The sequence below is a fragment of the Mongoliimonas terrestris genome, from assembly GCF_001927285.1.
Taxonomy (GTDB): Bacteria; Pseudomonadota; Alphaproteobacteria; order Rhizobiales; family Pleomorphomonadaceae; genus Chthonobacter; species Chthonobacter terrestris.
The window spans coordinates 54,470-110,449 of the sequence record NZ_MSIG01000004.1 but is presented as its reverse complement, the minus strand read 5'-3'; the positions used below and the strand labels follow the sequence as shown (position 1 = coordinate 110,449).

The following is a 55,980-nucleotide window of genomic DNA, read 5'->3' as shown; positions in this document are numbered from 1 at the left end:
CGGCCGGCCGAAGCGGCTGCCGCCCGATCTCAGGGCCCGTTTCGTGGCGCTGCAATAACCCTTCCTTAACCTTGACGAACCATGACTGGGGCGACTGCTGAGGGTCGCCAGTCCATGTTTCGACAAAATTCACGGGCATCTCCGTCGGACGCCGCGATCGCGTCCCGATCGAGGGACACGTCGGCGACGTCGTGGACGTGGCGTTCCGAAGTGCATTGCAACATGCCGATGCCGGGCCTCACCGAGCCTGTCTGCGAGCGTGCGGCGCGGAGCCGGCGGCCGATGCCGAAGGCGCCCGGCGGCGCGGCGGCGGATGGCGGGCGGCGAAAGCCCGGCGGCCCCGGACGATTTTTTCAACAAGGTTGTGCAGAGACGCCATGAACCCGGCCGAACTCACCCAGACGGCGCTTGCCGCCCCCGTGGCCGACATGACCCTGATCGGCCTCTTCATGCAGGCCCACATCGTCGTCAAGCTCGTGATGCTGGGCCTCCTTGCCTCCTCGATCTGGTGCTGGGCCATCATCGTCGACAAGGTCATCCTGTTCTCCCGGATGGCCAAGTCCATGGACCGGTTCGAGAAGATCTTCTGGTCCGGACAGTCGCTGGAGGACCTCTACCGGTCGCTCTCGGCGCGCCAGAACCAGGGCCTCTCGGCGGTCTTCGTCGCCGCCATGCGCGAGTGGAAGCGCAGCCACGAGGCGGGGCGTACCTCCTTCCTCGGCCTTACCGACCGTATCGAGAAGGTGATCGACGTGACGATCGCCCGCGAGATGGAGCGCTTCGAGGGGCGGCTCCTGGTGCTGGCGACGGTCGGCTCGGCCGGGCCCTTCATCGGCCTCTTCGGCACCGTTTGGGGCATCATGACCTCCTTCCAGGCTATCGCCACCAGCAAGAACACCAACCTCGCCGTGGTGGCGCCGGGCATCGCCGAAGCGCTGTTCGCCACGGCGATCGGCCTTGCTGCCGCCATACCGGCGGTGCTCGCCTACAACAAGTTCGCCGCCGACGCCGCCAAGCTCGGCGCGCGGATGGAGGGCTTCGCGGACGAGTTCTCGGCGATCCTCTCCCGCCAGATCGACGATCGGAGCTGACCGATGGGCATGGGCGGCGTGGGACACGGCAGCGGCGGTGGTCGGCGGCGCGGCCGGCGGCGCCGGAGCGCGGCGGTGATGAGCGAGATCAACGTGACGCCGCTCGTCGACGTGATGCTGGTGCTCCTCATCATCTTCATGGTGGCGGCGCCGCTGCTGACGGTCGGCGTTCCGATCGACCTGCCCGAGACGGCCGCCAAGCCGATGGAGGGCCAGACCGATCCGATCAACATCTCGGTCGACGCGGAAGGCCGCGTATTCCTCCAGGACAGCGAGATTCCCGCCGACGAGGTGGTGGCCAAGCTCCAGGCCATCGCCAAGAACGGCGTCGAGGACCGCATCTACGTGCGCGGCGATCGGGCCGCCGACTACGGCACGGTGATGCGCGTGATGGCCCGCATCTCCGCGGCCGGCTTCAAGAAGATCGGCCTCATCACCACGGAAGAGTCGGGCGCCCCGGTGCCCGCCAGTTGAGTTCCAGTATCGGTTCGCCCATGCGCGTCGGCCTCACCACGTCCGTCATCGGACATACGCTTCTTCTCGCCTGGGGGCTCGTGTCGCTTCCGGGGGCGGAACCGTTCGAGGTGCAGCAGCAGGTGGACGCGCTGCCCGTGGACCTGATCCCCCTGTCGGACGTCACGGAGATCGCCGAGGGCAAGAAGACCGCGCCCGCCAAGGAGACGGCCTCCACCGGCGTCGCCAAGCCGCCGGTGCCGCGGCCGGACAGCCAGAAGATCGGCAACGCGTCCTCCGACCAGGACGCGCCCATGACGGAGAAGACGACCGACACCGCAGCCGCGCCGACCAAGCAGGCGGCCGCGCCGACGCCCCCTCCCCCGCCGCCCGCGCCGGAGCGCCCGCCGGAGCCCGTCAAGGCGCCCGCGCCGCCGACCCCGCCCGAGCCGGCGCCCGCGCCCGAGCCGGAACCGGTGACGACACCGCCGGCCGAGGCCGCGCCGGCACCGACCGCCGAGGTGGCCGAGCTGCCTGCCGAGCCGGAGAAGGTGGCGGAGACGCCGCCGGCGCCGACGCCCGCCGTCGCGCCCCGCTCCAAACCGAAGCCGCCCGCCCCGGTGCAGACCGCCGCGCTCGACCCGAAGCCGGCGCCGCCGTCGAAGGAAACCAGGAAGTCTGAGGAGACCAAGCCCGTGGAGGCCAAGGCACCCCCGAAGGAGGAGCCGACGGAGACCTTCAATCCGGACGACATCGACGCCCTCCTGAACAAGGTCGACCCGTCGGGCGGCGGCGGCCGGGCCTCCACCGAGGAGGCCTCGCTCGGCTCGGAAAAGGCGACCGGCCCGGTCGCCAACATGAGCCAGAGCGAGATCGACGCGCTCCGCGCCGCCGTCGCGGCCTGCTGGAACTATCCGGCGGGCGCGGACGGGGCGGAGAGCCTGATCGTGCGCCTCAGGATCGAGTTCACGCCGACGGGCGACGTCGCCGGCACGCCGACCATCACCGAGCAGCCCCCTGGGCCGCTCGGCACCATCGCGGCGGAGGGCGCCGTCCGGGCGGTGCTGCGCTGCGCGCCCTACACCTTCCTGCCGCCCGAGAAGTACGAGGTGTGGCAGGTGGTGAACTTCCGCTTCAACCCGGCCGAGATGTTCTAACGCCGCGTCCGAGAGCGCCGCGGCCGGCCGGATCCACGCATCCGGCCCGGCTGGCGATCCGGACAACCGGCCCCGATCGGCCCGACGCCACAGAAAAGCGCGGTTCGAGTGTCTTTGGAAGCGCCATGATCACTGGAGATTTGGAACACATGACGGGAGCTCTTCCCCTCGGTCGCGGCCTCGTCGAGCGACTGTTCGCACGCCTCATGACCCACCTCCGGGTCGGAGCCGTCGCCATGGCGGGGCTCGCCGCGGTGGTGACGCCCGCTTCGGCGGAACTCAATATCGACATCTCGCAGGGAACGGTCCAACCGCTGCCGATCGCCATCCCGGACTTCGTCGGCGGCGGCGACACGGCGCAACTCGGCCGCGATATCGCCGGCGTGGTGTCGGCCGACCTGAAGCGCTCGGGCCTCTTCGCCACCCTCGATCCGGCATCCTTCATCGACAGGGCGATCAACCCGAACGCCCTGCCGAACTTCCAGAACTGGCGCGTGATCAACGCCCAGGCGCTGGTCACCGGCGCCATCACCCGCGCGCCGGACGGGCGCCTGCAGGCCGACTTCCGGCTCTGGGACGTGTTCGCCGGCCAGCAGCTGACCGGCCAGCAGTTCTTCACCACGCCGGAGAACTGGCGCCGGGTCGCCCACATCATCGCCGACGCCATCTACGAGCGACTGACCGGCGAGAAGGGCTATTTCGACACCCGCATCGTCTTCGTGGACGAGAGCGGCCCGAAGTCGGCGCGCGTCAAGCGGCTCGCCATCATGGACCAGGACGGCGCCAATGTGCGCTACCTGACCAAGGGCCAGGACCTGGTGCTCACGCCGCGCTTCTCGCCGACGACCCAGGAGATCACCTACATGTCGTTCGGCAACAGCGACCCGCGGGTCTATCTCCTCAACATCGAGACCGGCCAGCGCGAGGTGGTGGGCAACTTCCCCAACATGACCTTCTCGCCGCGCTTCTCGCCGGATGGCCAGCGGGTGGTGATGAGCCTGGAGCAGGGCGGCAACGCCAACATCTATGCCATGGACCTCCGATCGCGGGCGACCACGCGCCTCACCGACGCGGCGGCGATCGACACCTCCCCGTCCTACTCGCCGGACGGCGCGCGGATCGTGTTCGAATCGGACCGGGGCGGCAACCAGCAGCTCTACGTGATGAGCGCCGGCGGCGGACCGGCCCAGCGCATCTCCTTCGGCCAGGGCCGTTATTCGACCCCGGTGTGGAGCCCGCGCGGCGACCTCATCGCCTTCACCAAGCAGATGGGCGGCCGCTTCGCCATCGGCGTCATGCGCCCGGACGGCTCCGGCGAGCGCATCCTCACCGAGGGCTACCACAATGAAGGGCCGACCTGGGCGCCGAACGGGCGGGTGATCATGTTCTTCCGCGAGACCGGCGGACAGACCGGCGGACCGCAGCTCTGGTCGGTGGACCTCACCGGCCGCAACGAGCTCCGGATCCCGACTCCGTCGTTCGGATCGGACCCGGCGTGGTCGCCGCTTCTCAACTGACAAGGTAAACGCCACGTCCGGCGGATCCGAGGGGATCCGGCCGCCGGACGTCTCCAACACGGGCAGGATCCGACGAAGCTCCCGACCGACGCCTTCGAATGAGCCGCCGGATCAACGGCTGGTTAACCAAAGGCGTTTACCAAGACGGTCAGAGCATCCGGTCGGATGTACAGAGGGTTACCGGGATGACCAGCATCGCATCGAAATCCAGCCTCAGCCGCGCGGCCATCGCCTTCGGTCTCGCGCTCCTCGCCGCCGCCTGCGCCAAGAGCCCGAGCGAACTCGACTCCTCGCTCGCCGGCAGCGCCAACGCCGGGATCGGCGCGGCGAGCCCCGGAAGTGCCCAGGACTTCGTCGTCAACGTGGGCGACCGTGTCTTCTACGAGACCGACTCCTCGTCGCTGACCGCCGACGGCCGCTCCACCCTGGACCGGCAGGCCCAGTGGCTGAGCCTCTATCCGCGCTACACGGTGACCCTGGAAGGCCACGCCGACGAGCGCGGCACCCGCGAGTACAACCTCGCGCTCGGTGCCCGCCGCGCCAAGGCCGCCTACGACTATCTGGTCTCGCGCGGCGTCTCCCCGCAGCGGGTGAAGACCATCTCGTTCGGCAAGGAGCGCCCGGTGGCGCTCTGCAACGAAGACAGCTGCTGGGCCCAGAACCGGCGCGCCGTCACCGTGCTGAACAACGCCGGCAGCTGACCGCCGGTCGAACGGATCCGATCAAGAGCCCCGCCGGAGCGATCCGGCGGGGCTTTTTGCGTTTCGGGCGCGGCGATTTCATTGGCCGACAGCCTGGCTGAACCTTGCGAAGGCCAAAATTCAGCCGATATGCCGGAGCGTTATGCTAGGTGTGACGCGGTCCCGCATGCCCTTGCCGGGACGCGCAGCCCTCGGCAACGGGACCGTTCCGGCCGGCTCTCCACCCGTCGCGCCGAGCATCGCCGCATGGGTCGCCCTCGGTCGCGGACGTCCGGATCGTCGGGGATTTCGAGGACACCACGGACCAGAGGACACGGGCCAAACTGATGATCATGACCGTCACACGCGCGAGAGCACGCGGCGGCCTTGCCGCGCTCCTCGCGCTCATCCTGCTGACGACCGGCGGCATCGACGCCTCTGCGCAGATGTTCGGGCGAAGCGCCCCGGTGCCGCCCGGCTCGGTCGGCGCGCCGGTGACCGACGCCCAGGCGTCCGCCGTCTACGCCGAGCAGTCGATGCGCATCGACCAGATGCAGGAGCAGATGCGCCAGCTGAACGGGCGCGTGGAGGAGCTGACCTATCTGGTGCAGCAACTCCAGGAGATGCTTCGCCGCCAGCAGGAGGACGCGGAATACCGCTTCCAACAGCTGGAAGGCGGCGCCCGGCCGCAGAAGCGCTCCGACTCGTCGCCCGCGACGGGCGGCGCGCCCGCCGCCGCTGGTACCGCCCAGCTGGCGGGCCCGCCACAGGGCGGCCTTGCGACGGCGCCGGACATCGGCACGCCGCCGACCGTGCTCGGCACCATCCCGGGCGACGGCACCATGACCGGTCCGCCGTCGTCGAGCGCGCTCGGCGGTCCCCTCGACCTGTCGGCGATCGCCCGCGGTGTGGAACCGGCGGCGGGCTTCGGCAGCCCCGCCATCGGCACCGGCAACCCGGCGCTCGGTGGCACGCCGTCGGCGGGGTTGCCCGGCGTCGCCGGCGGCCTCGGCAGCCCGCCGCCTCTGAGCGGCCAGCCACAAGGGGCCCCGGGTGCCGGGTCGTTCGGCGGCGGCACCGAAACCGCCGTCCTGCAGCCGAGCGATCCGCAGAGCGCCTACGACCAGGCCTACGGCTACATCCTCTCCGGCGACTACCGGACCGCCGAGATGAGCCTGAAGCAGTTCCTCGCCGACCATCCGCGTTCGACGCTTGCCGGCAACGCGCAGTTCTGGCTCGGCGAGAGCTATTTCGCCCGCGACCAGTTCCGCGAAGCCGCAGACGCCTTCCTCTCCACCTATCGCGATTACCCGAAGGCCCCGAAGGCGGCCGAGAGCCTTCTGAAGCTCGGCCTCTCCCTGGAAGGCCTCGGCGAGCGCGACGCCGCCTGCGCCACGTATGGCGAACTGTCCAAGAAGTATCCGTCCGCCCCCGCGGCCCTCATCGAGCGCGCCCGCGCGCAGCGCTCCAAGGCCGGCTGCTGACGTGACCGCCGCCGTCGACGATCCGATCGCCGATGCGGACCTCGACGGCCTGTTCGGCGATCTGGGCTCCATCCGGGCCCTCGGCGTCGCTGTCTCCGGTGGACCGGATTCCACCGCGCTTCTTCATCTGCTTCATCGCCACGCGGCCCGCAGCGAACCCTCGCGCCGCCTCGTGGTGTTTACGGTCGACCATCGCCTTCGGCCGGAGGCCGCCCGCGAGGCTGCGGCCGTGATGGCCATGGCCGCCGGCCTCGGCCTTTCCGGCGAGATCCTCGCCTGGGAGCACGACGCCGCGCCGCCGGTCGCCGACCTCCAGGCCGCCGCGCGGGCGGCACGCTACCGGCTGATCGCGGAGGCCGCGCACCGGCACGGGGTCGAGGCCGTCGCCCTCGGTCATACCCTCGACGACCAAGCCGAGACCTTTCTGATGCGGCTGATCCGGGGGTCCGGCGTGTACGGGCTCGCCGGCATGCCGCGCGAACGGTGCGTGCACGGCATGCGCTTCGTCCGGCCGCTGCTCGGCGTGCCGAAGGCGCGACTTGTTGCCGCGTGCCGGGCGGCGGGCCTCACCTTCGCGGTCGACCCCTCCAACACCGCCGACCGGTTTCTCCGCGCGCGGGTTCGCCGGCTCGCCCCCGCGCTCGCCGAGGTGGGGCTGACGGCGTCCGTGCTGGCCGAGACCGCGCACCGGCTCGCCCGGGCCGCAGCCGTCATCGACGGCGTGGTGGCCGACCTCCGCCGCGCCGCGGTGACCGACCACGGCGGCGTGGTGTCGATCGCGGCGGATCCCTTCCGGGCGGCGCCCGACGAGGTGGCGCTCAGGCTCCTCTCCGGCGAGATCCGGCGGGTCCGGCCGACCGACTACCCACCCCGGATCGCCGCGCTGGAGGCCTTTCTCGACGCCGTCCGCGCCGCCCCCGGTCCGATCGCCCGACGGACCGTGGCGGGCGTTGTGATCGAGCCGAAGCCGGACCGCCTGTGGCTCTACGCGGAGGCGGGGCGGCGCGGCTTTCCGGAGGTCATGGTCTCCGAGCCGTGCACGCTCGTCTGGGACGGGCGGATCCCCGTGCCGATTGCCGCGCCCGTGTCGCCGGGAACGGTCGTCCGGGCGGCCCGCAAGGACGAGAGGCGCAAGGATCTGCCGGCCCGCGCCGCCAGCTCCTTGCCGGTGGTCGTCACAGCCGCCGGTGTCCTGGCCGGAGCGGGTAGAGGAGCGGCGGAACCCGCGCCCGGAAATCACGATTGTGGGAAGGACGAGGCGTTTCGTTAAACTACGAAGCAAAACAGCACCGCCTGCGACGGGTGTCGGGTTGGCAAGTCTGGTTGCGCCCCCTATCTTCAGCCTGGGACAGGTATGATGGTTCTGGTTTGCCGTCCCGAACGTGTCTTTTTCCGCGTCGCGCCCCGCGGCGCCAAAGGTCGACGATGAACGCCAATTTCCGCAATTTCGCCCTGTGGGTCATCATCGGGCTTCTGCTCATCGCCCTGTTCCAGCTCTTCCAGAGCCCCGGGCAACGGCCGACCTCCAACGAGATCACCTTCTCGAAATTCCTCCAGGAGGTCGAGCAGGACAACGTCCGCGACGTGACCATCATGGATCAGGCGATCAGCGGTCGCTACGCGAACGGACAGACCTTCCAGACCTACGCGCCGCAGGGGACCGACTACATCTCGGCGCTGCGCGACAAGAGCGTCCAGATCGCCGCCAAGCCGCAGACCGAGGGCTTCTCGCTCATCGGCACGCTGATCTCTTGGCTGCCGATGATCGTGATCTTCGCGCTCTGGATCTTCTTCATGCGCCAGATGCAGGGCGGCGCCGGCGGCAAGGCCATGGGCTTCGGCAAGTCCAAGGCGAAGCTGCTGACCGAGGCGCACGGCCGCGTGACCTTCGACGACGTGGCGGGCGTGGACGAGGCCAAGGAAGACCTGCAGGAGATCGTGGAATTCCTCCGCGACCCGCAGAAGTTCCAGCGCCTCGGCGGCCGCATCCCGCGCGGCGTTCTGCTTGTCGGCCCTCCGGGCACCGGTAAGACCCTGATCGCCCGCGCCGTCGCCGGCGAGGCGAATGTGCCCTTCTTCACCATCTCGGGCTCGGACTTCGTGGAGATGTTCGTCGGCGTCGGCGCCAGCCGCGTCCGCGACATGTTCGAACAGGCCAAGAAGAATGCACCCTGCATCATCTTCATCGACGAGATCGACGCCGTCGGCCGCCATCGCGGCGCCGGCCTCGGCGGTGGCAACGACGAGCGCGAGCAGACCCTGAACCAGTTGCTCGTGGAGATGGACGGCTTCGAGGCGAACGAAGGCATTATCATCATCGCCGCCACCAACCGCCCGGACGTGCTGGACCCGGCGCTGCTGCGCCCGGGCCGCTTCGACCGCCAGATCGTGGTGCCGAACCCGGACGTCGCCGGCCGCGAGAAGATCTTCAAGGTGCACGTGCGCAAGGTGCCGCTGGCGCCGGACGTGGATCTGAAGATTCTTGCCCGCGGCACTCCCGGCTTCTCGGGTGCCGATCTGATGAACCTCGTCAACGAGGCGGCGCTTCTTGCCGCCCGCCGGTCCAAGCGCCTCGTCACCATGGCGGAGTTCGAGGACGCCAAGGACAAGGTGATGATGGGCGCGGAACGCCGCACCCTCGTCATGTCGGAGGAGGAAAAGAAGCTGACCGCCTATCACGAGGCCGGTCACGCGCTCGTCGCCCTCCACATGCCCGCGTCGGACCCGATCCACAAGGCGACCATCATCCCGCGTGGTCGTGCCCTCGGCATGGTGATGCGCCTGCCCGAGCGCGATCAGGTCTCGCTGACCCGTGCCAAGTGCAAGGCGGACCTTGCGGTCGCCATGGGGGGCCGCGTCGCCGAAGAGCTGATCTTCGGCTACGAGAAGGTCACCTCGGGCGCTTCGGCGGACATCAAGATGGCGACGAGCCTTGCCCGCGCCATGGCGACCCAGTTCGGCATGTCGGACCGGCTCGGCCCGCTGCTCTACGGCGACAATCAGGACGAGGTTTTCCTCGGACACACGGTGGCGCGCCACCAGTCGGTGTCGGACGAGACGCAGTCGATCGTCGACGAGGAGATCAAGGGCTTTGTCAACCAGGGCTACGAGACCGCCAAGCGGGTGCTGACCGACAACATCGACCAGCTCCACGCCATCGCCCAGGGCCTCCTGGAGTATGAGACGCTGAACGGCGAAGAGATCCGTGGCCTGATCACCGGCAAGGCGCCCATGCGCGACACCTTCGACGATGCGCCCACCTCGCGCACGTCGGCCGTGCCGACCACGCGCACCAAGCCGAAGGGCGGCGAAGAGCCCGACGGCCCCGGCCTGGAGCCCCAGCCGACCGCTTGATGGTGGGCTGACGAGAGGCAATCGAAGCGCCGGATCCGAAAGGGTCCGGCGCTTTTCGTTGTGGAGATGCGGTCGGCCAGCAGAAGTGGATTTCGCGGGTTGTCACCTATGTGTCCACAATCAACCAACGCCGTCATCCCGGCGAATGCCGGGATCCAACCGACGTCGGCACCATCCACCTCGCGGCCGAATGGGCGGGCTTCAGTTGAATAGGCACAACTGAAGCATGGATGGGTATGGGAAAGTGACAGCCGGCGGTGCCGGCCACCGACGTCGGCTGGATCCCGGCGTTCGCCGGGATGACGTTGAGGGTGATCGCCACACCTTGCCGAGGAAATCCGCGGATGACGGTTCGCCGGGAGGCGACGGCCCCATACGGCGACTTCACCTCCGCCGCCCCTAAGCCTCGGTGAACTGCAGCCGCGCGAGGCGGGAGTAGAGGCCACCCTTGGCGACGAGGGCCTCGTGGGTGCCCTCCTCCACGATGCGCCCTTCGTCCAGCACCAGGATGCGGTCGGCGCCGACCACGGTCGCCAGCCGGTGCGCGATGACGAGCGTCGTCCGGCCCTTGGCCATGCGGTCGAGGGCGTCCTGGACAAGGCGCTCGCTTTCCGCGTCGAGCGCCGAGGTGGCCTCGTCGAGAAGCAGGATGGCGGCATCGCGCAGGACGGCCCGGGCAATGGCAATGCGCTGACGCTGGCCGCCCGAGATGGTCACGCCGCGCTCGCCGAGGAGGGTGTCGTAACCTTCCGGCAAGGTGCGGATGAAGCCGTCCGCGTTGGCCGCGAGCGCCGCCTCCTCCACGGCGGCGCGCGGGGCGTGCGGCCGGCCGAAGGCGATGTTGTCGAAGGCGGAAACCGCGAAGATCACCGGGTCCTGGGCCACCAGCGCCATGCGGTCGCGGACCTCCACCGGGTCGGCGTCGCGGATGTCGATGCCGTCGAGGAGGATGGCACCGTCCGTCGGGTCGTAGAAGCGCAGGAGGAGCTGCAGCACCGTGCTCTTTCCTGCCCCCGACGGGCCGACGATCGCAACCGTCTCCCCCGGCCGCACGGTGAAGCTGAGGCCGCGGAGCGAGGCGATGTCCGGCCGGGTCGGGTAGGAAAAGGAGACCGCCTCGAAGCGGATCTCGCCGCGCGGCGGCGTCGGCAACCGGGTGGGTCGCGGCGGCGGGGCGATCGCCTGCGGCACGGCGAGGAGTTCCATCAGCCGCTCCGTCGCGCCGGCCGCCTGGGAGATCTCGCCCCAGACCTGGCTGAGTTCGCCGAGCGCGCCAGCGGCGAACACCGCATAGAGCACGAACTGGCCGAGGGTGCCGGGCGTCATGGCGCCTGAGAGCACGTCCTGCGCGCCGACCCAGAGCACCGTGACAACGCTGGCGAAGATCAGGAACATGGCCACGAAGGTGAGAATGCCGCGCGAGCGCATCTGGCCGCGGGCGGCGTCGAACGAGCGCTCCACGAAGAGCGCGTAGCGGTCGGCGGCGGCCGTCTCGTAGGTGTAGGCCTGCACCGTGCGCGGCGCCGAGACCATCTCCTGCGCGTAGGCGCTCGCCTCCGCGAGCGTGTCCTGCGCCGAGCGGGACCGGCGCCGGACCGATCGGCCAAAGGCGACCAGGGGCAGGACGATCAGCGGAATGGCGGCGAGGACGAAGAGCGACAGGCGTGGGCTCGTCACCACCATCATCACGGCGGCACCCACGAAGAGCAGGAGATTGCGGAGCGCCACCGAGGCGCTGGAGCCGACCGCCGCCCGGATCTGGGTGGTGTCGGCGGTGAGGCGCGACACCACCTCGCCGGACTGGGCGGTGTCGAAGAAGGCCGGCGACAGGCCGATCACGTGCCGGAAGACCGCCGCGCGGATGTCGGTGATCACCCGCTCGCCGAGCGTCATCACCAGATAGTAGCGCAGCGCCGAGGCCGCCGCGAGCCAGAGCACCACGGCCCCGATGCCGAGGAAGGTCTGGTTGATCTGGTCGCTCGCCTCGGCCGAGAAGCCGTGATCGATCACGCCCTTGACGGCGATCGGCACCATCAGCGTCGCGGCGGATGCGGCAAGGAGCGCCAGCAGGGCGGCGAAGAGGCGCCCCCGGTAGGGCAGAGCGAAGGGAAGAAGCGCCCGGAGCGGCCGGATGGTGGTCCGACGGTCCGCGACCCCTCCCGAACCGTCGTCCTTCATGTCGCGCCTCGCCACGTCGCCTCGCCTCCCGTTCGACCGTCCTGTCCGTGGGGCGAAGATTGACCATGCGGCCGGTGCGGGCGCAAGTCCGCCCGAGTTGGCGTACGGTTGACACCGCGACGGCTTGTCTGCCCGCCGGGCTTCCTGTATAGAGGCCGCCGAACGCGAGCAGTCCGAAGGTCGCCACGTGGTCGTGGGCGGCCTGCCGCCGTGTCGGGCGCTTTTCGTGCCAGCAGGCGTTCGGACCACCTCGTCAGCCATTCGGCCCGCCCCGGCGACGGGTGCGCAGCAGATCGATGAAGGACATCAAGAGATGAAGCAGGGCATTCATCCGGACTATCACACCATCAAGGTCGTGATGACGGACGGCACCGAGTTCGTGACCCGCTCGTGCTACGGCGCGGAAGGCGAGACGCTGAACCTCGACATCGACCCGAAGTCGCACCCGGCGTGGACCGGCGGCAACCAGCAGATGCTGGATCGCGCCGGCCGCGTGTCGCGCTTCAACTCCAGGTTTGGCGGTCTGTTCGGCAAATAAGCGGCCGGGCGGCGAGCCGGCGCCTCAAAGAGGCGACGGGCGTCGGCCAGCGCCATGTGCCGCAGGGTCGAGCCCTTACAGAAAAGCCCCGGGAAACCGGGGCTTTTTGTCGTGCGCTTAGCGCGTCTGGACCCAGGAGCCGGGTATGAGACGCCCTGACCCGGAGCGCCCTTGCCGTCAATCCCGCCGCGCGCCGAAGGCATCCGCGAGCCGGCCGAGGTCCCGCGCGACCGGGTTCGCGCCCGCCTCGCCCACCAGCTTCGGACCATACATCGCCTGATCCAGATGGCGGATGCGGTCCTGCAGGCGGACGGAACGCTCGATCAACGCCCGCAACGCGTCTGGCAGCTCGTCGAAACCCGCCACGCGTTGGGCGTTCGGGACGCTGTCGAGGCGCACCTTGCGCTTCTCCGAGTTCGCCTGCTCGGAGGAGATTTCACCCTCGTTGACGGCACGCTGCAGGAGAAGCCACGACGCCAGCTGCATCAGGCGGGTCGTCAGGCGCATGGATTCGGTGGTGTAGAGGAGCGAACCCGCCCGCGGCAGGGTGCGGCTGTCCTTGCGCCCGTCCCCGTCCAGATAGGCGGCGGTCTCCTCCACCAGGGTCATCCCCTCGCGGAAGAGGTCGCGGAACGTCTCGGAGCTGGCGAACCGCTCGGCGAACGCGATGGGATGCGGGTCCATGGCATCGGTGACGACGAACTCACTCATACGCTTAAGCCTCACGTCCTGGAGACGCGCCCACGCATGATCCGCGAGCGCCGCAATCTCCCCGGTCTACCGTTGGAAGGCCGAACGCGGATCATAGCGCGTTTCGTGCCGTTCCGGGACTCACGGGTCCGAGATCGATCCGAACAGGCAACGCGTATGCCATATGGCCTATTCCTTGGCCGACACAAAGAAAAAAGAGCCGTGACGGGCACGGCTCTTGGAAAGTTGAACAGGGAGGCTCAAACAGAGTGACATCCGCCACTCGCCGTCCAGAAGACCGGACCCCCACAGAATGCAGACATCTGGTTAATTTACAGTTAATGAGATCTGCTTGTTTGGGATGCATGCCGTATCGATACAGATGACGCCAAGCTGACCGCAAGCGTCTGCTGAACCGCAACATGCAGTTGGCGCGACGGGACCTGGAAACGATTTGGAATCCGCGCCTTAACGTCTGAAAAGCGCGTCGGCGGCAGACCGCACGTCGGTCTTTGCCGCAAGCGCGTCCCGCAAGCGGACGATCTCGCCTTCCAGAAGAGCGATCCGCTCCGTCAACTCCGCCACGGACAGCGACGACAGGTCCTGGCCGATCTGGTGTACCGGTGGCTTCACAGCGCGCTCGTCGTCCCACACCATGGCGATCGTCTCCTCTGATGCTCGCACCCGGAAGATTAGGGTAGCGCAAGCGCGAAGAGAACGATCGCTTGCGGGCGGCGTTCGCCCGGTGTCGAAGAAAGCCCAGCCTAGAAGCCCCGCCTATGAGCCAAGGAACGGATCCGTGCCAGATTTCCCCGCGACCATGACCGCCATCGAGATCACCCGTCCGGGCGGACCGGAGGTGCTGGCGCCGACCACGCGGCCGGTGCCGGTGCCGAAGGACCGGGAGATCCTGGTGAAGGTGAGGGCAGCCGGCGTCAACCGGCCGGACAGCCTGCAGCGGGAAGGCGGCTATCCGCCGCCGCCGGGCGCATCCGACATTCCTGGCCTGGAGATCGCCGGGACCGTGGTGGCCCGCGGCGATCTCGCAGGCCCCTGGCAGGTGGGCGACGCTGTCACGGCGCTCGTGGCCGGCGGCGGCTATGCGGAATACGCGGTCGTCGACGGCTCGAACGCCCTGCCGTTGCCGGACGGCTACGACTTCATCAAGGCTGCCGCCCTGCCGGAGACCTTCTTCACCGTCTGGTCTAACGTGTTCGACCGGGCGGGCTTGCAGCCGGGCGAGAGCTTCCTCGTCCATGGCGGGACGAGCGGCATCGGCACCACGGCGATCCAGCTTGCCAAGGCTTTCGGCGCCACCGTGTTCGCCACGGCGGGTAGCGCCGACAAGTGCCGCGTCTGCCGTGATCTCGGCGCCGACCTCGCCGTCAACTATCGGGACGAGGACTTCGTGGCCGCCGTCAAGCAGGCGACCGGCGGCAAGGGCGTGGACGTGATTCTCGACATGGTGGGCGGGGACTACATCGACCGCAACTACGAGGCCGCGGCCGTGGAAGGGCGCATCGTCCAGATCGCCTTCCTGCGCGGGCCGAAGCAGACGGTGAACTTCACCCGCCTGATGCTGAAGCGCCTGACCCACACGGGTTCCACCTTGCGGGCGCGTGACCCCGCCTTCAAGGCGCGCATCGCCGCCAGCCTTGAGGAGAAGGTCTGGCCGCTTCTCGCCGCCGGCACCGTCGCGCCGGTGATCGACGCCGTGCTGCCACTGGCCCAGGCCGCCGAGGCGCACCGCCTGCTGGAAGCGGACCACGTGGGCAAGATCATGCTGACGACCTGAGGCAAGGGAGGGACCGGAGAGGGCAAAGGGGTACAAGGTCGCGAAAAGCGCGATTTCCGTTCGTCGTCGACCGAAGCCGCTCAATTCACACCGCCATCGTCATGGTCCGCTTCAGGCGGTCCACCCACGCTTTCTCCCCAGAAACCAACGTCCGGCCCAAATGCGTGGCTGGTCCGCCTGCGCGGACCGTGACGGCGGAGGGTGATGCGTCGGCTCGGCACTTCCGGCCCCGGCCACGCCCTGACGCCCCGGCGATGCCCTGGTGCCCCGGCCGATCCGCCCCCTTCGACGTCGTCCCACGCGTGCTTCCGAAGAATTGCGCGGATCTTCTCAACTGGCTATAAGAGCCCACATTCCCCGTCATCGCGAAGCGACTTCGGGCCACCGGCGAGAGCCGGGGGACCATACGAGAAGGATTTGACTTGATGTCGAACGCGCCCCTCATGCCGAAGGCAACGGCCGTGTGGCTGGTCGAGAACACGGCCCTGTCGTTCGATCAGATCGCCGCATTCTGCAAGCTGCATCCCCTTGAAGTGAAGGCCGTGGCCGACGGTGAGGCGGCTCAGGGCATCAAGGGCCTCGACCCGGTGCTCACCGGCCAGCTCACCCGCGAGGAAATCCAGCGCGCCGAGAAGAACCCGGAGCACCGCCTGAAGCTCGCCGATCCGAAGGTGCGGGTGCCGGAAGCCAAGCGCCGGGGCCCGCGCTACACGCCGGTGTCGCGCCGTCAGGACCGGCCGAACGCCATTCTGTGGCTAGTGCGCAACCATCCGGAGCTGAAGGACGCGCAGATCATGCGCCTCGTCGGCACCACCAAGTCCACGATCGCTCAGATCCGCGACCGGACCCACTGGAACTCCGCCAGCCTGACGCCGCTCGACCCGGTGACGCTCGGCCTCTGCTCCCAGCTAGAGCTCGACATGGAAGTAGAGAAGGCCGGCAAGATCTCGCCCGAGAAGGTGCTGGAGCCGGCCCCGAGCCTGTTGCCGGTGGACGAGACCACGTCCGAGGACGCGCTCGCCGGCTTCCGCAGCGGCAAGCCGCAGCCGGACGAGGACGAGTTGGACGCCGACGCGGTGTTCGCCAAACTGAAGTCCATGACGCGCAAGCCGGACGAGGACGACGACGATCTCTGATCCTCGGACACGGCTCGAGCGCATTCGGACGGCCGGGGCGACCCGGCCGTTTTCCGTTGGCGGTCGGGATCAGGCCTCCGCCCGGCAGTAGGCCCGGCAGAAGGCAACCACCGCCCGCTCCGCGACCCTGCGGTTGTCATCGGTGGACGGGCTCGGCATGGCGCCGAACAGGAGGCGCTGCCGGGTGGTCCCAAGGAGGAGGCCGAAGAAGTGGTCCGCCGCCAGTTCGGCGTCCTCCACGTCGAGCCGGCCGGCCGCCACCAGGGGACGCAAGTAGTCGGCGAGGCCCTCCAGGCTACGCTGCGGGCCGATCTCATGATGGATCCGGGCCAGATCGGGAAACTGCGACACCTGCCCGACCAGCAGCCGGTGCAGCCGAACGGTCTCCGGCGCGGTCACCTTTTCCAGAAGAGCCAGTCCGAAGCGGAACAGCGCCTCGCGCACCGGAATGTCCGCTCGCAGCGCTTCGTGCACCGGCCACTTCCGGCGCAGCGCCACCGCCCGGTAGAGCCCCTCCTTGTTCCCGAAATGGCTGTAGATGGTCTGCTTGGAAACGTCCGCCTCGGCGGCGATCCGATCGAGACTGACCGCGAAGCCGTCGGTGAGGAAGCAGCGCTCGGCCGCATCCAGAATCACCTCCCGCTTGGCCTCGCCGCGGCGACCCGTTCTGGGTTCGTCGTCTTGCATAATCATACTGGACCGTCTAGTTTGATTGCAGCATCGTCTCGAACGGGAACTGATAGCATGACCGCAGACACTTTTCGCGCGACCGCGGTCCCGATCGCCGCCGCCACCTTCGCCACCATGCTGGGCTTCGGCATGATGGTGCCCGCCCTGCCGCTGCTGACCGCCGAGAACGGCCGGAGCGCGGTGGCAAGCGGCCTCCTGATGGGCGCGTTCGGCTTCGCCCGGCTCCTCTCCAACCTGCCCGCCGGCGTGCTGGTGGACCGGGTCGGCCTGCGCACCGCCGCCCTCGTCGGGCTCGGGGTGCTGTTCGCCGGGTCGCTTCTGGCCATCGCGCCGCTCGGCTTCGAAGTGCTGATGGTCGCCATCGCCATCCAGGGTGCCGGATCCGCCCTCTTCTCCACCGCCGCCATGACGGCGCTGATCCTGAAGGCCGGGCCGGAGCGGCGCGGGGCGGCCATGTCATGGTTCCAGAGCTCGCTGCTGCTCGCCTTCGCCGTCGGCCCGCTGGTCGGCGGCCTGTTGGTCGGGCCGCTCGGCGCCCACGTGCCCTTCATGGCCCAGGCGGTGCTCGCCGTGGCGGCCGTCACCGCCGTGCGCCTGCTGCCTGCGGCGCCGCCGTCGACCGTCGGCACCGGTGCCCCCCGGCCGGCCGATGCGCCGAGCGCCAGCCTGATCGGGCCGGCGCTGGTGGCGGGCGCGCTCATGGGGTTCGCGGCCTTCTTCGCCCGGATCGGCGCCGGCTGGACGGTGATCCCGGACGTGGGCCTCAACAGCCTCGACCTGACCCCTGGCATGATCGGCGCCATCGTCGGCGTCGGCACGGCGGCCAATCTGGCGGTGATGCCGCTCTCCGCCGCCGGCATCGACCGCTGGGGCGCCGGCCGCACGCTGGCGGCCGCGACCCTGGCGACGCTCGTGTCCCTCGCCGCCATGGCGCTCGCCCCGACGGTTGCGATGCTCTGGATCGGCGCGGCCCTCCTGATGGCCGCGACGGGCACAATGATCCCGGCGGCCGGGGCCGTCGCGCTCCGCGGCGTCGATCGCCGTCACACCGGGCGCGCCATGGGCCTCTTCCGCACCGGCAACGATGTGGGCATGTCGCTGGGTCCGGTGGCGGTGCCCGGCATCGCGGCGGCGCTGGCGCTCGACCCGCCGTCCGGCTTCACGGTCGCGGCAGCGGCGGTGATCGTCGCCGGTGCGATCGCTCTGGCGGTGGGTTCCACTGCCCGGACCACGCTGGCGGAGAACCGGGCCGCCTGAAGCCCGGTTCGTCCCTCCACGGCGCGATAGGTCAGGCCTTGCCGGCCTTGGCGCCGATCGCGGCCCGGATCTCGTCCAGGATGGCCGGGTCGTCGATGGTGGCGGGCATGCGGAAGTCCTCGCCGTCGGCGATCTGCCGCATGGTGCCACGCAGGATCTTGCCCGAGCGCGTCTTCGGCAGCCGGTCCACCGTGATGGCGAGCTTGAAGGCTGCCACGGGGCCGATCTTGTCGCGGACGAGCCCGACCAGTTCCTTCTCGATCTCCACGTGCGGCTTCGTCACCCCGGCCTTCAGCACCACGAAGCCGCAGGGCGCCTGGCCCTTCAGCGCGTCCGCGATGCCGATGACGGCGCATTCGGCCACGTCCGGATGGCTTGCCAACACCTCCTCCATCCCGCCCGTGGAGAGGCGGTGGCCGGCGACATTGATGATGTCGTCGGTGCGGCTCATGATGAAGAGATAGCCGTCCGCGTCCATGATGCCGGCGTCGGCGGTCTTGTAGTAGCCGGGGAACTCGGCGAGGTAGCTGGAACGGAACCGCTCGTCGGCGTTCCAGAGCGTCGGCAGGCAGCCCGGGGGCAGCGGCAGCTTGACCACGATGTTGCCGAGCTTGCCGGCCTCCACCGGATGGCCGGCGTCGTCCAGCACCTCCACCGCATAGCCCGGCATCGGCACCGTCGGGGAGCCGTGCTTGACCGGCAGCAGGCCGAGGCCGACCGGGTTGGCGGCGATCGCCCAACCGGTCTCCGTCTGCCACCAGTGGTCGACCACCGGCACGTTCAGCTTCTCCTCGGCCCACTTTACCGTGTCCGGATCCGCCCGCTCGCCCGCAAGGAAGAGGGTGCGCAGGGACGAGAGGTCGTACTTGCCGATGAACGTGCCGTTCGGATCCTCCTTCTTGATCGCCCGGAAGGCCGTCGGCGCGGTGAAGAGCGCCGCGATCTTGTAGTCCGCTACCATGCGCCAGAAGGCGCCCGGGTCGGGCGTGCCGACCGGCTTGCCCTCGTAAACGACCGTGGTCGCGCCGATGAGGAGCGGCGCGTAGACGATGTAGCTGTGGCCGACGACCCAGCCGACGTCCGAGGCGGCCCAGAACACCTCCCCCGGCTTGATGTCGTAGACGGCGCCCATGGACCAGGCGAGCGCCACCATATGGCCGCCGGTGTCGCGGACCACGCCCTTCGGCTGGCCGGTGGTGCCGGAGGTGTAGAGGATGTAGGCCGGATCCGTCGCCGCAACCGGCGCGCACGGCACCGGCCGGCCCGCGACCGCCGCCATGGCGGCCGCCAGATCAAGGTCCCGTCCCTCGATCAGGCTGGCGGTCACCTGCTCGCGCTGGTGAACGAGCACGGTCTCGGGCTTGTGAGCGGAGAAGCCGATCGCCTCGTCGAGGAGCGGCTTGTAGGCGATGATGCGGTTCGGCTCGATACCGCAGGAGGCGGAGATGATCGCCTTCGGCTTGGCGTCGTCGATGCGGGTGGCGAGTTCGCGCGACGCGAAGCCGCCGAACACCACCGAGTGGATCGCCCCGATGCGGGCGCAGGCGAGCATGGCGACGACCGCTTCCGGGATCATCGGCATGTAGACGATCACCCGGTCACCGGCGACGATGCCCCGGTCGAGGAGCACGGCGGCCATCGCGGACACCGCGTCTGTCATCTCCCGGTAGGTGAGGATGCGCTTGGACCCGGTGATCGGGCTGTCGTAGATCACCGCCGGCTGGTCGCCGCGTCCGGCCGCCACGTGCCGGTCCAGGCAATTCCAGGCGGTGTTGCAGACGCCGCCCGGGAACCAGCGGCCGTAGACGCCTGCGTCCGCGTCGAAGGCCGCGCGCGGCTGTTCGATCCAGTCGATCGCCGCAGCGGCCTCCGACCAGAAGCCATGAGGATCCTGCTTCCAGGCCGCGTAGACCTCGCCATATCGGCTCATCGCCCATCCTCCCGGTCGGCTGATTTTGGCGGCAGTTTTCCGCTCCCTTCAGGGCTTTGGCAAGCGAAACGCCCTGCCACTTTCGGCTTCAGACTTTCGGTCATGCGCGTTTTGTCGTACGCGAAGGACCCCTTGCGACCGGATCGCCCGCGCCCGATGCTGACAGACCCCTGGTTCTACGCCGCCGCCATTCCGGCGGTGATCCTCACCGGCTTGTCCAAGGGGGGGTTCGGCGGCGCGTTCGGCTTCGCGGCGGTGCCGGTTCTGGCGCTCGTCATCTCGCCGGTGCAGGCGGCCGGGCTGATGCTGCCCATCCTGCTCATCATGGATGCGGTCTCGGTCTGGGCCTACCGCAAGACGTTCGACCGCCGCGTGGTGCTCTCGCTCCTGCCCGGCGGCATGGCCGGCACGCTGGTCGGCTGGGCCACCGCCTCCCTCGTCTCCGACGACGCGGTGCGTCTCATCGTCGGGGTGATCGCTCTTGCCTTCCTGGTGCGCTACGGCCTCCACGAGCGTCGGCGCGTGCGGGCCGCCCGCCATCCGGAGGGCGGACCGCCGCCGCCGCCCGCCAACCCCAGCGCCGCGGGGGCGGGCTTCTGGGGGCTTCTCGCCGGCTACACCAGCTTCGTCGCCCATGCCGGCGGACCGCCGTTCCAGACCTACGTGGTGCCCTTGCGCCTGTCGCCGGTGCTCTATGCCGGCACGTCGGCGATCTATTTCGCCATCCTGAACTCCGTGAAGGTGGTGCCCTATGCGGCCCTCGGCCAGTTCACCGCCGAGACCATGACGGCCGTGGCGATCCTCGCGCCCCTCGCGATCCTCGCCACCCTGGTGGGCGTTCGGATCGTCCGCCGTCTCAACGAGCTCGTCTTCTACAGGGTGCTTGCCGTCTCGATCTTCCTGATCGCGACCAAACTGATCATGGACGGACTTGCCGGTTCGACGGCAAACTGAGTCCCGAGCGCAGCCGCGGCCTGTCTGCTCATCCGCCGTTCATGTGGCGGCGCCTAAAGGTGTCGCGACTATCCCGCATCGAAGCAGTGCCGCCATGACCGTCAATGCCCCCGCCGCCCGCGACCACCGGATCGACTTCATCCGTGGGCTGGCGCTCATCTCCATCTTCATCAACCACGTGCCCGGCAACATACTGGAGAGCCTGACCCACAAGAACTTCGGCCTGACGGATTCGGCGGAGCTCTTCGTGGTGCTGGCCGGCATCGCGGCGGCTTTCGCCTATTTCCCGCGCTACGCGGCCGGCCATCGCCTGCTGGCGAGCCTGAAGGCGGTGAAGCGCGCCGGCACGCTCTACGTGGCGCACCTCGCGTCCATCGTCGCCGGCATCGGCGTGTTCGCGGTCGCGGCCGTGGTGTACGGCAAGACCGGGCTGATGGGCGAAATCAACATCGCCCCGCTCATGGAGGATCCCGTCCGCGGCTTCATCGGCCTTGCGACCATGAGCCACCAGATCGGCTACCACAACATCCTGCCCATGTACGTGGTGCTGCTCCTCGGCCTGCCGCTGATGATGGCGCTGGCCGTGCACGGGCTCGCCCCGCTTCTAGGCGTTTCCGCCATCCTGTACACGCTCACCCAGATCTACGGCTGGTCGCCGCCGAGCTATCCGGCGGAGGGGCACTGGTTCTTCAATCCCTTCGCTTGGCAATTGCTGTTCGTAGGCGGCTTCTTCGCCGGCGTGCGGCTGATGCGCCGGCAGACGCCCGTCCCCTACAGCCGTCTCGCCTGGTGGTGCGCCCTCGCCTATCTGGTGGTCGCGGCCCTCTTCCACCGGCTCAACTGGTACGGTTCGCTGCCGCCCCTTCCGCTTCCGGACCGCTTCTACGCCAACGAGAAGCCGTTCGTCGCCATCGGCCGTCTGCTGCACATCGCCAGCCTCTGCTACGTGGTCGGCCACAGCGGCCTTCTTGCCTGGGTGAAGGGCTTCAGCCCCTCCAACCCCTTCACCGTCGCCGGCCGGCACGCGCTGCCGGTGTTCTGGTTCGGCACCGTGTTCGCCATGGTGGGTCAGGTCGTCATGCAGGTCGCAAGCCCCGGCATGGTGGGACAACTCCTCCTGATGGCGACCGGCAGCGGCCTCCTGTTCGCCCTCGCCTATGGGCTCGACTGGATGGCCAGGGCGGAGAAGTCGGTGCGCGCGGGCGCCCCTGTGGCCCGTCCGGCTCTGGTCGGCGCCGCGACCGCCCGGATCTGAGCATCGAAGGCTGCCAAACGAAAGGGGCGCCGCGGAAACCGCGACGCCCCATTCGGACGCAATCTGTCATTCAACCAGACGGTCAGTGCAGTGAAGGTTTGGAGGTGGCCAATCTCGTGATCTCGTCCTTGAGATGAAGCTTCCGTCGCTTGAGCTCTTTCAGTTGGATGGCATCGACACTGGGATGCTGCGCCGCCTCTTCGATCTGCCGTTCCAGGGCAGCATGACGACGCTCGAGCTCTGCAATATGCGACTGAATCGACATGTGGGCCTCCTTCCGTTGATCCCATGCCAGCGTGACCAGTGTGTCACGGAATCTACATGATGTCGACGCCGGCGCGTTGCAAGCGGCAACAATGAATAATTTGGGGCTCGAAACGAGCAACATTGTTGCTTCAAATTGTCAAAGCTCCCTCTGATCCGCACGACGCGCTGCGGCGCCGCGCGATCCGCTGCGCGCGTGGCCAAGACGACCCGAGCGTTTCCCGATGCTTCGCCATGCTCATAAGGACGCATGAAGGCGTGCCCATCTTCTGGTATAGAAAGAGCGACGGAAGCCCGTCGACCCGAGAGGCCGGGCCGGCGGCGGAACAGCCGTGTTCGCGAGGGTAGAGCGGCGTATGACCGAGCACGATGAGCAGGAAGTTCGAATCGAACTGGCCCGTCTGCGCCAGGAGCATCGGGACCTGGACGCGGCGATTTCGGCCATGGTCGCCCTCGGCACCGGCGACACGATCCAGATCCAGCGCCTGAAGAAGCGAAAGCTGGTGTTGAAGGATCGGATCCAGCACCTGGAAGACCAGATCGTGCCCGACATCATCGCCTGACAGGTTCGCCGGCGACCGCGTCGGCGGCCGCGTCGACGGTCGCGGGCCTCAAGTCCCCTCCCCTTGCCTCTCCGGCATGTTCCGGCTACCTCCGACGAAAGAGGGCCGCGACGTCGCCGCGCGGCAGGTCGCCTCACGCCGAAGGATCGCCACCGCGATGTTCCTATCCCCGCCCGTCGCCATCATCATGGGCAGCCAGTCCGACTGGGCGACCATGAAGCACGCGGCCGTCACCCTTGACGATCTCAAGATCGCCTACGACGCCCGCATCGTCTCGGCCCACCGCACGCCGGACAGGTTGGTGGCCTTCGCCAAGGCCGCTCGGGACGAGGGGTTCAAGGTGGTGATCGCCGGGGCCGGCGGTGCCGCGCACCTGCCCGGGATGGCGGCCGCCATGACGCCGTTGCCCGTGTTCGGTGTGCCGGTGGAAAGCAAAGCCCTCTCCGGCCAGGACAGTCTCCTCTCCATCGTGCAGATGCCGGGTGGCATTCCGGTCGGAACCCTGGCGATCGGCAAGCCCGGCGCCATCAACGCGGCCCTCCTCGCCGCCGCCGTGCTGGCGCTGAGCGACCCGGACCTCGCTGTCCGGCTCGACGCCTTCCGCGCCGCCCAGACCGCCGCCGTCGCCGAAAGGCCCCATGATGAAGCGTGACCCGCTGCCGCCCGGCTCCACCATCGGCATCCTCGGCGGCGGGCAGCTCGGCCGCATGGTGGCGCTTGCCGCCGCGCGGCTGGGCTTCCACTGCCATGTGCTCTGCCCCGATCCGGCGAGCCCGGCCTTCGAGGTGGCGGCGGCCCACACGGTCGCGGCCTACGAGGACGCGGACGCGCTCGCGGCCCTCGCCGCCGCCGTGGACGTGGTGACCTACGAGTTCGAGAATGTGCCGGCGGAGACCGCCCACCTTCTTTCGGCCGCCCGGCCGCTCTTTCCCGACGCCAGGGCGCTCGCCATCACCCAGGATCGGGTGGCGGAGAAGGCCTTCCTGGTCGAGGCCGGGGTCGCGGTCGCGCCCTTCGCAGCCGTCGACACCGCCGCGGACCTGGGCGCCGCGATCGCCGTCACGGGCCTGCCGGCCATCCTGAAGACCCGCCGCTTCGGCTATGACGGCAAGGGCCAAGCCAAGGTCGCGACCCGGGACGCCGCCGTCGCGGCCCTCGATCGTCTTGCCGCCCCGTGCATCCTGGAAGGACTGGTGCCCTTCGCCCTGGAGGTCTCCGCCATCGTGGTGCGCGGGCAGGACGGGGGGACGGCGGTCTACGAGATCGGCGAGAACCGGCACGAGAACCACATCCTCGCCACCACCACCATTCCGGCCGCCGTCGATCCGGCGACCCTTGCGGCGGCGCGCGCCCTCGGCTGCCGGATTGCCCATGCCCTCGGCTATGTGGGCGTGCTCGGCGTGGAGATGTTCGTCGTGCGCGGCCCTGACGGCGCGGAGAGCCTCCTCGTCAACGAACTCGCCCCGCGCGTGCACAACTCCGGCCACTGGACCGAGGACGGCGCGATCACGTCCCAGTTCGAGAACCACGTGCGCGCCATCGCGGGCTGGCCGCTTGGAAGTGTGGAGAGCCTCGGCCGCGCCGAGATGCGCAACCTGATCGGCGACGAGGCCGCGGACTGGCATGCGATCGTGTCCGACCCGGCCGCTCGCCTCCATCTCTACGGCAAGGCCGAAGCCCGGCCGGGCCGGAAGATGGGGCATGTGAACCGGGTGTGGCCGCGGCCCTGAGCGGCGGCCGCGGACGGCGCAAACGCGGGCTTTATTTTGCCTTTCGAGCCTGTGGACAGGCGTTTCGTCTTTTGCTAAAGCACCGTCCAATCGTGCGGTGGTGCCACCGCGGCGGAAGGCGGCCCCTTCCCCTTCTCTTGAGTTTCTATTGTCGCGTTTTCGGCGGGGTCTCGTCGGCAGCGGGCGCTGCCGAAGGCGAAGTCTTCGTTCGGCGACCGACGGACAACAGGAAGATCACGCGTGCAGGTACTCGTTCGCGACAACAACGTCGACCAGGCTCTCAAGGCGCTCAAGAAGAAGATGCAGCGCGAGGGCATTTTCCGCGAGATGAAGCTTCGCGGTCACTACGAGAAGCCGTCGGAAAAGAAGGCGCGCGAGAAGGCCGAGGCCGTCCGGCGCGCCCGCAAGCTGGCGCGCAAGCGCGCGCAGCGCGAGGGTCTCGTGCAGGGCAAGCCCGCCCGCCGCTGACGGTGCCCTGTCGGCCGTTTTTCCGCAGGTTTTGCGCGGATCGCGCCTGAAGAGACGACCGTCCGGTCGTCTCTTTTTCCATGTGCCGATTGCCCCCCTTCCCTGCCCGTCCGTCCTCGCCGGAGTGCCTGCGCGGGCGGCCGGGATGGCGGATCGAGCCGGCTGCCGGGACCGGCGTCGCGATCCGCCTGTCACCGTGCCAACACATGCGGCGGCGCACGCGCATCGTTTGCGCCGGCCCGGTGGCATCCGCCGCGCTGGCGCACTATGGTGCCGGCACGCTGGCGCCCGGGAGGCCGACATGGGCAGGCCGGTCAAGGCTGAGGCTTACGCCCCGGACAGGGCGTGGAGGAGATGCAGGCAATGATGTCCACCGTTCGTCGCACGCCCCCGCGCCTCGCGCTCGGAAGCGCTCTCCTGGTGGCGCTGCTGGTCGCGGGATGCCAATCGGGCGAGCGGCCCCCGGTCGACACGACGCCGATCGACCCGAGCGCCGGATCGGAAGCCAACCTCTCGTCGCTCACGGCCGTCATCGCGCGCAACCCCAGCGACGCCACCGCCTACAACATCCGCGGCACCGCCCTTGGCCAGGCCGGGCGCCTGGAGGAGGCGATCGCGGACTTCAACGCCGCCATCCAGCTGAACCCGACCTTCCATCAGGCCTATGCGAACAGGGCCCTGGTGTTCCGCCGCCTTCAGCGCAACCAGCAAGCGCTGAACGACTACAACCAGGCGATCAGCATCAACCCGAACTATGCGGTCGCCTATCTGGGTCGCGGCACGCTCTACCGGCAAGCGGGGCAACTCGACGCGGCGCTTGCCGACTTCAACACCGCCATCACGCTCAACACCTCGGATGCGCGTGCCTACTACAACCGCGGCCTCATCTATCAGGCAGGCGCCGACCACACGCGCGCCATCGCGGATTTCGATGTGGCGATCGCCCTCGATCCGAATGCCGCCGAGCCCTACAACGCGCGTGGCCAGAGCCACCTCGCCCGCGGCGAGGACAAGGACGCACTGACGGATTTCGCCGCCGCGGTGAACCGCAACAAGGAATCCGCCGCCTTCTGGACCAATCTCGGTGTCGCCCAGATCCGCACCGGCGACGTCTCCAACGGCCGCAACTCGATCACCCGCGCCACCGTGCTCGACCCGAGCTACAGCCCCGCCCGCGAAGCACTGCGCTCCAGCGGCACGGCCTGAGCGCCTTCGTTAGCCATTCGCACACTTGAACATAGTAGAACATGCATTCGTAGAACGCGCGGATGCATGCCATGATCGAGGTGATCTTCCTCTGGATCGCCGTGTTGACGGCCGGCATCATCGCCGGCTATCGCCGCGATCCCTACCGTCTCAACGGCTTCCTCTCGAACTGCGGCTGGGTGCTCGTCCGGGGCTGCGCCGGTGCTCTCGCCGTGACGCTGTTGCTCTTCGCCGTCCATCAGCTGATCCCGCGTTGGGAGGGCCTTGCCGGCTTCGCCTTCCTCCTGCTCGCGGGCGCGCTCTACGTTCTGCTGGCAACCGTCTGCATCGGCATGATCCTCGGCCTCGCCCTCCGCATCGCCTTCCACTCGCCACCGCTCGATCCCGCCACGCTGTCCCGCCGGACCGATGCGATCCGCCCCTGGCGGTCCTGATCGGGCCGGTCACGACCCCGCGGCGGACAGGACCTCGGCGAGTTCGCGATACTCCTCGCACGTGGTGCCGCAGATGCGTTCCAGCTCGGCGAGCTCCGCACGCGCCGCCGTAAGGTCGCCGGTCTCTACGAACAGTTCGCCCCGGTACTCTCGGGCACCGCGATGGTCGGGATTCTTGGCGAGCGCCCGGTCGTAGTAGCCGCGCGCCTCGGCGAGCCGACCCTGCTTGCGCGTGACGAAGCCGAGGAGGTTCAGGATGTCGGCATTGTTGGGCTCGGCCGCGTCGGCGGTCCGAAGCAGCGCCTCGGCCTCCCCGTAGCGGCCGGCGTCCGAATGGACCTTGGCGGCGAGGAAATCCTTGCGCGCTGCAAACTCGGCGGCGGCGGCGAGATCGTCGTCGGTCACCGCAAGCGCCGGTACCGGAAGAACAAGCATCAAGGCGAGCAGCGAGGCGGCGGTCGTCGAGCGGATCATGGCGAGCCCTCCCGGGAAGAGGCGCGCATGGTGGCACGCTCTCATGTCGCCCGCGCGAAGGGGTGTGCCCGAACGACGAACGGCCGGCCTCCCGAGGGAGACCGGCCGCTCCTTGTCGTCTCAAGCGAGCCGTAGGGCGCTCACTCCAGGTTCTTAACGATCGTCTCCACCATCTTCTTGGCGTCGGCGAACAGCATCATGGTGTTGTCGCGGAAGAAGAGCTCGTTCTCCACGCCGGCGTAGCCGGATCCCATGCCGCGCTTGATGAAGAGCACGGTGCCGGCCTTCTCCACGTCCAGGATGGGCATGCCGTAGATGGGCGACGACTTGTCGGTCTTCGCCGCCGGGTTCGTCACGTCGTTGGCGCCGATGACGAAGGCGACGTCCGCCTGGGCGAACTCGGAGTTGATGTCCTCCAGTTCGAACACCTCGTCATAGGGCACGTTGGCCTCGGCGAGGAGCACGTTCATATGGCCGGGCATACGGCCCGCCACCGGGTGGATGGCGTACTTCACCTCCACGCCCTCGTGCTTCAGCTTGTCGGCCATCTCGCGGAGCGCGTGCTGGGCCTGGGCCACCGCCATGCCGTAGCCCGGCACGATGATGACCTTGGAGGCGTTCTTCATGATGAAGGCCGCGTCCTCGGCCGAGCCCTGCTTCACCGGCCGCTGCTCCACCGCCCCGCCCGCAGGGCCGGCGGTCTCGCCGCCGAAGCCGCCGAGGATGACGGAGATGAAGCTCCGGTTCATGCCCTTGCACATGATGTAGCTGAGGATCGCGCCCGACGAGCCGACCAGAGCGCCGGTGATGATCAGCGCCGTGTTGCCGAGGGTGAAGCCGATGCCCGCCGCCGCCCAGCCGGAATAGCTGTTCAGCATGGACACCACCACCGGCATGTCGGCGCCGCCGATCGGGATGATGATCAGGCCGCCAAGCACCAGCGAGACGATGACGATCAGCCAGAAGACGCCGTGGCTTTCGGTCTGTACCAGCACGACGATCAGGAGCAGCAGGATGATGGCGAGGCCGCCGTTGATCATGTGCCGGCCCGGCAACAGGATCGGCCGGCCGCTCATGCGGCCGTCGAGCTTGGCGAAGGCGATCACCGAGCCGGTGAAGGTGATGGCGCCGATGGCGACGCCGAGGCTCATCTCCACCAGCGCCTGGGCGTGGATCTCCCCCGGCAGGCCGATGCCGAACGCCGCCGGCGCGTAGAGCGCCGCCGCCGCCACCAGCACCGCGGCGAGGCCGACGAGCGAGTGGAAGGCCGCCACCAGCTGCGGCATTGCCGTCATGGCGATCTTGCGGGCGATGTAGGCGCCCGCGCCGCCGCCGATGGCGAGCGCCACGATGATCAGCGCGTAGGCGCCGAACGACGGCGGGATCAGGAAGAGCGTGGTGAGGACGGCGATGGCCATGCCGGCCATGCCCATCAGGTTGCCCCGGCGCGACGTGACCGGGCTGGAAAGGCCCCTGAGGGCCAGGATGAAGAGCACACCCGAGACGAGGTAAAGGGTGGCGGCAATGTTCGCGGACATGTCGGCGCCCCCCTCAGCTCTTCTTCTTGTACATGGCGAGCATGCGGCTCGTGACGAGGAAGCCGCCAAAGATGTTGACGGCGGCCAACACCACGGCGACGAAGCCGAAGCCGCGCGCGACTCCGGTGCCGGGTTCCATCAGCTGCACGCCGACGGCCAGGAGCGCGCCGACGATGATCACCGACGAGATGGCGTTGGTGACGGCCATCAGCGGCGTGTGGAGGGCCGGTGTCACCGACCAGACCACGTAGTAGCCGACGAAGATCGCCAAGACGAAGATGGAGAGGCGAAAGACGAACGGGTCGATCACCCCGCCCGTGGCGGCGCTCGCCGCGTGGGCGAGCCCGTCGGCGGCGGTGTCGAAGCCGCCGGTGGAGTGGATGGCGGCGCTTGCCGCGTTGGCGGCCTCGCGGGCCTCGTTGGCGGCGCGGAGCGCGGCGTCGGCGGCCTGGCGCGCCTGCTCGATGGCCTGCTCGGCGGAAATGGTGTCAGCCATGGAAGAGCCTCCCCGTCAGCTCTGGAACTGCGGATGGACGATCGCGCCGTCGCGGGTGAGAACCGTCGCCTTGACGAGCTCGTCGTCCCAATTGACGGCGAGCCGCTTTTCCTTCTTGTCGACCAGGGTCTCCACGAAGGCGAAGAGGTTCTTGGCGTAGAGCTGCGAGGCGGTGGCGGCGATGCGCCCGGCGGCGTTGGCAAGGCCGAGGATGGTCACGCCGCCCTCGGTCTCCACCGTATGGCCGGACTTGGCGCCGTCCACGTTGCCGCCGCGTTCCACCGCAAGGTCCACCAGCACCGAGCCCGGCTTCATGGAGGCGACCATGTCGGCGGACACGAGCTTCGGCGCGGGCCGGCCCGGGATCAGCGCCGTGGTGATGACGATGTCCTGCTTCTTGATGTGCTCGGCGACGAGAGCCGCCTGCTTGGCCTGGTATTCCGCCGACATGGGCTTGGCGTAGCCGGCTGCCGTTTCCGCCTGGCGGAACTCCTCGTCCTCGACCGCCACGAACTTGGCGCCGAGGCTCTCCACCTGCTCCTTGGCGGCGGGGCGGACGTCGGTGGCGGTGACCACCGCGCCCATGCGCCGGGCGGTGGCGATCGCCTGCAGGCCGGCGACGCCGGCGCCCATGACGAAGACGCGGGCGGCCGGAACGGTGCCGGCCGCGGTCATCATCATCGGCATCGCGCGGCCGTACGTGCCGGCGGCGTCGACCACCGCCTGGTAGCCGGCCAGATTGGCCTGGCTGGAGAGCACGTCCATCACCTGCGCGCGGGTGATGCGCGGCATCAGCTCCATGGCCGCGGCGGTCAGGCCCGCGTCGGCGAAGGCCTTGAGCGCTTCCGCCTGGCCGTAGGGATCCATGATGGCGATGACGAGGGCACCACGCCGGTAGGCGCCGATCTCGGACGCGTCCGGGCGGCGCACCTTCAGCACGACGTCGGCGTCGGCGACCGCCTCGGCGGCGGACGGCGCGATGGTCGCGCCAGCGGCGGCGTACTCGGCGTCGGGGATCCGGGATTTCAGCCCCGCCCCGGTCTCGACGGCGACGGTGGCACCGAGCCCGATGTAACGTTTCACGGTGTCCGGGGTCGCCGCGACACGGCTTTCCTCCGGATCCACCTCGCGCGGAACGGCGATCTTCATGGTCTCTCCTCGATGACGGCGGCATCTCCGCACCGGCGGCGCCGATGCGGGGAAGCGATGCGGGCCGGCGGGGAGCCGGCTTGTCCGTCGCGCGGCAGGCCCGTCCCTCCCTCGGGAGGGCGGGCGCGCCAGCGTCAGACGAGGAAGAGCGCCATGAGGATCAGGATGATGGCAACGATAGCCGTGCCGTACTTGGTGAGCGTGATGAAGAGCGCGTAGGTCTTCTCATGCTCGTTGTAGTCCATCATCGAACCATCATTGTCGGCCACGGTCGTTCCTCCCGATCGGATTGGACGTTCAATGCGCGCTTTAGCGCAAACGCCCCGCCACGGCAATGCGGCCGGTTGCCCGGCCACGTCCGCGATCTGATCCGACCCCCCACACGGGATATGCTCAGACTGAGCACGATGAACTGGAATAAACAGATAGGCAGGGGATATCAAGAACCGCGTCGATCCGATGGTCGACTTGCATTCTGGACAGCCTCCAAGGCCCCTGCCATCTTGGCACCGCGCCGCCGGCCGGGGCAGCCGCGCCGCCAGTCGGCGTTAACCGAGGGCTGGATACGGTGGGAAAACCGGGCGCCCGATTCGAGGGGCCGACGCGCCCGGCGACGACCGCCGTTGGCGCGCCGTCGATCCGGCCCGGGCCGCCTTGGGGCGCCCATGGAGGAATGCATGTCCGAGTTCGATCCTGAAGCCGAAATCGAAACCCTGATCGACTCCTACGCGGCCGGGATCAACGACCACGACATCGACGCGGTGCTGGACTGCTTCGCCTATCCGGCCGTCATCTGGCAGTTCGGCAAGGGCCACGTGTTCACCGACGCCGAGGAGATGGCCGAGAACGTGCGCGCGGTGCTGAAGCTCTACGACCAGGCCGGCGCGGTGCTGTCGACGCCCACCATCACGGACGTGTCGGTGCACGGGGAAACCGCCATCGTCACCGTGGAATGGGACCAGGAGGACACCGACGGCGAGGCGGTGTTCGACTTCGCCTGCCACTATCACCTGGTGCTGGACGGTCCGGAGTGGCGCATCGCCATGCTGACCAACATCGTGCCGGCGGACGACGACGACGACGGCGAGGAGGAAGAGGGCGACTTCGCCGAGGACATCGAGGACGAGGCCGACGAGGCGCGCGCCGCCTGATCCGACCGGCCGACCCGGCGGCGTGCCGCCGGGTCCTCGGTCAGGCACACCGGTTCCGGCTCAGTGCCCGGTCAGGCCGGCGGTCGCCAGCGCGGCCTGCTGCTTTTCCGCCAGTGTCGGCAGAGAAAACCCTTCGATCTGCGCCTCGAACAACCGGTGGAAGTTCAGTTCCGCGTCGAGGTGCAGGAAGACGCCGCCAAGGCCGATGGCGGCGCGGTCCATGAAGACGAACTCCCGCGGGATCGTCACCGGCCCCTTCTCCTTCAGCGCCTGATGCACCCGGAACGCCTGCTCCCGCCCATACTGGCCGGGGCTGATGCCGTCCGCCACCGTGCGCACCCGGTCATCGAGGAGGGGCCCGTAGATGAAGCGGGCCCAGATGTTCAAGACCTCGATCAGGTCCTTCTTCAGGCCGCGGAAGCCCCAGGTCTCATAGGCGTGGACGATACGCTCCTGGTCGTCGGACTCAAGGCCCCGGTAGAGGTCCACCACACCGCCGACGAAGGCGGGCGGGAAGATGCGGATGCAGCCGTAGTCGAGCAGATTGATGCCGGCCCCGACCACCGTCTCGCCGCCTTCGGTGCGATCGAAGGCGGTGTAGTTGCCGAGATGCGGATCGCCGTGGATGATGCCCACGTGGGCGAAGGGATACCACCAGGCCTGGAAAAGCGCCGTGGCGAGCCGGTTGCGCACCGTCTGGTCGGCGTCCTTGTGGTCGAGCAGGCGCCGCCCCTCCAGCCAGCCGAGCGTGATCAGACGGCGCGTGGAGAGATCGGCGTGGACCTCCGGCACCCGCACCAGGTCGTCGCCGCCGAGCACGGCGCGGTAGAGACGGGCGTGCTTGGCCTCGCGGGTGTAGTCCAGCTCCTCGCGGATCCGGTCGGCAATCTCGGTGAAGATCTCCCGCGTGTCCACCGCCGGGCGGAACCGCCGGTGCAGGGAGAAGGCAAGGTCGAGCTGCTTCAGGTCCGCCTCGACCGCCGACTGCATGTCCGGATACTGCAGCTTCACAGCGACCGGGGTGCCGTCCGGCAGCGTCGCCTTGTGCACCTGCCCGAGCGAGGCGGCGGCGGCGGGCGCCCGGTCGAAGCTGGCGAACCGCTTCTCCCAGTCGAGCCCGAGTTCCGCGGCCATGCGGCGCTTCACGAAGGCCGCTCCCATGGGCGGCGCGTTGGACTGAAGCTGGGAGAGCTCCTCGGCATACTCCGGCGGCAGGGCCTCCGGGATGGTGGCGAGCAGCTGCGCCACCTTCATGATCGGCCCTTTCAGGTTGCCGAGCGCAGCCGTGAGCGCCGTCGCGGCGGCCTTGTCGTCCTCCGCCCCGAACAGGCGCTGGCCGGCCATGCGGATCGCCGCGCCCCCGAGATTGGTGCCGACCCTGCCGTAGCGGCTGGCGCGGGCGGAGAAGCGGTTGCGTTCGGTGTCGGGCGGCAGGGGCATGGGTGTCGGATGATCCTTGCGATGGCTTCCTTCATGTAGGTCCGGCGCGCCGAAAGTCACGGCCGATGAGCCGCCGGCGATCCGCCGCGCGGCAGGCCTCTTCTCCGTCGCTCGGCGGGTACGGGCGTCTTCTATCGTCAAAACTGTAAGAAGTAGCATGCTAAGATGGCGCCCGGTGTCAAACGACGGGATGGCGACTGTGACCGAAGCCTCACCCACTTCTGTCAAACCGCGCATGGCGACGGGAACCTCCGGATCCGCGCCCGATACGGCGCTTGGCTGGCTCGAATTGTCGTGGCACTGCGAGGACTTCTGCGACCGGCCCGGCGCTGTTGCGGCGGCGCGGAGCGGACTGGAGTTGGCGCGCCATCAGCGCGACGCCGCGGCGGTTTTGCGCCTGACGAGCCAGCTGGCGCGTCTGCTCGACCGGAACAAGGAGACGATGGAGAGCCTGGAGGTGCTTCGGGTCGGGGAAGCCTGGGCGCGCCGCTGCTCCGACAAGATGGCGGTCGCGGACTTCCTCTCCATCTACAGCGTCCAGATCGCCGTGATGGGCGACTTCGGCCGGTCGGTCCCGCTGGCGAACCAGGCGGTCGCCACGGCCGCGCGCGTCGGCGGCGAGGGCCTCTTCGTGGCCTTGATGCGGCTCGGCGAGTTGCGCCTTTCGATCGGCCGGGTGACCGACGCGATCCAGCCGTTTCGGGACTGCCTTGAGGTGCTGGAGACGGTACCGCCCGGGCCGAACTCCACTTTCCGATCCTGCTACGCGCGGGCCATCCTGGCGGCGGCCCTGACGGAGGACGTGGCGCAGCGTGTGGGCGAGCGGGTCGTCGGCCCGATTCCCGCCCTCCAGGAGGCGGATCGGCTGCTGACGAAGGCCCGCGAACCGGTGGAATCCCTGGTTCCGGTGCATGCGCCCATGGTGTTCGTCAACCTCGGCCGGTGCCGGGCCATGATGGGCATTACCGACGCGGAGTGCCGGGAGAGGCTGTTCGGCCTGACCTCCGAACAACTGCTCAGCTGCCCGGACCGCCTCCTCAACACGGCGATCGCCTGGGCCCGGTTCGAGGCGACGGTGAACGGCGATGTGGCCTTCGCCCGGGGTCTCCTGGAGAAGATCCGAAGCATCATGCCGATGTGGCGGACGCTTCTCTGGGCGGCGAGCTTTCACGAGGCATCCGCCATCGTCCACCGGGTGGACGGCCGGCCGGATGCCGCTTGGGCGGATCTCCTGGAGGCGTTTGCGGCGGAGCGGGCCGACCGGGCCCACCAGATCGACCTGGTGATCGAGATGGCCGAGCGGATGGACGCGGCGGAGGCGGGGCGGCGGCGGGAGAGGCTGGCTTCGCTCCGGGTGGCGCGCCGGGAGGCTAAGCTACGGACACGAAACGAGAAATTGAACGCCGAGCGGCAGCGGCTGACGCAGGACGCGCTCACCGACCCGCTGACCCGGATCGGCAACCGGCGCCTCCTGGAGCAGACGGTGGAGACCCTGGAGCGGCGGCGGCGGCGCGGCATGGTCACGGTGGCGATCGTGGACATCGATCATTTCAAGACGATCAACGACCGCTTCTCGCACCAGATCGGCGACCGGGTGATCGCCGCGGTGGCCCGGCAACTGGTGGCCTCCTCGCGTCCGTCCGATCTTTGCGTGCGCTGGGGCGGAGAAGAATTCCTCATTCTTTTCAAAGGCATCGTGAGCGCGCGGCGGCTCGATTCGCTGCTCGACGACATCCAGGATCACGCCTGGGCCGAGATCGCGGAGGGCCTGTCGGTCACGGCGAGCCTCGGCGCGGCGGCGTGGGCGCAGGGCGATCCGTTCCAGGCCGCGCTGACGCTCGCGGACAAGCGGCTCTATATGGCGAAGTTTCTCGGCCGGAATCGCGTCGTCATGGCGTGACGGTTCAGGGCGTGAATATCACTCCGCTGGCGCGAGGTTCGCCAAAGTCTGCAACCGTGAGGCGAGACTGTCGCGGTGCGATGTAAGGGATTTGTAGCCCAGTTGTAGCGCGTCCAGGCCCATAAGTTGCGCATGTAGCCCCGTTGCGAGCGCTACACCGTCCGGATGCCGCGCGAAGTCGGCAATCGGGTCAACATGGACCTTGATGGTGAAGAGGATATCCCCGCTTACGGGCATGCGGGTGAGGGTCTGGCGCTCCACGCGCACGAAGGCTTCCGCGCCCTCGCCGGCGAACCAGTCGCGCGGCAGCTGCTTGGATTCCGGGTGGTGCAACGCGCGGTCCGGGTAGATGGACCAGTTCACCCGCCAGACCGGGATCTCCACCTTCAGCGTGTCGAAGATGCGGTTCATCCGCGCCGCCATCGACCCGGCGTAATGGGGGACGGGGCCGTGGATCTCGTCGAGGGTGCGGCCGAACTTCTCCTTGAGCGACCAGGAGGAGGGAAAGCACAGCGCCGCCGCCACCAGCCGCCAGCCGCGCTCGTCGCGGCGCATGAGGACGAGGTCCTCCTGGACGAGACGGGAGGCGGCGAGGAGAGGCGGCTCGGCGGGGCTGAGCGGCACCGCGACGTCGGTGCCGGCGACCCGGACACGGTCGGCGTCGCGCTGATAGATGGCCGGGAAGCGATCCGTCAGGTGATCGACGAGGGCGCCGAACACCTCCGCCTGGGCGGCCTCGGTGCCGGCCTCGGCGTCGAAGACCCGCTCGAGCCGGGTGGCGTAGAGGTCCTCCTTCTCGGCCAGATAGGCGCCGAGCTTTTCGTCCGGTTCGATCCAGGTGGCGATGTCGAGCGGCGCGAGGCCGATGGTGAAGGGCTTCTTGGAACCGTCGTAGGGCGTATGGGCGAAGGCGGGCATCGGACACCTGGAGGAAAGACGATCGGGCGGCGGCACCCGGCATGCGAACGGTATGCGAAACCCGTGCCGCCGCGCCCGGACAGGACCGGCCGTCAGCCCTCCATGGCCTCCAGCTCGCCGATCATCCGCTCGATCACCCCGAGGCCGAGGAGCCAGAAGGACGGGTCGGAGGCGTCGAGGCCGAAGGGCTTCAGGAGTTCGGAATGGTGCTTGGTGCCGCCGGCCTCCAGGAGGGCGAAATACTTGTCCTGGAAGCCCGGCTCGGCCCGCTCGAACACGGCATAGAGCGAATTCACCAGGCAATCGCCGAAGGCATAGGCATAGACGTAGAAGGGCGAATGGATGAAGTGGGGGATGTAGGTCCAGAAGGTCTCGTAGCCCGGCCCGAAGGTGATGGCCGGCCCGAGGCTTTCGGCCTGCACGCCCATCCAGATCTCGTTGATCCGCTCGGACGTCAGCTCGCCCTCCCGGCGCGCCGCGTGGATGCGCCGCTCGAAGGTGTAGAAGGCGATCTGGCGCACGACCGTGTTGATCATGTCCTCCACCTTGGAGGCCAGCATGGTGCGCCGCTCGGCCTTGGAGCCGGCCTTCTTCAGGAGCGCCTGGAAGGTCAGCATCTCGCCGAACACGGAGGCGGTCTCGGCGAGCGTCAGCGGCGTCGGCGCCATCAGGGCGCCCTGCCGGCCGGCGAGCACCTGGTGCACCCCGTGGCCGAGTTCGTGGGCGAGCGTCATCACGTCCCGGGTGCGGCCGAGATAGTTGACGAGCACGAAAGGATGGGCGGACGGCACCGTCGGGTGGGCGAAGGCACCCGGCGCCTTGCCGGGGCGGGTCGGCGCGTCGATCCAGTTCTCCGAGAAGAAACGGCCGGCGATCTCGGCCATGCGCGGGGAGAAGCCGCCGTAGGCGTCGAGCACCGTGTCCTTGGCCTCCGACCAGGGGATCAGCCGGTTGACGGCGCCGGGCAGCGGCGCGTTGCGGTCCCAGTAGGCGAGCGCGGACTTGCCCATCCACTTGGCCTTCAGGGCATAATAGCGGTGCGACAAGCGCGGATAGGCGTCCTGGACGGCGGAGACGAGGGCGTCCACCACCTCCCGCTCGACCCGGTTGGAGAGATGGCGGGCGTCGGCGATGTCCTTGAAGCCGCGCCAGCGGTCGGAGATCTCCTTGTCCTTGGCGAGCACGTTGGTGATCAGCGTGAACACCCTAAGGTTCTCGCCGAACGTCTTGCCGAGGGCCTCGGCGGCGGCCTTGCGCTTGGCCTCGTCGGGCTCCTGCATCAGGTGCAGGGTCTGCTCGATGGCAAGATCCTCGCCGTCGACGGTGAAGCGCAGGCTGGCGATGGTCTCGTCGAAGAGCCGGTTCCAGGCGGAGTAGCCCGTGATGGACTTCTCGTGGAAGAGCTCCTCGATCCGGTCCTCCAGCTGGTAGGGCTTCTCCAGGCGGATGTCGGTGAGCCAGGGGCGGTAGTGGGCGAGCGCCGGGTCCTTCAGCGCCTCGGCGATCACCGCGTCGTCCAGCCGGTTCAGCTCCAGCTCGAAGAAGAGGAGGTTGGAGGACGCGGCCGTCACCTTCTCCTGCACGTCGCCGTAGAACTTCGCCCGCGCCGGATCCGTGGTGTTGCCCGAATAGGTGAGCCCGGCGAAGGACATCAGCCGGCCGAGGAGTTCGCTCAAGCCCTCGTAGGCGCGCACCATGGCGGCGAGCGGCGCGCCGCCGTCCGGCCCGGACGCCACGTCCTTCAAGGTGCCCTTGTGGCTCTTGGCGAACGCATCGGTCTCCGTGCGAGCCCGCTCCAGATCGGCCTTCAGGCCAGGGGCGTCCATGGACGGATAGAGGGCGGTGAGGTCCCATTCGGGAAGGGGACCCAGCGTCTCATGGGCGGTCTCGGCGGACATGCGGGCGGTTCTCCGGATCGGGCTCTGGTGCACCATCCATATTGGTTGGACGGGTCCGGGATCAACCGCGAACGGGGTGTGGCCTGACGGGCGATGGAATCCCTCCCCTCAGGGGAGGGTCCGGCCGCAGGCCGGGGTGGGATTGTCTTTGTCCGGGAAGCCGCTGGTTTTCGTGTCCGGTCGAGCTCGGACTGGGTTGGTCATGCTGAAGGAGACAGAAAATACAACCCTTTCCGGCCTTTTGGGCCACCTTCCCCTCAGGGGAAGGATTAGGTCCAATGCATCCGATTGTGCCGGGACAGCGATTGGCACAAAGGACGACAGGGCGCTGCGTCAGACCGGACACCAAACCAGACAATTGATGCGATCGGGCGATCCGCGGCGCGCGGTTAAACAGCCGTTTACCGCGTTGCGGCAGCATGACCCGAATTGGTACAGGGCCGCGCCGCGCGGCCTTTCAGGAAACCCGGTGCTCCGCCTCATGTCCGCTTCAGTCCTCATCGTCGACGACGATCCCGTTCAGCGTCGCCTCCTGGAGGAGTCGGTCCGCCGATTCGGCTACGAGGCCCAAGCGCTGGAGAGCGGCACGGTGGCGGTGGAGAAGCTGACCGCCGGCGCGGATGTGGACCTCCTGATCCTCGACCTCGTCATGCCGGACCTCGACGGCATGGGGGTGATGGAGCGGCTGGCGCGGGCCGGCGTCGACCTGCCGGTCATCGTGCAGACCTCGCGCGGGGGCATCGACACGGTGGTCGGCGCCATGCGGGCGGGCGCGTTCGACTTCATCGTCAAGCCGGTGAGCCAGGAGCGGCTGCAGGTCGCCATCCAGAACGCCCTGAAGGTGCGGGCGCTGGAAGGCGAGGTGCGCCGGTCGCGGCGGGCGCCCGGGGCGATCGGCTTCCGGGACATCGTCACCCGCTCCGGCGAGATGGACCGGGTGATCCGGCTCGGCGAGCGGGCGGCGGCCTCCACCATCCCGGTGCTGATCGAGGGCGAGTCCGGCGTCGGCAAGGAACTGGTGGCGCGGGCGATCCAGAGCGCCTCGGACCGGCGGACCAAGCCGTTCGTGACGGTCAACTGCGGGGCCATTCCGGAAAACCTCGTGGAGAGCACCCTGTTCGGCCACGAGAAGGGCGCCTTCACCGGCGCCGTCGACAAGCACGTGGGCAAGTTCCAGGAGGCGAACGGCGGCACGCTCTTCCTCGACGAGGTGGGCGAACTGCCGCCGGCCATCCAGGTGAAGCTGTTGCGCGCGCTGCAGGAGGGCGAGATCGAGCCGGTCGGCGCCCGCCGCTCGGTGAAAGTGGACTTCCGCCTCGTTTCGGCGACGAACCGGCGCCTGGTGGACATGGTCAAGGAAGGGCGCTTCCGCGAGGATCTCTACTACCGGCTGAACGTCTTCCCCATCTTCGTGCCGCCGCTCCGCGACCGGCGCGAGGACATTCCGGGGCTGGTGGAGCATTTCGTGCGCCGGATCGCCGCCGAGGAGGGCAAGCGGCGGCTCACCGGCGTGACCGAGGACGCGCTCGCCATGCTGCAGGCCTATGCCTGGCCGGGCAACATCCGCCAGTTGGAGAACGCGGTGTTCCGCGCCGTGATCCTCTCGGACGGCAGCCACCTGACCGCCGACGAGTTTCCGCAGATCGCCGCGCAGGTGGGACACGTCTCGGCGGTCCGCCGGGTCGCCGGCGCGGACGAGGCGGAGCGGGCGCCGCCGCCGCCGTCCGTCCGCGAGACCGCGGCTTCGACGGGCGCGCACCCGGCGGCGCCGCTTGCCACCGACGGGATGATCGGCGTGGCAGTCAGCCAGCCGAAGGGCACGGATCCGGCGCCGTTCGGCTTCCTGCGCTCGCTGGCGGACGACGGGCACATCCGCACCCTCGCGCTGATCGAGGAGGAGATGATCCGCCTCGCCATCGACCACTACGGCGGCCGGATGGCGGAGGTGGCGCGGCGGCTCGGCATCGGCCGGTCGACGCTCTACAGGAAGCTCAAGGAGTATGGGCTGGCCGACAACGCGGACGAACCGGGTGTGGCTGCCGAGTGACGCGCCAGCCGGATAACGACCGCGCCGGCGCGACGCCCCCTTGCGCTTTTGAGCACAAAGGCCACAGAAATAAAGGCGTATTTCGGGGATTTAAGATGACGACGGGATTGTTTGGCCGGGTCTTGCTCTTCGTGCTCGCGGCCGGGACCGCGCTGACGCCGATCGGCGCCGGGGCCGAGGACATCAGGTCGCCGACCGTGCACGTGATCCAGGGCGGAACGCTGCGGGTGCTGGGCACCGGCGCGGCGCGGCCGCTCGTCCTGACGGTGCCGCAGCAGGCGACGGCGACCCAGATCGCCCCGCCGGCCCCGGCGTTGCAGCCGCTCGAGAGCCCGCGCCCGACGGTGGGCGGGCTCTCCGACACGCCGACCGGCGTAGTGGTCGAGCCCGAGCCGATCACGCCGGTTCAGGCGCCGACGGCCGTCGCCACGACCGCGCTGCCGGACTTGCCGGGACCTGCGACCGCCGAAGGCGCCGCGCGCGAGCCGATCTCGGCCTCGATCCGCGCGGTGCTGACGGCCCTCCAGTCGGCCGAGGGCGCGACCGCGCGGCGCCGCGCGGCGGCCGTCTCGGCCTTCTACGCGGAGCGGGCGGACCTGCCGGCCTGGGTCGTCGACGGCGCCTTCACGACGACCGCCGAGGCGATCGCGACCCGGCTTCGGCAGGCGGACGCGGACGGGCTGGACCCGGCGCTGCTCGCCATTCCGGATCTGGCCACCGAGGGTCCGGCCGGCGGCATGGGCATGGCGGAACGGGATGTGGCGCTGTCGCTGGCGATCGTGACCTTCGCCGAGCAGGCCTCCGGCGGGCGGGTGGAGCCCGGCCGGATCAGCCCCAACATCACCCGCAAGACCGCCCGCATGGACGCCGCGACCGCGCTCCGGCAGGTGGCGACCGCGCTCGACCCGGCGGCGGCGCTCGACGGGTTCAACCCGCCTCACGCGGCGTTCGCAGCGCTGCGCGAGGCGCTTGCCGCCGTGCGCGCCCGCGGCGAGCCGGAGGCGCATCCGGAGCCGATCGCCGAGGGTCCGGCGCTGAAGCCCGGCATGCGCGACGTGCGCGTGGCCACGCTCCGCGCCCGCCTCGGCCTCGTGGAGACCGGGACGGCGACGGACGCCCCGACGATCACGGACGCGGACCTCTACGATCCGGCGGTGGTGGAGGCCGTGAAGGCCTACCAGCAGAAGGCCGGCATCATCCCGGACGGGATCATCGGGCCGCGGACCCTGGCCGTCCTCAACGGCGTCGACCGGGACGAGGAGGGCGAGATCCTCGCCAACATGGAGATGTGGCGCTGGATGCCGCGCGATCTCGGCCGCGACCACGTGCTGGTCAACGTGCCGGAATACATGGTGCGCGTGGTGCGCGACGGGGTGGAGATCCACGCGGCGCGGGTGGTGGTCGGCACGGTGAAGAACCAGACGCCGATCTTCTCCGACGAGATGGAATATCTCGTGGTGAACCCCTACTGGAACGTGCCGGAGAGCATCAAGGTCAAGGAGATGCTGCCGGAGATCCAGGCCAATCCGGCGGCCTACTTCCAGCGGCACGGCTACGAGGTGCTGTTCGACGGCCAGCTGGTGGACCCGTCGCGGGTGATCTGGGACGAGAACGCCGTCAAGGCGGTGCACATCCGCCAGGTGCCGGGCGAGGCGAACGCGCTCGGCAACATCAAGTTCATGTTCCCCAACCAGCACGCCGTCTACCTGCACGACACGCCGTCGCGCAAGCTGTTCAACCGGACCACGCGGGCGTTCAGCCACGGCTGCGTGCGGGTGGACGAGCCGCTGGAGTTCGCCCGCGCGGTGCTCCAGGGCGAGCCGCAGTGGACGGCGGAAAAGGTGCAGGCGCTCTACGGCGGGGACGAGCGGCGGCTCGACCTCGACCGGCACCTGAAGGTGCACATCGGCTATTTCACCGCCTGGGTGGACAACGCCGGGACGCTGCAGCTGCGCGACGACCTCTACGGCCACGCCGGCAAGGTCAAGGCGGCGCTGGGGCTCTGATCTCATCAGATCGTCGAAGGTGGATCGGAAGGGCGGCCCGGAAACGGCGCCGCCCTTCGCCGTTCCAAGCGGCGGCGATCGCCGCCAAGGTCAGGCTCTTGCAGGCGGATTGCGATTCCAGGGTTGGATTCGGGCGCGGCGGCGGCTAGTGTTTGCCCGCTCGACGGGGTAGGCGTGGATCAACGGGGGCAGCGTCGGATCGTTAGCAAGGTCTTACGGTAAACCATCGATTAATGGTTTTCGGACCATGATCGCTGATGGGCTGGCGCAGAAACCCTGACATCTGGCAGGACCGCTTGAAACGGAACACTGGAACTGAACGGTCGACCGCCGCGGCTGGCAATGCCGGATCGTGGCCCGAAACGCATGGTTCGGATCGCTCGACCTCACCCCTTTCGGTCCGACACGGTTCGGACGGCAGGGCTCGTCGGCTGCTTGGCGCGCTTGCGGGCGCGCTGGCCATCCTGGTCGTCACCGGCACGGTCGCTCCGACCACCGCCGCCGCGGAGACGCGGACGCTGGACCTCTATTACACGCACACCAAGGAACGGCTGACGATCACCTTCAAGAAGAACGGAAAGTACATTCCGAGCGCCTTGAAGGAATTGAACCGCTTCCTGCGCGACTGGCGCCGCAACGAGCCGACCAACATGGACCCCCGCCTGTTCGACACGGTGTGGGAGGTCTATCAGCAGTCGGGCTCGCGCCAGCCGGTGCACGTGGTGTCGGCCTATCGGTCGCTCGCCACCAACAACATGCTCCGCTCCCGCTCCAAGGCGGTCGCCAAGCACAGCCAGCATTCGCTCGGCAAGGCGATGGACTTCTTCCTGCCGGACGTGGGCGTCGCCAAGCTGCGCGCCATCGGCATGAAGCTGCAACGCGGCGGCGTCGGCTACTATCCGAATGCCGGCAACGCCTTCGTGCACATCGACGTGGGCAGCGTGCGGGCCTGGCCGCGGATGTCGCGCCAGCAGCTGGCCAAGCTCTTCCCCGACGGCAAGACCGTCCACCTGCCGTCCGACGGCAAGCCGCTCGCCGGCTACCAGCAGGCGCTCGCCGAGTTGAAGCGCAACGGCTCGGTGACCCGGCCGCTCGCCTTGGCGGAGGACGAGAGCGGCGGGCGCAAGCGCTCCAAGGGCCTCCTTGCCATGCTGTTCGGCGATCAGGAGGACGACACCGAAGAGCTGAACGCCGCCTCCACCACCGGCCAGGCGCTGACCGCCGCGCCGGAGCCGGACAAGAAGGGCCCCGCCGTGGTGCGGACGGAGCGCGTGACACCGCCGATCGCCCCGCCGGCACCGGCCGCCCCGGCGCCCGCCCCGATCGTGGTCGCCGACGTTCCGAAGCCGCAGGCCGCCCCGGCGGCGCCGCCGGTGACGAGCCTTGCCGAGGCGACGCTGCCGGCCGGTCTGCCGGCGCCGGAGGCCCCTGCCCCGGCCGCGGTGGCGGACGCCGCCGTGCCGCCGCTGATGCCGAAGGCCAAGCCCGAGGAACTGGTGGCCCTCGCCGCCCTGCCGCCGACGCCGAGCCTGGTGCCGCGCGGCAAGCCGGCCGAACTTCTGGCCCTGATGGCCGCCGCCGACATGCCGCCGGTGCGCCCCTCGATCGCCGCGGTGGCGGAAGCCCCGGCTCCGGCGCCCGCCGACGACGTCCCGGCCTCGGCCGCCCTGGCGCTTGCCGAGGTGGCGCAGGACCCGGTGGAGGACCGGCGCGCCCTGGCGGCGCTCGGCTATGCCTCCGCCGCCGAGGCGCCGCTCGCCCGGCAGCCGGTGCTGCCGCCGGCGCCGCGGGAACAGCGCATCGCCCGCGCCGCCGCCACGGAGCTGACGGCCCCGCGCCGGACCGTGAACGGTCAGGCCGACCCGCTGGCGCTCTTGCCCCCGATCGCGAGCCCGAAGACGGACCCGCTCGCCATCCTGACGGCGGCGCTGCCGCCGGTGGACATGCCGGTCTACGACGCGGGCGCCTCGGTCTCGGCCGACGCCTTCGCGCACCTGCGGCATCCCGACCAGATGAGCACCGACCTCCTGTTCGAGGCGCCGGTTCAGGTGGTGGGCGCCGGCTTCTCGCCGGTGAGGACCGCCGGAGTGGACACCGCGCGCTTCGCCGGGCCGGCTGTCGCCAAGATCCAGGCGATTCGCTTCCCCGCCCGGCGCGACCTCGCCATGCGGTGAGCGCCATGCGGTGATGGGGGGCAACCCTCGCCAGACATGCGAGCTGCCGGGCGACCGGCGGCTCGTTTTCGTTCATGGTCGGCGCGATGACGGGCGGCGGACGAGGGACGAGACGGTCCGCGTTTCGCGGGGCGCCAGAACAGGAAGAGGACGACGGATGGGCGGGACGAAGGACGAGGCGCGCGGTGCGGGACAAGGCGCGACGCCGGACGGGGTGGACGTGGCCGTCGTGGTGGTGGGCGCCGGCGCGGCGGGCATCGCCGCCGGCAAGGCGCTTGGCGAGGCCGGCGTCTCCTGCCGCATCCTGGAGGCGCGCCCCCGGATCGGCGGGCGGGCCCACACCCGCACCGACCTCGGCCCCGACCCGCTCGACATGGGCTGCGCCTGGCTGCACTCGGGCGACGTGAACCCGTGGACGGCGATCGCCGAGGCGAACGGCTTCACGGTGGACCGCAGCCCTCCGGCCTGGGGCGAACAGGCGGGCGGCGTCGGCTTTCCGCCGAACGGGGTCGCGGACTTCAACGCGGCCCTGGAGGCCTATTTCGACCGGGTCGGCGACGACGAGGACACGGCGGACCGGCCGGCCACCACGCTGTTCGAGCCGGGATCGCCGTGGAACCCGCTGATCGACGCGGTGAACACCTATGTGAGCGCCACCCACGCGGACCGGATCTCGGTGCGGGACCTTGCCCGCTACGCGGACACGGGCGTGAACTGGCGGGTGCGCGAAGGCTATGGGGCGCTTGTGGCCCGCCACGGCGCCGGCCTGCCGATCGTCACCGACTGCCCGGTGACGACCATCGACCACGGCGGCCGGACGATCCGGGTGGAGACGCCGCACGGGACGGTGACCGCCGCGGCGGTGATCGTCGCCGTCCCGTCCTCGCTGATCGCCCGCGGCACGCCGCGCTTCGTGCCGGACCTTTCGGCCAAGCGGGACGCCGCCGCCGGCCTGCCCCTCGGGGCGGCCGACAAGCTTTTCCTGGCGATCGACGAACCCGAACGCCTGCCGCGCGGCCACGTGTTTGGCCGGCCGGACAGGGCCGCCACCGGCACCTATCATCTGAAGCCGTTCGGCCGGCCTTTGATCGAGGCGTTTTTCGCGGGCGATCTCGCGGTGGAGCTGGAAGCCGGCGGGCCGGACGCGTTCCTCGCCTATGCCGTGGAGGAATTGACCGGGCTGTTCGGCGGCGATCTTGCCCGGCATCTGCGGTCGCTCGTCACCACCGCCTGGGTGCGCGACCCGTTCGCCCTCGGCGCCTATTCGGCCGCCCTCCCCGGCCGGGCGGACGACCGGGCGATCCTGGCGGCGCCGGTGGACGACCGGTTGTTCTTTGCCGGCGAGGCGACCTCGCGGTCCGACTTCTCCACCGCGCATGGCGCCTACCGGACCGGACGGGCGGCGGCGGAGGCGGCGGTGCGGACGGTAGGACGGCTGACGCGGTGACAGGACGCCGGACGAAAGGCCCGCAGCGGACGACTTGTCCCTGTCTCGTGACGTTCGGACGCGCCCGACCTTCCCGAGCGTTTTGGCCCGGCCGGCCGGCGCCCGGTCGGGCCAGACTGCACTCGTGAAGTCCCGACAGGTGGAGACTTCACGAACGTGGTGACAGCCGCGCCCGAGCCAGGCGCGGCCGCGACGGTAACGCCCCCGCTTCCGCCTTCAGTGGAACACGATTGGTCCGCAGGTTTCGCGCCTGTGATCTTCGGCGGATCCTGATTCGTAATAAAAAGCATGCATAGCGTTCCCCGCCCCGCGCTCATCCTCGGTGCCGCCGGCCTGCTGCCGACGCTGGCAGCGCTCGTCGCCGTGCTGGTCGGCGACACGGACGTGGCGCGGTTCGGTTTCGTGGCGGGCGCCTACTACGGCATCACCATCCTGAGCTTTCTCGGCGGCGCCTGGTGGGGCATCGCCGCGTCCCGCGCGCCGGCCCGGACGCTGGCCGTGTGGCTGAGCCTCAGCGTGGTGCCGAGCCTCGTCGGCGCCCTGGCGGGCATCTTTCTGTCGCCGGTCTCGGTATTCCTTCTCGGCCTCGCCTTCCTCGCCTCCCTCCTGATGGACCGGGCGCTCAGCCGGCGCGATCTGGCGCCGCCCTGGTGGATGGCGCTCCGCCTGCCGCTCTCCATCGGCATGGCCCTCCTCCACATCGCCCTCGGCCTCTTCGGCCCGGCGGTGAACGGTCCCGGGTTCGGACTCTGACGTCGATAGCAGGGGAGTTGGTTGCTGGTTACGATGGCATCCTGAATCGGGCCGTCGCTAGGAACCACCCCGACCGCGGCGGCCCGACCCGCAGCCCCGATCCAGAACCGGCTTAGCTCGATGCCGCTGCGCTTCAACAGCCTTCTTCGCCAAGCCGACATCGTACCTGCGTCCGTAAGACTGCTCCGCCATCAGGACGGACGCGCCGACAAGGGCCGCTCCCCGTACGAACTTTGGCGAGAGGACCGGCAGGTGTTCGAGACCTATCAGGAAACTCAGAGTCCGGAAAACAGGAGCCGCCTTCAGGCGGATTACTGGGCGTCGTTCGTTGGCACGCCGGCTGGTGAGACGCTCTTCGCCGGCTTTTATCGCTGCCAGTACGTGGGGCTCAACACAGTCGAGCGCCGTTGGGTCCATACCACCGGCGTTGATCCCGTTAACAGCTGCGACCTCTACAGCCTCACTCGCGACCCGCAACTTGACGATCTCGCGGGGCGGCTCGTACTCGATTGGGGCGCGGGAACACGGTCATGGATCCAGCGGGCGGACAACCAAGACAAGGTCGTCCTGGAACTCCGCCGTGACTTTCAAGAGCCGGCCTTTCCAGGGTTCACGCGCTTCGTCGTGCAGATGTCCGCCCTCTCCACACTACCGACGTCCTGGGCAAGCGTCCTTAGCGCGTCCCGTGGTGTGTATCTGCTGACATGCCCACGAACCCGGGAGCAGTATGTCGGTAGCGCGACCGGCCATCTCGGGTTTCTGGGCCGGTGGCTGTCCTATGCGAGTGACGGAAACGGCGGGAACGTTGGGCTGCGGAGCCGTGACCCTAGCGACTACCAAGTGTCAATTCTGGAGGTTGCAGGTTCCCATGCGACCACGGACGACATCCTGGATCTGGAGTCCTTGTGGAAGAAAAAACTGCAGAGCCGGGAAATGGGGCTGAACCGGAACTGAGCAGCGCCGGAAGAGCTATCGCCTGACGGCAGTTCGGCCCGCCGGGCAGGTCATAAGGCGCGGTCGGCGGTGCCCTTCATCAGGATGGGGCCGGTGGGGCGGCCGGTGGGGGAGCCGCCGGCGGGTTCCAGGGTGATCTCGAAGAGCTGGTCTTCGGCCGGGCGGGGGAGGCCCTCCAGGCCGAGCTCGATGCTGCGCATCACGTCGATGAGGCCGACGGAGACGGGGCCGCGCTCCCGGTCGTAGAGGGTCCAGACCTGGAGCGCCTTGCCCGCGGGAACGTCGACCGTGGTGAGCGGGACGAGTTCGGTGCGGCCGTCCGGGAAGGTGTTGACGACGGCGGCTGGCCGGCCCGGTTCGGCGAGGAGCACGGTGACGAGCACCGGTGCGCGGTCGAGGGTGCGGATGACGGTCGCGAGCGCGACAGCAAGGACGACCGCGGCGGCGGTGGCCGTGACCGCGGCGGCACGCCAGAGGCCGACGCCTTGCTGGCGGGCGCGGCGCCGTTCGGCAAGATCGATGGGCGCGGTTATGTCAGGGGCGTCCGGGCCGAGGACCGCGGGCGGCGAGGCCGGCGCTATTGGCGTTCGGGCGGCCGATGCTCCGTCGCCGGCGCCGGCCGGCTGGGCGAGGCCAGCTTCGATCCGACTCCAGAGGTGCGGGTCGGGCGCTTCGGCCGGCGCGGTGGCGTCGAGCTCCAGGAGGCGGGCGCGCCAGTCCTCCACCAGACCGGCGAACACCGGATCGTCCGCGAGGAGCGCCTCGGCGAGCGCCGCCTCGTCGGCGTCGAGAAGCCCCATGGCGTATTCGGCGGCGAGCCTGTCCTGCGCGTCGTCGGTCATGCCAGGCACTCCCGAAGGGCGATCAGGCTGCGCCGGATCCAGGACTTGACCGTGCCGAGCGGCTGGCCGAGGCGGCCAGCGAGTTCGCCGTGGGAGAGACCGTGGGTGTAGGCGAGCACGATGGCGTGGCGGCGCACCGGATCGAGCCGCTCCAGGCAGCGGCGGAGGGCGCCGGCCTCGGAGAGGGCCGTGACGATCGCCTCCGCGTCCGGCTCGTCGGCAACGAGGGCGAGCGGTTCGAAGTCGTCGACGAGATCGCTCCGCGCCTCGCCGCGCAGCACGTTGAGCGCCCGGTGGCGGAGGATGGCGAACATCCATGTTTCCGCGCCGCCGCGCGCCGGATCGAAGCCGGGCGCCTTCTGCCAGATGGCCAGGAAGGTGTCGTGGACCACCTCCTCGGCGAGATCACGCCGCCGCAGCAGCCGGATGGCAACGCCGAGCATGCGGGGGGCCATCGCCTCGTAGAGCTCGCGGAGGGCCGCGGCGTCACCCTTGGCGCAGCGGCCGAGCGCGGACGCGAGCCCCTGGTCGCCCTTCGGCGGCAGCGATGAGGAGAGGACGGGCGGGGGCACGATGATGGGTTCTGGGGCGGGTTCTGGGGTGGGTTCTGGGGCACGGGTTTGAAGGCGGCGCATGGGGAGCATACACGCCGGACCGGCCATCGGATGTCGGACGGGCAGAAATAAATCTTCGTCGCTGCATCCAACCGGCGGGGCCGCGTGTAGCCGCTTTCGTGGAGTCGACGACGGCTCCCGTCCCTGCCCGGCGAGAACCGGACCCCTCCGGGTCTTGCCGTCACGACCGGACCGGCTGGCGCCCATGCGGGCTGCCTGCGGCCGCAAGAGGAGGATCTTTCATGAGAACTGCCACCCTCGCCTTCAGCCTGATCGCCATCGCCGCCGCCAGCGCGCCGGCTTCCGCCGCCTCCGTGGCGGCGCTTCTGGAGGACAACCGGATCGCCATCGTGGACACGGCGACCTATGCGGCGGCCGAGCCGATGACCGTGTCGGGCGTGGAGAGCACCCTCGTCGGCATCGACGTGCGGCCGGCCGACGGCAAGCTCTACGGCCTTGCGGCCGACGGCACCGTGGTGACCATCGACCCGATGAGCGGGGCGGCCACCAAGGTCTCCACCCTCGACACCATGCTGCCGGACAATGCGGTGGCGACCGTGGACTTCAACCCGGTGGCCGACCGCCTGCGCGTGATGGGCAGCGACGGCACCAACCTTCGCGCCAACGTGGACGACGGCAAGGTGACGACGGACGGCAAGCTGGCCTTCGCCGAGGCCGACATGCACAAGGGCGAGACGCCGAACATCGTGGCGGGCGCCTACACCAATTCGATGGCGGGGGCGACGGAGACCGCGCTCTACGACATCGACGCCACCATCGGCGGGCTGATCCGCCAGGCGCCGCCGAACGACGGCGTGCTGAACGCGGTGGGCAAGCTGGGCGTGACCGCCGAGACCTATGCGTTCGACATCCTGGCCGGCGCGGACGGCAAGAACGACGGCTGGCTGATGGCCGGCGACACGCTCTACGCGGTGAACCTGGAGACGGGCGCCGCGACCGCGCTCGGCAAGGTTTCGGGCGTCAGCGGGCCGGTGCTCGACATCGCTGCCATGCCGGCCATGTAAAAGGCGAAGCGGACAGGGACGGTCGGGCGGCGGGTGGTCCGCCGTGCCGATCGCCTCCGGGGCGGCGGCGCCTCGCACGGGGCTCCCTCCCCCGTGCGGGGCGCTCCGTCTTGGATGGACGCTCGACGCCCAACAAAAAACCCCGTCCACCGGGATCCGGTGGGCGGGGTCTTGGGCTGTTCACGCCCTGACGGCGGCCGAATTGCGAGGCCATCCCGCCGTCGGGCGAACGAACGCCGGGTCGAAAATTACTGCGGCATGCATTCGGCGCCGACGTTCGCGCGCGTCTGGCCTTCCGGGCAGTTCTGCTGCAGCTCCTGCAGGCGGCTGGCGCCCTGCTCGGATTCGCTCGGGTTGGTGTTCTCCGGCGCGGCGCCGGCGCTGTTGTCCATGGTGCCGGCGGCGCCCGTCGCACCGGTGGCGCCCGTGGTACCGCCGGTCTGCGGCGGCTGGTTGGACGGGGTGATGGACTCGATGATCCCGGCGTCGGTTTCCGTCTCGCTGGGGTTGGTCGTGGTGGCACCCGGGGTGGTCTGCGCGAAGGCAGCCGACGAGAGCATCAGGACCGAGAGGGCAAAGGCAGACGTTTTCAGGGTGCGCATCGCTGTCTCCGAACATATTGGAAGCTCACGATTGAGCCTACGGAGAGTGCAACGGGGCAGCGAAGCGGTTGTTCCGGATGAAATCGAAGACGAGCGCGGGTGTCGATCGACGCGGGTGCGATGGAATGGCGGTCGGGTGGCTGGATCTCTGCTCGCAAAGACTTGCCAAGCCCAAGCGTAAGCTGAAGCTTGATCGTTCAGGCGCCGGGCCGCGACTGGCCGCCAGGGAGCGGATCGCCCTGCAGCGCGCGGAGAGCGTTGAGGATGACGGCCACGTCGATTGCCTCCTGGAGGAAGGCGCCCTGCACCGGCGGCAGCAGCCCGAACGCCGCCGCCACCATGCCAGCGAGCGACAGGCCGAGGCCGACGACGACGCTCTGAAGCGCGATGCGGCGGGAGCGGCGGGCGATCGACACCGCCTCCACGAGGCCGCCGAGGCTGTCGGCGAGGAGCACCACGTCGGCCGCTTCGGCCGACGCCGCCGCGCCCTTCGCCCCCATGGCGACGCCGACGTCGGCGGCGACGAGCGCGGGCGCGTCGTTGACCCCGTCGCCCACCATCATCACCGGGGCGTTCCGCCGCTCGGCCCGCACCAGGGCGATCTTGGCCTCCGGGTCGAGGTCGGCGGCCACGTGGTCGAGCGGCAGGCCGGCGGCGATGGCGGCGGCGACCGCCTGCCGATCGCCGGTGGCGAGCACGATGCGGGCGACGCCGAGCGCCTTCAGGCGGGCGAGCGTGTCGGCGGCGTCGGGGCGGAGGACATCGGCGAGGAGGACGAGGCCGGCGAAGGCGCCGTCCACCGTCACCGCCACGGTGAGATGGTCGGCGGGCGCCAGGGCGCGGGCGGCGGCGGCCACGTCCGGCGGCAGGCCGGCGAGCGCGTAGGCCTTGCCGCCGACGCGGACGCGGCGGCCGTCCACGAGACCCTCGACGCCCTCGCCGGGGGTCTCCGTCACGTCGGTCGGCGGCGGCAGGTCGAGGCCGTCGCGCCGGGCGGCGGCGACGAGGGCGCGGGCGACCGCGTGCTGCGACGCCTGATCGAGGGCGGCGGCAAGGCGGAGGAGGTCGGCGGCCGCGAAGGGCGGCGCGGGACGGACGTCCGCGACGGCGGCGGCGCCCTTCGTCAGCGTGCCGGTCTTGTCGACCACCAGGGTCCGGACGCGGGCGAGCGCCTCCAGGGCGCCGCCGCCCTTGACGAGGATGCCGCGCTGGGCGGCGCGCGAGAGGCCCGCCACGATGGCGACCGGAACCGCGAGGATGAGCGGACAGGGCGTCGCCACCACGAGCACGGCGACGGCGCGGACCGGATCGCCGGAGACCCACCAGGCCGCGAGCGAGAGGACGGCGGTGAGGATCGTGAAGCCGAGGGCGAAGCGGTCGGCGAGGCGCGTGGCGGGCGCCTCGGCGCGGGTCGCCTCCTCCACCAGGCGGACGATGCCGGCGAAGGTGCTGTCGGCGGCGGTGCGGGTGGCGTGAAGATCGAACGCGTTGCCGACGTTGGCGCCGCCGCTCAGCACCGCCTCCCCGGCGCGGCGGGTGACCGGCAGGGACTCGCCCGTGATGGCCGCCTCGTCGAGGACCGCCGGCCCGAGCACGGTGCCGTCCGCCGGCACCACGTCGCCCTGGCGGACGAGCAGGCGGTCGCCGGGGCGGACGGCGTCGATCGGCACGGTCTCCAGCCTGCCGTCGGCATAGCGCAGGGCAGTGCGCGGCACGCGGGCGAGGAGCGCGTTCATGGCGGCGCCCGCGCGGCCCTCCGCATAGGCCTCCAGCGCCTGTCCGCCCGCCAGCATCAGGGCGACGACGGCGGCGGCGAGCGTTTCGCCGACGAGGAGCGCCGACACGATGGCGGCGGCGGCCACGATGTCGAGGCCGAAGCGGCGGGCGCGGAGGCTCGCCACGAAGTCGATCATGAGGAGGAGGAAGACCGGCGCGATGCCGGCGATGAAGAGACCGTCGGCCCAGCCGGACCGGCCGGCGAAAAGGGCGGCCGTGCCGGCGACGAGACCGGTCGCGGCGCTGGCGATGGCGGCCGTGCGGGCACGGCGGCGGCGGCGGCCGGGATCGGCCGGCGGGTCGGCGGGCGGCGAGACGGCGGGGGTGGTCGGCCCCAGTGCTGGCGACGGCGCGTCCATCCGGCTCCCCTCGGCTCGCCCGAAGGCTGGCTGGGGTCTGGGTTAGGGCATTGGACGACGGATGCCAAGTCAGCAATCGGACCGATGGCGGACGGCCGGCCAGCTGGCGGCGGCCGGACCGACGATCAGGCGGGCTCGTCCGCGGCGAGAATTTCCAGGTCGCCGTCGCCGAACGGCACCAGATCGCCGACGGCGCGGCCGAGAAGGGCGGCGGCGAGCGGCGACACGTAGGAGATGGTGCCCCGCGCTGGGTCCGCCTCGTCCTCGCCGACGATCCGGTAGGTCTGGCGGCGGCCGTCGTCGCGCTCGAAGGTGACGCGGCGGCCGAAGGCGACCACGCCGGCCGGGGCCTCGGCGGTGACCGGCTCGGCGGTGCGCACGCGGGCGGTGAAGTAGCGAAGGTCGCGGGTGGCCTTGGCCATGGCGGTGCGGTCGGCCTGCACGTCGCCGGCCACCTGGGCGGCGGCATAGGCGGCGCGGGCCTCGGCGAGCCCGGTCTCCAACGCCTTCAGGCCCTCCGGCGTGACGAGGTTGCGGTGCGGGGAGATCGGCCGGTCGGGAAGGTGGGCGGCCGCGGCCTCCAGGTCCTCCTCGCGGGTGAAGGCGACGCTCATGAGCTCAAGGGTCCTAAGGGGGCGTGAGGGAAAGCGGTTCGCAGTCTAACACTTGAGGGGCGCGATCGGTCCTTGTCGAGGACGCGCCACGCAAAGAAAGAAAGGAGACTATCCCTTCCAACCCTTCGGGCGTCGGCTCCGCCGACCTGTTGAGGGGAAGGAGGCGTCCCCCGGGCGGCGGCCCTTGGCGGCTAGAGCGCGGGTTCGGGGACGGGGGCGAGGCTGCCGAGGAGGGTGGCGCGGGCGGAGGCGAGGTGGCGGCGGCAGGCGTCTTCGACGCGCAAGGGATCGCCGGAGCGCAGCGCCGCGATGTAGAGCAGGTGCTCCTGGATGGCGATGGTGTTGCGGGCCTTCGCGTCGGTCTTGTTCCACTGGTAGTGGTAGTGGAAGACAATGGCGATGACGTCGTAGAAGTCGATGATGAAGCGGTTGCGCGACGCTCCGTGGACGATGCGGTGGAAGCGCTCGTCGAGCTCGGAGAAGTCCGGGTAGCGTCGGTCGATGTCCCGTAAAAGGGCCGCGTGCTCGGCCTCCACGGCGGCGAGATCGCGCCAGGCCGGATGGTCCGGCGGCAGGCGCACGAAGGCGGCGGCGGAGCGCAGCTCGAACATCTCCCGCACCTCGGTGAGCTCCAGGGCGAAGTCGCGGGTGAAGCCCTTCAGCACCCAGTGGCTGTTCGGGCGCTTCTCGATCAGGCCGAAGCGGCTGAAGCGGATCAGGAACTCCCGCACGGGCGTGGTCCCGACACCGATGTCGCGGGCAAGCTCCAGCTCGTTGATCTGCATGCCGGGCTCGGCGCCGCCGGCCAGGATCTGCTGCATGAAGCGGCGCTCGATGATCTCGGCGACGCTGTCGGTCTCGTGCTCGGGGAAGCGGTCCGCAAGGGTGGGCGCGCGCAGCACCGTCTTCTCGCGCTTGTCCCAGCGGATCAGGCCGGCGTCCACCATCTGCGCAAGGATCGACCGGACCGTGGTGCGGCTGACTTTCAGGCGCAGCGCCAGATCCGGCTCGGACGGCAGCCGCGCCTCGTTCTCCAGCAACCCCAGCGCCCGGTTGTACGCATCCTTGAACACGGTGTTCTGCTTCGACATGAACCCCTGCGCCTGTCGTACGCTGTCTTTTTTCCATAAAGGACACAATTCGCAAGGCGTGAGAAGAGACCATTTTGTCCGACAGACAGCATCCATCACAAATTGAACATGCTGCATCACGGCATTGGAATGGTGCAAAGCGGGAGGATTCTTTCAAGCTTGCAGACGCTTGCAAGATGATCCGGGTTGATCTAGCGTCCGGGTGCCATCTGTTTTTTATGTATAAAAAGTTCGGTCGAGTGGCGTTATCGAACCGGACGGGCCTCACAAGATCGAAACGCCGAGGGAGAACGACCCCAATGACCACTCTGAAGTCCCTGACCCGCCGCGCCGTTGTCGGCGCCGCCGCCGCCGCCCTGATGATCGGCGCCCTGCCGGTCTCCGTCGCCTCCGCCCAGGACGTGACCATTCCGATCATCGTGAAGGACACCACCTCCTTCTACTGGCAGATCGTGCTCGCCGGCGCCCGCAAGGCCGGCAAGGACCTCGGCGTCACCGTGCCGGAGCTCGGTGCCCAGTCGGAGGCCGACATCAACGGCCAGATCTCCATCCTGGAGAACGCCGTGGCCGGCAGCCCGGCGGCCATCGTGATCTCGCCGACCGAGTTCAAGGCGCTCGGCCAGCCGATCACCGAGGCGGCCAATTCGGTGAAGATCATCGGCATCGACTCCTCGGCCGACAGCGACGCCTTCACGTCCTTCCTCACCACGGACAACGTGGAAGGCGGGCGCGTGGCGGCCGACGGCCTCGCCCAGGCGATCGAGGCCCAGTTCGGCGCGGTGGAAGGCGACGTCGCCCTGATCACCTCGCTGCCGGGCGTCGGCTCGCTCGACCAGCGCGCCCAGGGCTTCAAGGAGCAGCTGGCGGCCAAGTACCCCAAGCTGAACCTCGTCGCCGACAAGGTGGCGGACGGCCAGGCCACCACCGGCCTCAACATCATGACCGACCTGATCACCGCCAACCCGAACCTGCGCGGCGTGTTCGCCTCCAACCTGATCATGGCCCAGGGCGCCGGTCAGGCGATCGCGGAGAACAACGCGGCCGACAAGATCAAGCTCATCGGCTTCGACAGCGACGACAAGCTCGTCAAGTTCCTGACCGACGGGGTGATCGCCGGGCTCGTGGTGCAGGATCCGTTCCGGATGGGCTACGACGGCATCAAGACCGCCCTCGCCGCCTCCAAGGGTGAAGCGGTGGAGAAGTTCGTGGACACCGGCGCCAACCTCGTCACCAAGGCGAACATGGGCGACGAGAAGATCGCCGCCCTCCTGAACCCCAAGCTGGACTGACCAGCCGACGGAAACGGCCACCCCGGCGCCCTTCGACAGGCCCCGGGGTGGCCGTACGGCTTCGCGGTCGAGGGTCCGAGAGGGCCCTCCTCCACGGCGAGGGTGCGCGGGGCGACACGCCCCCTGCCCTCGCGCCCGCCCGTTTCCGGGAGACGATCCATGACCTCATCGACCGCCGACGCGACCGCGCCCAAGGGGCCGCGCGGCCCGGCCGACGCCCCGATCCTGGAGCTGCGCGGGCTGGAGAAGCGCTACATCGGCACCCACGCGCTGAAGCCGGCGGACCTTGCGTTCAAGGCCGGCGAAATCCACGCCATCGTGGGCGAGAACGGCGCCGGCAAGTCGACGCTGATCAAGCTTCTGACCGGCGTCATTCCGCGCTCGGGCGGCGAGATCTTCTGGGAAGGCCGGCCGGTGGCCCTGTCGACGCCGCACGAGGCGATCGACCTCGGCATCAACGCCGTGCACCAGGAGGTGGTGCTCTGCCGCCACCTGAGCGTGGCGGCCAACATGTTCCTCGGCGAGGAGCGGACCGGCGGCGGCCTCCTGAAGCACCGGGCGATGGTGCGCGAGGCGCAGGCGATCCTCGACGACCTCGG

General features: G+C 69.6%; 52 protein-coding genes (2 of these 52 only partly in view). 32 read left to right on the top strand and 20 right to left on the bottom strand.

The window, feature by feature from the left end; genetic code table 11:
* The 9 genes from ybgC to ftsH all read left to right on the top strand — a co-directional run.
* Window positions 1–58 carry the end of a tol-pal system-associated acyl-CoA thioesterase gene (ybgC, locus tag BUQ68_RS06995; RefSeq protein ID WP_075215240.1) on the top strand. 371 nt of this gene lie to the left of the window's left edge, so the window shows 58 of its 429 coding nt (coding positions 372–429); its start codon lies off the left edge, out of view; the stop codon is at window positions 56–58.
* Between the two features lie 319 nt (window positions 59–377).
* A complete protein-coding gene (gene tolQ / locus BUQ68_RS06990) occupies window positions 378–1,091 on the top strand; it encodes a protein TolQ (protein WP_075215239.1) in 714 nt (237 codons plus the stop codon).
* 3 nt (window positions 1,092–1,094) lie between these two features.
* Window positions 1,095–1,565, top strand: a complete 471-nt coding sequence (tolR, locus tag BUQ68_RS06985; protein WP_075215238.1) for a protein TolR — start codon at window positions 1,095–1,097, stop codon at window positions 1,563–1,565.
* Window positions 1,562–2,701 carry a cell envelope biogenesis protein TolA gene (locus BUQ68_RS06980; protein WP_139315171.1) on the top strand — a complete coding sequence of 380 codons (1,140 nt, stop codon included), beginning with the start codon at window positions 1,562–1,564 and terminating at the stop codon, window positions 2,699–2,701. Before tolR ends, BUQ68_RS06980 begins: the two co-directional genes overlap by 4 nt.
* Window positions 2,702–2,907: 206 nt before the next feature.
* Window positions 2,908–4,218, top strand: coding sequence for a Tol-Pal system beta propeller repeat protein TolB (gene tolB / locus BUQ68_RS06975; RefSeq protein WP_210215603.1), 1,311 nt, complete (start codon window positions 2,908–2,910; stop codon window positions 4,216–4,218).
* A gap of 185 nt (window positions 4,219–4,403) precedes the next feature.
* Window positions 4,404–4,919, top strand: coding sequence for a peptidoglycan-associated lipoprotein Pal (gene pal / locus BUQ68_RS06970; protein ID WP_075215235.1), 516 nt, complete (start codon window positions 4,404–4,406; stop codon window positions 4,917–4,919).
* Window positions 4,920–5,251: 332 nt separating this feature from the next.
* Window positions 5,252–6,382 (top strand): tol-pal system protein YbgF, encoded by a 1,131-nt coding sequence (ybgF, locus tag BUQ68_RS06965; protein ID WP_083656399.1) that lies wholly within the window; start codon window positions 5,252–5,254, stop codon window positions 6,380–6,382.
* 1 nt (window position 6,383) lies between these two features.
* Window positions 6,384–7,652 (top strand): tRNA lysidine(34) synthetase TilS, encoded by a 1,269-nt coding sequence (gene tilS / locus BUQ68_RS06960; protein ID WP_075215234.1) that lies wholly within the window; start codon window positions 6,384–6,386, stop codon window positions 7,650–7,652.
* 155 nt (window positions 7,653–7,807) lie between these two features.
* On the top strand, window positions 7,808–9,736 hold the full coding sequence (gene ftsH / locus BUQ68_RS06955; protein ID WP_075215233.1) for an ATP-dependent zinc metalloprotease FtsH: 1,929 nt from the start codon (window positions 7,808–7,810) through the stop codon (window positions 9,734–9,736).
* A 399-nt stretch (window positions 9,737–10,135) separates the two neighbouring features.
* On the opposite strand, the gene BUQ68_RS06950 is transcribed toward ftsH, so the two are convergent.
* Entirely contained in the window at window positions 10,136–11,914 is a 1,779-nt protein-coding gene (locus BUQ68_RS06950; protein WP_075215232.1) for an ABC transporter transmembrane domain-containing protein, read from the bottom strand.
* A 313-nt stretch (window positions 11,915–12,227) separates the two neighbouring features.
* Between BUQ68_RS06950 and rpmE the strand changes: the two genes are divergently transcribed.
* Complete coding sequence (gene rpmE / locus BUQ68_RS06945; RefSeq protein ID WP_075215231.1) at window positions 12,228–12,452, top strand: 50S ribosomal protein L31; 225 nt, start codon at window positions 12,228–12,230, stop codon at window positions 12,450–12,452.
* A gap of 177 nt (window positions 12,453–12,629) precedes the next feature.
* Here the strand turns inward: rpmE and rcdA are convergent, their stop codons facing one another.
* Together rcdA and BUQ68_RS06935 are read right to left on the bottom strand one after the other, a co-directional pair.
* Complete coding sequence (gene rcdA, locus BUQ68_RS06940; protein ID WP_075215230.1) at window positions 12,630–13,163, bottom strand: protease adaptor protein RcdA; 534 nt, start codon at window positions 13,161–13,163, stop codon at window positions 12,630–12,632.
* Between the two features lie 447 nt (window positions 13,164–13,610).
* Window positions 13,611–13,799 (bottom strand): DUF1192 domain-containing protein, encoded by a 189-nt coding sequence (locus BUQ68_RS06935; RefSeq protein WP_075215229.1) that lies wholly within the window; start codon window positions 13,797–13,799, stop codon window positions 13,611–13,613.
* Between the two features lie 163 nt (window positions 13,800–13,962).
* On the opposite strand from BUQ68_RS06935, the gene BUQ68_RS06930 reads away from it, so the two are divergent.
* Entirely contained in the window at window positions 13,963–14,937 is a 975-nt protein-coding gene (locus BUQ68_RS06930) for an NAD(P)H-quinone oxidoreductase (RefSeq protein ID WP_083656361.1), read from the top strand.
* Window positions 14,938–15,362: 425 nt separating this feature from the next.
* Window positions 15,363–16,073, top strand: coding sequence for a DUF1013 domain-containing protein (locus BUQ68_RS06925; RefSeq protein WP_075215227.1), 711 nt, complete (start codon window positions 15,363–15,365; stop codon window positions 16,071–16,073).
* Between the two features lie 69 nt (window positions 16,074–16,142).
* Here BUQ68_RS06925 and BUQ68_RS06920 read toward each other — a convergent pair whose 3' ends face one another.
* Window positions 16,143–16,766: a TetR/AcrR family transcriptional regulator gene (locus BUQ68_RS06920; protein WP_139315170.1), complete on the bottom strand. Its 624-nt coding sequence runs from the start codon at window positions 16,764–16,766 to the stop codon at window positions 16,143–16,145.
* Window positions 16,767–16,817: 51 nt separating this feature from the next.
* On the opposite strand from BUQ68_RS06920, the gene BUQ68_RS06915 reads away from it, so the two are divergent.
* A complete protein-coding gene (locus tag BUQ68_RS06915; RefSeq protein ID WP_075215225.1) occupies window positions 16,818–18,020 on the top strand; it encodes an MFS transporter in 1,203 nt (400 codons plus the stop codon).
* Window positions 18,021–18,051: 31 nt separating this feature from the next.
* Here the strand turns inward: BUQ68_RS06915 and BUQ68_RS06910 are convergent, their stop codons facing one another.
* Complete coding sequence (locus BUQ68_RS06910; protein WP_075215224.1) at window positions 18,052–19,950, bottom strand: propionyl-CoA synthetase; 1,899 nt, start codon at window positions 19,948–19,950, stop codon at window positions 18,052–18,054.
* A 156-nt stretch (window positions 19,951–20,106) separates the two neighbouring features.
* On the opposite strand from BUQ68_RS06910, the gene BUQ68_RS06905 reads away from it, so the two are divergent.
* The gene (locus BUQ68_RS06905) at window positions 20,107–20,904 is read left to right on the top strand and encodes a sulfite exporter TauE/SafE family protein (RefSeq protein WP_075215223.1); all 798 of its coding nucleotides are present in this window, start codon (window positions 20,107–20,109) and stop codon (window positions 20,902–20,904) included.
* A gap of 94 nt (window positions 20,905–20,998) precedes the next feature.
* Window positions 20,999–22,159, top strand: a complete 1,161-nt coding sequence (locus tag BUQ68_RS06900) for an OpgC family protein (protein ID WP_075215222.1) — start codon at window positions 20,999–21,001, stop codon at window positions 22,157–22,159.
* 82 nt (window positions 22,160–22,241) lie between these two features.
* Here BUQ68_RS06900 and BUQ68_RS06895 read toward each other — a convergent pair whose 3' ends face one another.
* On the bottom strand, window positions 22,242–22,424 hold the full coding sequence (locus BUQ68_RS06895; protein ID WP_075215221.1) for a YdcH family protein: 183 nt from the start codon (window positions 22,422–22,424) through the stop codon (window positions 22,242–22,244).
* Between the two features lie 355 nt (window positions 22,425–22,779).
* Between BUQ68_RS06895 and BUQ68_RS06890 the strand changes: the two genes are divergently transcribed.
* The 6 genes from BUQ68_RS06890 to BUQ68_RS06865 all read left to right on the top strand — a co-directional run bounded on the left by BUQ68_RS06890 (window position 22,780) and on the right by BUQ68_RS06865 (window position 26,824).
* The gene (locus BUQ68_RS06890) at window positions 22,780–22,986 is read left to right on the top strand and encodes a YdcH family protein (RefSeq protein WP_075215220.1); all 207 of its coding nucleotides are present in this window, start codon (window positions 22,780–22,782) and stop codon (window positions 22,984–22,986) included.
* Between the two features lie 157 nt (window positions 22,987–23,143).
* Window positions 23,144–23,638 carry a 5-(carboxyamino)imidazole ribonucleotide mutase gene (gene purE / locus BUQ68_RS06885; protein ID WP_075215219.1) on the top strand — a complete coding sequence of 165 codons (495 nt, stop codon included), beginning with the start codon at window positions 23,144–23,146 and terminating at the stop codon, window positions 23,636–23,638.
* Window positions 23,628–24,716 (top strand): 5-(carboxyamino)imidazole ribonucleotide synthase, encoded by a 1,089-nt coding sequence (locus tag BUQ68_RS06880; RefSeq protein WP_083656397.1) that lies wholly within the window; start codon window positions 23,628–23,630, stop codon window positions 24,714–24,716. The genes purE and BUQ68_RS06880 overlap by 11 nt, the downstream gene beginning before the upstream one ends.
* Window positions 24,717–24,956: 240 nt before the next feature.
* Entirely contained in the window at window positions 24,957–25,184 is a 228-nt protein-coding gene (gene rpsU / locus BUQ68_RS06875) for a 30S ribosomal protein S21 (protein WP_095407297.1), read from the top strand.
* A 363-nt stretch (window positions 25,185–25,547) separates the two neighbouring features.
* The gene (locus BUQ68_RS06870; RefSeq protein ID WP_245293187.1) at window positions 25,548–26,390 is read left to right on the top strand and encodes a tetratricopeptide repeat protein; all 843 of its coding nucleotides are present in this window, start codon (window positions 25,548–25,550) and stop codon (window positions 26,388–26,390) included.
* A gap of 71 nt (window positions 26,391–26,461) precedes the next feature.
* Window positions 26,462–26,824, top strand: a complete 363-nt coding sequence (locus BUQ68_RS06865; protein WP_075215216.1) for a hypothetical protein — start codon at window positions 26,462–26,464, stop codon at window positions 26,822–26,824.
* Window positions 26,825–26,833: 9 nt separating this feature from the next.
* On the opposite strand, the gene BUQ68_RS06860 is transcribed toward BUQ68_RS06865, so the two are convergent.
* The 5 genes from BUQ68_RS06860 to BUQ68_RS06840 form a co-directional block, all read right to left on the bottom strand.
* Complete coding sequence (locus BUQ68_RS06860; protein WP_075215215.1) at window positions 26,834–27,298, bottom strand: tetratricopeptide repeat protein; 465 nt, start codon at window positions 27,296–27,298, stop codon at window positions 26,834–26,836.
* A gap of 140 nt (window positions 27,299–27,438) precedes the next feature.
* Entirely contained in the window at window positions 27,439–28,836 is a 1,398-nt protein-coding gene (locus BUQ68_RS06855) for an NAD(P)(+) transhydrogenase (Re/Si-specific) subunit beta (protein ID WP_075215214.1), read from the bottom strand.
* Between the two features lie 13 nt (window positions 28,837–28,849).
* Entirely contained in the window at window positions 28,850–29,332 is a 483-nt protein-coding gene (locus tag BUQ68_RS06850; protein WP_075215213.1) for an NAD(P) transhydrogenase subunit alpha part 2, read from the bottom strand.
* 15 nt (window positions 29,333–29,347) lie between these two features.
* Window positions 29,348–30,481 carry a Re/Si-specific NAD(P)(+) transhydrogenase subunit alpha gene (locus BUQ68_RS06845; protein ID WP_075215212.1) on the bottom strand — a complete coding sequence of 378 codons (1,134 nt, stop codon included), beginning with the start codon at window positions 30,479–30,481 and terminating at the stop codon, window positions 29,348–29,350.
* Between the two features lie 134 nt (window positions 30,482–30,615).
* Window positions 30,616–30,750 carry an aa3-type cytochrome c oxidase subunit IV gene (locus BUQ68_RS06840; RefSeq protein ID WP_245293186.1) on the bottom strand — a complete coding sequence of 45 codons (135 nt, stop codon included), beginning with the start codon at window positions 30,748–30,750 and terminating at the stop codon, window positions 30,616–30,618.
* A gap of 408 nt (window positions 30,751–31,158) precedes the next feature.
* Between BUQ68_RS06840 and BUQ68_RS23605 the strand changes: the two genes are divergently transcribed.
* The gene (locus BUQ68_RS23605) at window positions 31,159–31,632 is read left to right on the top strand and encodes a YybH family protein (protein ID WP_075215210.1); all 474 of its coding nucleotides are present in this window, start codon (window positions 31,159–31,161) and stop codon (window positions 31,630–31,632) included.
* Window positions 31,633–31,692: 60 nt separating this feature from the next.
* Here BUQ68_RS23605 and BUQ68_RS06830 read toward each other — a convergent pair whose 3' ends face one another.
* Window positions 31,693–33,072, bottom strand: a complete 1,380-nt coding sequence (locus tag BUQ68_RS06830; protein ID WP_075215209.1) for an ABC1 kinase family protein — start codon at window positions 33,070–33,072, stop codon at window positions 31,693–31,695.
* 235 nt (window positions 33,073–33,307) lie between these two features.
* On the opposite strand from BUQ68_RS06830, the gene BUQ68_RS06825 reads away from it, so the two are divergent.
* Window positions 33,308–34,972 carry a GGDEF domain-containing protein gene (locus BUQ68_RS06825; RefSeq protein ID WP_139315168.1) on the top strand — a complete coding sequence of 555 codons (1,665 nt, stop codon included), beginning with the start codon at window positions 33,308–33,310 and terminating at the stop codon, window positions 34,970–34,972.
* Between the two features lie 18 nt (window positions 34,973–34,990).
* Here the strand turns inward: BUQ68_RS06825 and BUQ68_RS06820 are convergent, their stop codons facing one another.
* Window positions 34,991–35,890 (bottom strand): heme-dependent oxidative N-demethylase family protein, encoded by a 900-nt coding sequence (locus tag BUQ68_RS06820; protein WP_075215207.1) that lies wholly within the window; start codon window positions 35,888–35,890, stop codon window positions 34,991–34,993.
* 92 nt (window positions 35,891–35,982) lie between these two features.
* Window positions 35,983–37,824 (bottom strand): M3 family oligoendopeptidase, encoded by a 1,842-nt coding sequence (locus tag BUQ68_RS06815; RefSeq protein WP_083656357.1) that lies wholly within the window; start codon window positions 37,822–37,824, stop codon window positions 35,983–35,985.
* Between the two features lie 445 nt (window positions 37,825–38,269).
* Between BUQ68_RS06815 and BUQ68_RS06810 the strand changes: the two genes are divergently transcribed.
* From BUQ68_RS06810 to BUQ68_RS06785, 6 genes are all read left to right on the top strand, one after another.
* Window positions 38,270–39,835: a sigma-54-dependent transcriptional regulator gene (locus tag BUQ68_RS06810; protein ID WP_075215474.1), complete on the top strand. Its 1,566-nt coding sequence runs from the start codon at window positions 38,270–38,272 to the stop codon at window positions 39,833–39,835.
* A gap of 95 nt (window positions 39,836–39,930) precedes the next feature.
* Complete coding sequence (locus BUQ68_RS06805) at window positions 39,931–41,841, top strand: L,D-transpeptidase family protein (RefSeq protein ID WP_139315167.1); 1,911 nt, start codon at window positions 39,931–39,933, stop codon at window positions 41,839–41,841.
* A 296-nt stretch (window positions 41,842–42,137) separates the two neighbouring features.
* Complete coding sequence (locus BUQ68_RS23975; protein ID WP_245293185.1) at window positions 42,138–44,015, top strand: peptidoglycan L,D-endopeptidase MepK; 1,878 nt, start codon at window positions 42,138–42,140, stop codon at window positions 44,013–44,015.
* 157 nt (window positions 44,016–44,172) lie between these two features.
* Entirely contained in the window at window positions 44,173–45,462 is a 1,290-nt protein-coding gene (locus BUQ68_RS06795) for a flavin monoamine oxidase family protein (protein ID WP_075215203.1), read from the top strand.
* A gap of 288 nt (window positions 45,463–45,750) precedes the next feature.
* On the top strand, window positions 45,751–46,215 hold the full coding sequence (locus tag BUQ68_RS06790; protein ID WP_075215202.1) for a DUF3429 domain-containing protein: 465 nt from the start codon (window positions 45,751–45,753) through the stop codon (window positions 46,213–46,215).
* Between the two features lie 252 nt (window positions 46,216–46,467).
* Complete coding sequence (locus BUQ68_RS06785) at window positions 46,468–47,169, top strand: GIY-YIG nuclease family protein (RefSeq protein WP_245293184.1); 702 nt, start codon at window positions 46,468–46,470, stop codon at window positions 47,167–47,169.
* 50 nt (window positions 47,170–47,219) lie between these two features.
* Here BUQ68_RS06785 and BUQ68_RS06780 read toward each other — a convergent pair whose 3' ends face one another.
* Together BUQ68_RS06780 and BUQ68_RS06775 are read right to left on the bottom strand one after the other, a co-directional pair.
* Window positions 47,220–48,011 carry an anti-sigma factor gene (locus BUQ68_RS06780; protein WP_075215200.1) on the bottom strand — a complete coding sequence of 264 codons (792 nt, stop codon included), beginning with the start codon at window positions 48,009–48,011 and terminating at the stop codon, window positions 47,220–47,222.
* Entirely contained in the window at window positions 48,008–48,583 is a 576-nt protein-coding gene (locus BUQ68_RS06775) for a sigma-70 family RNA polymerase sigma factor (RefSeq protein ID WP_245293183.1), read from the bottom strand. Before BUQ68_RS06775 ends, BUQ68_RS06780 begins: the two co-directional genes overlap by 4 nt.
* A 284-nt stretch (window positions 48,584–48,867) precedes the next feature.
* On the opposite strand from BUQ68_RS06775, the gene BUQ68_RS06770 reads away from it, so the two are divergent.
* On the top strand, window positions 48,868–49,650 hold the full coding sequence (locus BUQ68_RS06770; protein WP_075215199.1) for a DUF4394 domain-containing protein: 783 nt from the start codon (window positions 48,868–48,870) through the stop codon (window positions 49,648–49,650).
* 248 nt (window positions 49,651–49,898) lie between these two features.
* Here BUQ68_RS06770 and BUQ68_RS06765 read toward each other — a convergent pair whose 3' ends face one another.
* From BUQ68_RS06765 to BUQ68_RS06750, 4 genes are all read right to left on the bottom strand, one after another.
* Window positions 49,899–50,252: a hypothetical protein gene (locus BUQ68_RS06765; RefSeq protein WP_075215198.1), complete on the bottom strand. Its 354-nt coding sequence runs from the start codon at window positions 50,250–50,252 to the stop codon at window positions 49,899–49,901.
* A 197-nt stretch (window positions 50,253–50,449) separates the two neighbouring features.
* Window positions 50,450–52,387, bottom strand: coding sequence for a heavy metal translocating P-type ATPase (locus BUQ68_RS06760; protein ID WP_083656355.1), 1,938 nt, complete (start codon window positions 52,385–52,387; stop codon window positions 50,450–50,452).
* A 125-nt stretch (window positions 52,388–52,512) separates the two neighbouring features.
* Window positions 52,513–53,001 carry a transcription elongation factor GreA gene (gene greA, locus BUQ68_RS06755; RefSeq protein ID WP_075215197.1) on the bottom strand — a complete coding sequence of 163 codons (489 nt, stop codon included), beginning with the start codon at window positions 52,999–53,001 and terminating at the stop codon, window positions 52,513–52,515.
* A gap of 191 nt (window positions 53,002–53,192) precedes the next feature.
* Entirely contained in the window at window positions 53,193–54,092 is a 900-nt protein-coding gene (locus BUQ68_RS06750) for a GntR family transcriptional regulator (protein WP_075215196.1), read from the bottom strand.
* Between the two features lie 359 nt (window positions 54,093–54,451).
* On the opposite strand from BUQ68_RS06750, the gene BUQ68_RS06745 reads away from it, so the two are divergent.
* Together BUQ68_RS06745 and BUQ68_RS06740 are read left to right on the top strand one after the other, a co-directional pair.
* Complete coding sequence (locus BUQ68_RS06745; RefSeq protein ID WP_245293199.1) at window positions 54,452–55,381, top strand: ABC transporter substrate-binding protein; 930 nt, start codon at window positions 54,452–54,454, stop codon at window positions 55,379–55,381.
* 159 nt (window positions 55,382–55,540) lie between these two features.
* Window positions 55,541–55,980, top strand: partial view of a sugar ABC transporter ATP-binding protein gene (locus tag BUQ68_RS06740; protein ID WP_075215194.1) — the beginning only. Its footprint extends 1,093 nt past the window's final position; 440 of the gene's 1,533 nt are visible here — the first part of the coding sequence; the start codon lies at window positions 55,541–55,543; its stop codon lies off the right edge, out of view.

Bases quoted from the DNA above. Each gene is read 5' to 3' on its own strand.
- tolQ (WP_075215239.1), top strand. From the start codon at position 378: ATGAACCCGGCCGAACTCACCCAGACGGCGCTTGCCGCCCCCGTGGCC.
- tolR (WP_075215238.1), top strand. From the start codon at position 1,095: ATGGGCATGGGCGGCGTGGGACACGGCAGCGGCGGTGGTCGGCGGCGC.
- tolB (WP_210215603.1), top strand. From the start codon at position 2,908: ATGACCCACCTCCGGGTCGGAGCCGTCGCCATGGCGGGGCTCGCCGCG.
- pal (WP_075215235.1), top strand. From the start codon at position 4,404: ATGACCAGCATCGCATCGAAATCCAGCCTCAGCCGCGCGGCCATCGCC.
- ybgF (WP_083656399.1), top strand. From the start codon at position 5,252: ATGACCGTCACACGCGCGAGAGCACGCGGCGGCCTTGCCGCGCTCCTC.
- ftsH (WP_075215233.1), top strand. From the start codon at position 7,808: ATGAACGCCAATTTCCGCAATTTCGCCCTGTGGGTCATCATCGGGCTT.
- BUQ68_RS06950 (WP_075215232.1), bottom strand. From the start codon at position 11,914: ATGAAGGACGACGGTTCGGGAGGGGTCGCGGACCGTCGGACCACCATC.
- rpmE (WP_075215231.1), top strand. From the start codon at position 12,228: ATGAAGCAGGGCATTCATCCGGACTATCACACCATCAAGGTCGTGATG.
- rcdA (WP_075215230.1), bottom strand. From the start codon at position 13,163: ATGAGTGAGTTCGTCGTCACCGATGCCATGGACCCGCATCCCATCGCG.
- BUQ68_RS06935 (WP_075215229.1), bottom strand. From the start codon at position 13,799: ATGGTGTGGGACGACGAGCGCGCTGTGAAGCCACCGGTACACCAGATC.
- BUQ68_RS06930 (WP_083656361.1), top strand. From the start codon at position 13,963: ATGACCGCCATCGAGATCACCCGTCCGGGCGGACCGGAGGTGCTGGCG.
- BUQ68_RS06925 (WP_075215227.1), top strand. From the start codon at position 15,363: ATGTCGAACGCGCCCCTCATGCCGAAGGCAACGGCCGTGTGGCTGGTC.
- BUQ68_RS06920 (WP_139315170.1), bottom strand. From the start codon at position 16,766: ATGATTATGCAAGACGACGAACCCAGAACGGGTCGCCGCGGCGAGGCC.
- BUQ68_RS06915 (WP_075215225.1), top strand. From the start codon at position 16,818: ATGACCGCAGACACTTTTCGCGCGACCGCGGTCCCGATCGCCGCCGCC.
- BUQ68_RS06910 (WP_075215224.1), bottom strand. From the start codon at position 19,950: ATGAGCCGATATGGCGAGGTCTACGCGGCCTGGAAGCAGGATCCTCAT.
- BUQ68_RS06905 (WP_075215223.1), top strand. From the start codon at position 20,107: ATGCTGACAGACCCCTGGTTCTACGCCGCCGCCATTCCGGCGGTGATC.
- BUQ68_RS06900 (WP_075215222.1), top strand. From the start codon at position 20,999: ATGACCGTCAATGCCCCCGCCGCCCGCGACCACCGGATCGACTTCATC.
- BUQ68_RS06895 (WP_075215221.1), bottom strand. From the start codon at position 22,424: ATGTCGATTCAGTCGCATATTGCAGAGCTCGAGCGTCGTCATGCTGCC.
- BUQ68_RS06890 (WP_075215220.1), top strand. From the start codon at position 22,780: ATGACCGAGCACGATGAGCAGGAAGTTCGAATCGAACTGGCCCGTCTG.
- purE (WP_075215219.1), top strand. From the start codon at position 23,144: ATGTTCCTATCCCCGCCCGTCGCCATCATCATGGGCAGCCAGTCCGAC.
- BUQ68_RS06880 (WP_083656397.1), top strand. From the start codon at position 23,628: ATGAAGCGTGACCCGCTGCCGCCCGGCTCCACCATCGGCATCCTCGGC.
- BUQ68_RS06870 (WP_245293187.1), top strand. From the start codon at position 25,548: ATGATGTCCACCGTTCGTCGCACGCCCCCGCGCCTCGCGCTCGGAAGC.
- BUQ68_RS06865 (WP_075215216.1), top strand. From the start codon at position 26,462: ATGATCGAGGTGATCTTCCTCTGGATCGCCGTGTTGACGGCCGGCATC.
- BUQ68_RS06860 (WP_075215215.1), bottom strand. From the start codon at position 27,298: ATGATCCGCTCGACGACCGCCGCCTCGCTGCTCGCCTTGATGCTTGTT.
- BUQ68_RS06855 (WP_075215214.1), bottom strand. From the start codon at position 28,836: ATGTCCGCGAACATTGCCGCCACCCTTTACCTCGTCTCGGGTGTGCTC.
- BUQ68_RS06850 (WP_075215213.1), bottom strand. From the start codon at position 29,332: ATGGCTGACACCATTTCCGCCGAGCAGGCCATCGAGCAGGCGCGCCAG.
- BUQ68_RS06845 (WP_075215212.1), bottom strand. From the start codon at position 30,481: ATGAAGATCGCCGTTCCGCGCGAGGTGGATCCGGAGGAAAGCCGTGTC.
- BUQ68_RS23605 (WP_075215210.1), top strand. From the start codon at position 31,159: ATGTCCGAGTTCGATCCTGAAGCCGAAATCGAAACCCTGATCGACTCC.
- BUQ68_RS06830 (WP_075215209.1), bottom strand. From the start codon at position 33,072: ATGCCCCTGCCGCCCGACACCGAACGCAACCGCTTCTCCGCCCGCGCC.
- BUQ68_RS06825 (WP_139315168.1), top strand. From the start codon at position 33,308: ATGGCGACGGGAACCTCCGGATCCGCGCCCGATACGGCGCTTGGCTGG.
- BUQ68_RS06820 (WP_075215207.1), bottom strand. From the start codon at position 35,890: ATGCCCGCCTTCGCCCATACGCCCTACGACGGTTCCAAGAAGCCCTTC.
- BUQ68_RS06815 (WP_083656357.1), bottom strand. From the start codon at position 37,824: ATGGTGCACCAGAGCCCGATCCGGAGAACCGCCCGCATGTCCGCCGAG.
- BUQ68_RS06810 (WP_075215474.1), top strand. From the start codon at position 38,270: ATGTCCGCTTCAGTCCTCATCGTCGACGACGATCCCGTTCAGCGTCGC.
- BUQ68_RS06805 (WP_139315167.1), top strand. From the start codon at position 39,931: ATGACGACGGGATTGTTTGGCCGGGTCTTGCTCTTCGTGCTCGCGGCC.
- BUQ68_RS06795 (WP_075215203.1), top strand. From the start codon at position 44,173: ATGGGCGGGACGAAGGACGAGGCGCGCGGTGCGGGACAAGGCGCGACG.
- BUQ68_RS06790 (WP_075215202.1), top strand. From the start codon at position 45,751: ATGCATAGCGTTCCCCGCCCCGCGCTCATCCTCGGTGCCGCCGGCCTG.
- BUQ68_RS06780 (WP_075215200.1), bottom strand. From the start codon at position 48,011: ATGACCGACGACGCGCAGGACAGGCTCGCCGCCGAATACGCCATGGGG.
- BUQ68_RS06770 (WP_075215199.1), top strand. From the start codon at position 48,868: ATGAGAACTGCCACCCTCGCCTTCAGCCTGATCGCCATCGCCGCCGCC.
- BUQ68_RS06765 (WP_075215198.1), bottom strand. From the start codon at position 50,252: ATGCGCACCCTGAAAACGTCTGCCTTTGCCCTCTCGGTCCTGATGCTC.
- BUQ68_RS06760 (WP_083656355.1), bottom strand. From the start codon at position 52,387: ATGGACGCGCCGTCGCCAGCACTGGGGCCGACCACCCCCGCCGTCTCG.
- greA (WP_075215197.1), bottom strand. From the start codon at position 53,001: ATGAGCGTCGCCTTCACCCGCGAGGAGGACCTGGAGGCCGCGGCCGCC.
- BUQ68_RS06750 (WP_075215196.1), bottom strand. From the start codon at position 54,092: ATGTCGAAGCAGAACACCGTGTTCAAGGATGCGTACAACCGGGCGCTG.
- BUQ68_RS06745 (WP_245293199.1), top strand. From the start codon at position 54,452: ATGATCGGCGCCCTGCCGGTCTCCGTCGCCTCCGCCCAGGACGTGACC.